This window comes from Bacillus cereus group sp. N6, from assembly GCF_016483705.1.
GTDB lineage: Bacteria > Bacillota > Bacilli > Bacillales > Bacillaceae_G > Bacillus_A > Bacillus_A wiedmannii.
Window position 1 is genome coordinate 1 of the sequence record NZ_JAEHBI010000045.1, and the last position, 43847, is coordinate 43847.

Below are 43847 nucleotides of genomic sequence, written 5' to 3' on the forward strand. Positions count from 1 at the left end.
GAGTATTTTTTTTCATGTTTTCAAATCGGAAACATGTATTTGGCCTGCTTTTTTGTCTGAAAAAGCTGAGTAGTTACCACAAATCTACATAGCGACCCTTTTGTATAAGTATGAAAAGTCTTGGTGGTGGGGAGGACTTAGTTTTCTTTTACCGTTCGGACTCAATGTGTATATATATCAAATTATTATATTAGAAAATCGAGTGGGGATATTGTTTGAAGGACTAAATTTAAGTGAAAGAAAATTATGGAGAAAAATATATGTTCTTGTTTGCATGCTTCGGATTTCTTGCATCACCAACATGAATATTTTGATCAGTACGGTATAATGAAAACAAGAAATTAGAGAGAGATAAAAAATGAAACTTCGTATTTGTGAAATAACGACAGAAAATCGGCATGAAATTGCTAAGTTAAAAGTAACAGAGGAACAGCATAAATTTATTGAAAGTACAGTTGAAAATTGTTTAGTTGATGCTGAAACAAAATATAAAGAAGATGCAATTTCGGTAGGGCTATATGATGGTGATACACCTATTGGATATGCAATGTATGGCTGGTTTGAGGAAGAAGAAAAGGCTGTATATTTAAATCAATTTGTCATCGACAGTGCATGCCAAGGAAAAGGGTATGCAAAACCATTATTACGTTTGTTGATGGACCATTTTAACACAGAATATAATTGCAAAGTTATGTATTTAAGCATACATCCAGAAAATAAACTTGCACAAAAGTTATATGAATCAATAGGCTTCCATTTAACTGGTGAAATTGAAGATGAATGGTTACATGGAAAAGGATTTATAATGAAACGTATGCTGGATTAATAAAAACCTGTCCGGAAGATTAGTATCTTTCAGGCGGGTTTTTTATTTTAAAATAGCATTATAATTTAAAATTGAAACATTACGATTTTTATATTAAATTCATAAAATTGTAATATTAATCTAATTGAAATGTCTATCTAAGGAGAAAAATATCGTGTACAATTCACTTTGGAAAAACTGTCCATAGATGGATGCCTATGAATGAATTGTAAAAAAACGATATTTTTATACACATTTTTCATGTATAGACAACAATACATATTAAATGTATTTCTTATCATTATCCCGTGATGTAAAAAAAAGGAGAACTCATCATAAAACATAGAGAAAGATGAGGAGGAATTTTAGACTTAAAATTTTTTTCTATATAAGAAAGCGAATACATATAGGGAATAAAGGTAAGCGATATTGGGGCGCGAAGTTTTGTTGTGTATTTAAAATGGTTGTATAAAGATAAATTGATTTTGCAGTAAATGAATATATCTATGATGGTTTGCATTACAAAAAGAACAGGGGACACAGATTATGTCGAAGAAAAAGAGTAGTAGGGTATTAGTGGCTGGGATATGTATATCTACATTATTATCGCCAGTAGCTTTCGAAGCATCGAAAGGATATGCAGCACCTTTGGAAGAGAATAAAGGTGGGAATTTAGAAGAGGTTAAAGAGAATAAGTTTGAGCAGAGAACGTTTCAGTTGCCGGGAAAAGGTAGTGTGGAAGAAGAGCAAGAGCGTTTAAAGATGCAATTAGCTTTTTCGCCTAATGAACCGACTGGAATTTATACAAAACCGAATGAAAAAATTAGTATTGAGATAAAAGGAAATCAGCCAATTAAGGCATTTATAGGGACCCATTCTTATGAAGAAGCAGCCCCGAAAGAATTTGATTTGAAACCGGGAAAAAATGTGATTTCCTCACCTAATGGAGGTATTTTATATTTTTATAATTTAAATAGATCAGGCGAGGTAACAGCAACTGTTACAAATGGAGGTACTCATTTTCCTTTATTTGTATTAGGGAAACATACGAAAAAAGATTGGGATGAAATGCTAGAAAAATATAAAGATCCTTATGCCGTTGAATTAAAAGGTGAGAGAAGTTTAATTACTGCGAGTTATAATGCTGTTCAAGATCATATGAACGATACAGATCCAACAAAGTTAATGAAATTACATGATAAGATTATTCGTTTGGAAAATGCAGTAGCAGGATTATCTGAGGACGGTATTGGAGTCGCAAAATCTCCAAATCATTACGTTCAGTTTGTTGAAAAACGGAATCCGGATGAAGATGATTATATGTTTGCAACAGATTATCGTACAGCATATATCCCAAAAGTAATGAATAGAGTATTGGATTTAGAAGTACTTGAAAAGGATGGTTGGGGACCATGGCATGAAGTTGGACATTTACATCAACAAAGGCCGTGGGACTGGGATACTGTTGGGGAAGTAACAGTCAACATTTATTCTTTAGCAGTACAAAAAGCATTAGGGAATAAACTAGACATGGAAGAACATTATGAAAAATCATTTGAGTATTTAGAAAGACCTATTGCCGAAAGAGTAATTGATGAAATTGATCCGCTTACGATGTTTTGGCAATTAAATATCGTTTATGGGGAAGATTTTTATCCTACATTGCATCAAGCGTATCGCTTGTTATCTGAAGAGGAATTGCCTACTTCTGATGAAGAGAAAAAGCAAATGTTTGTTTATATGACATCAAAAGTGGCAGGACAAAATTTAGTTCCTTTCTTTAAAGAATGGGGATTAACTCCAAGTGATGAGACTAGAGAAAAAATAGAAAAATTAAATTTACCTAAATTAGAAAAAGAAATATGGAAAGCTACAGATAGTAATGATATTCGCGAGAAGCAAGTTGAACCGTATAAAGTTCCGTATGGTGAACCTGCTAATGAGGTACAAAACCTTGTAGTTGGTACGAATTTTGATGAAGAAAAAGCGGGTAAACTTGTTCAAAATTTAGGTGAGAATGTAAAAGTAACAGGTAAGATTATATGGTCTAAATTAGACGCTGGAAAACAGGAAGTGTTAGTAGAAATTGAGGATGAGAAGGGAAATAAAAATTCAATTCCTGTTCAAGTTAATGGTATTTATGGTGACAGTATCATTTTTCAAGGGATTTCAAATGATGTAATGTCAACAGTGACGCTTCGTCACAATGAAAAAGAATTAAATATAAACTTTACTAGTAATAAAATACATTACCGTTTTGAAAAAGAAGAATATATGGGTTTGACAGTATATGATCGAAATGGAATTGAAAAGAAACGTGTATCAGCAGAAGGGCAAGAAACTGGAAAAAGATTTGCTGAACTAAATGGAGTGGATTTTGAATATGGAGATGTAGTGAAAGTGTATCATGCCGAGTCAGGTCGTTTAATTTGGTACAAAAATAGTGAGTTAGTTGGAAAAGGAGATAAGAAAAAGTTTAAAGAAATTTCCTTCAAGATTACTCCAAATGGCTTAGAACAAGTGCAATAATAAAAAAAGCTCGTAAAACATTATGTTTTACGAGCTTTTTTTATTACTCAGCTTCAGAAACTACTGTGAAGCGTTCGTTTACGTGTTTTGGATTTTCGATTTCATCAAGTGCTGCAACTGCGAAGTCTTCGTAACTTACGTAGCTATCACCTTTTGCGTTAACAAGAAGATTGTCTTGTCCAGCTGTATAAGAACCAGTACGTTTTCCTAATGCGAATAGTGCAGAAGGGCTGATGAATGTCCAAGTAATATCGTTTGTTTGTTGCAAGATTTCTAAGTTTTTACCTTGGTTTTGAGCTGTTGCAAGGTATTCATTTGGGAAACCTGGCGTATCAAATACACGCGTTGTTTTCTCTTCGTCTACAAACAAGCTTCCAGCGCCGCCAACTACAAGTAATTTTGTGTTAGGTGCACCTTTCATAGCTTCAATTAGTACGTTTCCTGCATCTACGTGAAGATGTTCTTCTCCTGCTGGAGCGCCGAATGCATTTACAACTATATCAAATGCTTGTAGGTCATTAGATGTAAGAGCGAATACATCTTTCTCTAAAACTTTTATATTTTCTTCTGTAATTTTTGCAGCGTTTCTTACGATTGCAGTTACTTCATGTCCGCGATCTAATGCTTCTTTTAAAATACGACTTCCTGCTTTACCAGTTGCTCCGATGATTCCGATTTTCATAATAAATCCCTCCAAAGTGTTTTGTTAAAGTGTATATCTGAAAGTAAATGAATTTGTTGTAATAAGGTTTGTTACAACCTGATGTAATCATTATAGTTACAGGTTGGTGTTTTTGTCAATGGGGTAGTTTGTATATTTACTTTTTGTTTTAGTATGTACAGTTAAAGGGAGGAGAGTCATAAAGATATTGTTACTTCGTGTCTGGCTAATATTTGGAAATTGCAAATTGTCGAAAAATGTTGATTTTTAAATGTTTTTTAAATATAATTCGTTTTATGGAGAAAAGGAGGGGTTAATTGTATGAATATTTTAGAGCAATTTGTTTCATCAACGAATACAATTCTTTGGTCATATATTCTTATTGCAATGTTAATTGGTTTAGGTCTTTATTTTTCTATTAAATTGAAATTCGTACAAATTACTCATTTAGGGGAAATGGTTCGATTAATGAGTGATGGATTAACTGGAAAGACGCGTAAAAAAGGTAGTGTATCTTCTTTCCAAGCGTTCTGTATGAGTTCAGCAGCTCGTATTGGAATCGGGAACTTAGCCGGTGTAGCGTTAGCTATTTCTATGGGAGGACCTGGAGCGGTATTTTGGATGTGGGTTATTGCGATTGTCGGAGCGTCTTCAAGTTTCGTGGAAAGTACGCTTGCACAAATTTATAAAATAAAAGATGGCAGTGGCTTCCGTGGTGGTCCTGCTTATTATATGGAAAAAGGTTTAAATAAACGTTGGATGGGAATTTGGTTCTCTATCCTTATTACAATTAGTTACGGATTAATTTTCAACTCCGTACAAGCAAATACAGTTACATTAGCATTTAAAAACGCTTTTGGTATTGAACGTTACGTTGTTGGGATTGTATTAGCAGTATTAGTTGCGGTTATTATTTTTGGTGGCGTGAAAAGTATCGCGCGTATGTCTGAAATGATCGTTCCGCCAATGGCACTTATTTATATTGCAGTAGCAATTTTCGTTGTTATTAAAAATTATTATTTAATACCGGATATGTTTACAGAAATTTTTAAAGGAGCATTTGGTTTAGATTCAGCTGTAGGTGGCGGTATCGGTGCTGCAATGAAGTATGGTATTCAGCGCGGATTATTTGCGAACGAGGCAGGTATGGGTAGTGCGCCGAACGCGGCAGCAACAGCTGATGTAACGCATCCGGCGAAACAAGGTTTTATTCAAACAATTGGAGTGTTAGTGGATACATTCTTAGTATGTACATCAACAGCATTTATCGTACTATGTTCTGGTGCATATAAGGCAACAAATTTAGAAGGTATTGAATTAACACAAAATGCATTAAGTTCACAAATTGGCCCATGGGCAAGTAGCTTCTTAGCGATTATTATTTTCCTATTCGCTTTCAGTTCACTTCTAGGAAACTACTATTATGGTGAAACGAACATTGAATTCATTAAACAAAGTAAAACTTGGTTAACGATTTACCGTATTGCGGTAGTGGGAATGGTATTATTCGGTTCTGTTGCCACACTTCAAGTTGTATGGAATATGGCGGATTTATTTATGGGACTAATGGTAATCACAAACTTAATCGCGATTACACTTCTTGGCCGATTTGCATATGCTGCTTTGGCAGACTATGTAAGGCAAAAGAAACAAGGAAAAGATCCAGTCTTCAGTGCAGATTCTATTCCTGGTTTAACGAATACGGAGTGTTGGGATAAGCCAGTGGTAACAGATAAAGAAAAAGCAGTGTAATGAAAAGGCGAGCGTCGAGATAAATTCGATGCTCGTCTTTTTTGTTGTAGTAAATGATGAAAAGGGTGAGAGGGAATTATTAATATAATTTTGTTTGTTCATTATTCTCGTTATTTGTAGAGAACGCACTGTCTTAAAAGTATGACCGGTCGAATGGGATGAGTGATTGAGTATTGGATAAATGCACGTACTGGTTATATTTTTACGTAAAAAAACATATATGTTAATAAATTTAACATGTCCATGTTATAAAACCTAACATAAAATTCTTGATTACTAAAAGTTTTTAGAATATAATTTTCTTATTGTTAGGAAGAGGGGGCAATGCAATTATGGATTTTTTAGCTAAGGTAATTGGGGATGTAAATAATGTCCTTTGGTCATATGTCATTATTGCGATGTTAATTGGGTTAGGACTTTACTTTTCGTTTCGTGTGAAATTTGTCCAAGTTCGTTACTTCGGTGAAATGATTCGTTTGCTTGGGGATGGGGCAAGTTCGAAAACGAGGAAAGCTCAAAAAGAGAAGAGCGGTGTATCATCGTTCCAGGCTTTTTGTATGAGTACAGCTTCTCGTGTAGGTACTGGTAACTTAGCTGGTGTAGCTATCGCAATCTCAGCAGGTGGACCAGGAGCGGTATTTTGGATGTGGTTAATTGCGGTAATTGGGGGTGCTTCTGCATTTGTAGAGAGCACATTAGCGCAAATTTATAAAGTAAAAGATGGGAATGCATTCCGTGGTGGTCCAGCGTATTATATGGAAAAGGGTTTAAAGAAACGCTGGCTAGGAGTTGTCTTCTCTGTTCTAATAACAGTTAGTTTCGGATTAATTTTCAACGCCGTGCAGTCAAACACAGTAGCGGCGGCTTTTGATGGAGCATTTAACACAGATGGTAAGTTTGTAGGTCTGTTTATGGCTGGTTTACTTGCAATCATTATCTTCGGCGGAGTAAAACGTATTGCACGTGCGGTTGAAATGATTGTTCCAGTAATGGCAATTATATATGTAGCAGTAGCATTATTCGTTGTTGTAACAAACATTACGGCAATTCCATATGTATTTAAAGAAATTTTCTTACATGCTTTCGGAATTAAAGAAGTAGTAGGTGGGGGATTAGGAGCTGCGATTTTACTAGGGGTAAAACGTGGATTATTCTCAAATGAAGCAGGTATGGGTAGTGCGCCGAACGCAGCTGCGACTGCAAACGTAACGCACCCAGTTAAACAAGGTTTCATTCAAACTTTAGGGGTATTTACAGATACATTATTAATTTGTAGTTGTACAGCATTTATCATTTTATTATCAGATGTGCCTGGAGCGGCTGATTTAAACGGAATTCAATTAACGCAACAAGCATTAAGTCAACATATCGGACCGTGGGCTTCTATATTTGTAGCAGTTGCAATCTTCTTGTTTGCATTTAGTTCATTAGTGGGTAACTACTACTATGGTGAAACGAATATTGAATTCTTAAATGGAAGTAAAGTGTTATTAAATGCATACCGCATTGCTGTGCTTGGTATGGTTGTTTTAGGATCTGTAGCAACAATTCAAATCGTTTGGGATTTAGCAGATTTATTTATGGGGATTATGGCTGTTATTAACTTAGTTGCGATCGTATTCCTTTCTAAGTACGCTTTCGCGGCATTATCAGATTACGTTAAGCAAAAGAAACAAGGAAAAGATCCAGTATTCTACGCGGAGTCTATTCCAGGTTTGAACAATACAGAGTGCTGGGATAAGCCAGCAGTAGCTGATAAAGAAAAAGCAGTATAATGAGGTGAGCATCAAGTGAAACTTGATGCTCATTTTTTTGTTTTATCCTGCTATTTGTGAACGGTAAAACTCTCGATTGATACGGGCTAATAATCAGTGGGGATGATACTGATTAAAGTTTCGCTATATAATGTAAAAGACGAACATTCATGAACGTTTTATAATAAAATGTAATTTTTTTAAGAAAAGTGCGGATATGAGTTGTGATTTATGTTAGAATGGAAAATGCCTTTGAAACAAGAGGTTTTATGATCTTTCCTATCCGATTGAAGGTTTTAGAGGAGAAATGGAAAGTTCGGATTATTTCTTATTTCAAGTGGTCAGACGTTCAACGTTAATGAAGAGTTAAATGGAGGATTTTATTAATGAAGTTTGTTATGTTTCTTGTAGGATTGCTCGTTGTATTTGTACTCGGTTTTCTTATAAGTGCCGATCGAAAGAAGATTAAGTATAAACCAATCGCAATTATGCTTGTTATTCAGCTAGCGTTAAGTTATTTCTTATTAAACACGCAAGTTGGTTATATTTTAGTAAAAGGAATTTCAGATGGATTTGGCGCGCTTCTTGGATATGCGGAAGCTGGAATCGTTTTCGTATTTGGCGGTCTTGTTAATAAAGGAGAGGTTTCATTCTTCTTAACAGCGTTATTACCAATCGTATTCTTTGCCGTTTTAATCGGAATTCTGCAACACTTTAAAATTTTACCGATATTTATTCGTGCTATTGGTACTGCGCTAAGTAAAGTAAATGGTCTAGGAAAACTAGAATCATATAACGCAGTAGCAGCTGCCATTGTTGGGCAAGCGGAAGTATTTATTACAGTAAAAGATCAATTAAGTAAAATCCCAAAACATCGTTTATATACATTATGTGCATCTTCCATGTCGACAGTATCAATGTCAATCGTAGGTTCTTATATGAAAATGATCGAACCGAAATATGTAGTAACAGCACTTGTATTAAATTTATTTAGTGGTTTCATTATTATTCATATTATTAACCCGTACGATATTACAGAAGAAGATACACTGAAATTAGAAAATAAGAAAAAACAGTCATTCTTTGAAATGCTAAGTGAATATATTATGCTTGGTTTCACGATTGCAATCACAGTAGCGGCAATGTTACTTGGTTTCGTAGCATTAATTACAGCAATTAATAGCTTGTTGGATTCAATGTTCGGTATTACATTCCAAGCTATTTTAGGATACATTTTCTCACCATTAGCATTTGTAATGGGTATCCCGCAAGCAGAGATGGTAACAGCGGGACAAATTATGGCAACAAAATTAGTATCAAACGAATTTGTTGCGATGCTGGATCTTGGAAAAGTAGCTGGTGATTTATCAGCTCGTACAGTTGGTATTCTTTCTGTATTCCTTGTATCATTTGCGAACTTCTCATCAATCGGAATTATCGCAGGTGCAACGAAAGGTATCGATGAAAACCAATCAAATGTTGTATCATCATTCGGTCTACGCCTTGTGTACGGTGCGACATTAGTAAGTATTCTATCAGCGATTATCGTTGGTGTTATGTTATAAACAAAGATGGCCCTAGCTTATAGCTAGGGCTATTTTTTATGGTAAATTTGCATGAAAAAACCAATTAGTTAGGAATATATTAACATATAAAAATCTTTTAAAATTTATATTGCATTTCGATTAAATAACGCTTACAATTTGATTTGTAGGTGGTATCAATTTCAGACTTTCAAGTATGGTAGGAGAGAAGAAGCTACCTTTTATAAATTGCAATTTATGTAAACGCTTACCGATTTTAGAAAACAGTTGAATAATATTTAGGGGTTTTAAATTTTTTTAACATCAATGGTCAGACGTCATTCGTTATACGTTATACGACCAATAACTCGTGGGAGAAGTGGAGGATTCACATATGAAGATCGTAATGTTTCTAGTCGGTTTACTTGTAGTATTTGTACTAGGGTTCCTTATCAGTTCAGATCGTAAGAAAATTAAATATAAACCAATTGCACTTATGCTTGTCATTCAATTGGTACTTGCGTATTTCTTACTAAATACAAAGGTCGGATTTGTATTAGTAAAAGGGATTGCAGATGGATTTGGCGCTATTTTAAAATTTGCGGAAGCAGGGGTTAATTTCGTATTTGGTGGTTTAGCAAATGATGGACAAGCACCATTTTTCTTAACAGTATTATTACCAATTATTTTCTTAGCAGTATTAATCGGGATCTTACAACATATTAAAGTTTTACCGATTATCATCCGTGCAGTCGGTTTCCTATTAAGTAAAATTAACGGCTTAGGAAAACTAGAATCATATAATGCAGTAGCAGCTGCAATTGTTGGTCAAGGTGAAGTATTCATTACAGTAAAAGATCAACTAAGCAAATTACCGAAAAATCGTTTATACACACTTTGTGCATCTTCCATGTCAACAGTATCGATGTCAATCGTCGGTTCTTACATGAAAATGATTGATCCAAAATATGTAGTAACAGCACTTGTATTAAACTTATTTAGTGGATTCATTATCGTTCATATTATTAATCCATATGACGTAAAAGAAGAAGACGACATTTTAGAATTACAAGAAGATAAAAAACAAACATTCTTTGAAATGTTAGGCGAATATATTATGCTTGGTTTCTCTATCGCTGTAACAGTAGCGGCGATGTTAATCGGTTTCGTAGCATTAATTACAGCAATTAACGGTGTGTTCGATTCAATTTTCGGAATCACATTCCAAAGCATTTTAGGATACGTTTTCTCACCATTAGCATTCGTAATGGGTATTCCAACATCAGAGATGCTAACGGCAGGACAAATTATGGCAACGAAATTAGTAACGAACGAATTCGTTGCAATGCTTGACCTTGGAAAAGTAGCTGGCGATTTATCAGCTCGTACAGTAGGTATTTTATCTATCTTCCTTGTATCATTTGCAAATTTCTCATCAATCGGAATTATCGCAGGTGCAACGAAGAGTATTGATGGCAAACAAGCAAACGTTGTATCTTCATTCGGATTAAAACTTGTATACGGTGCAACGTTAGTAAGTATATTATCAGCTATTATCGTTGGGGTTATGCTTTAATAAAAACAAACGAAGTCGTTTATCTCTCGCCTAGAGGGATGAACGACTTTTTTATTTTGGTATGATAAATAATATAGAGAGGGGGAATTAGGGTGAAAGAATCGGATAGTTTAAGGGAGTTTGATGAGATTATAGAGAACATTAATCATTTAACTGGAGAAGATGCTAGAGCGTTTTTGAAGTTTATACATGGATATTTAAGCATAGTAGAAGAAGGAGATGGGACTTTTACTAATAGTAACTTTGTTGAAAAGGTTTCAGGGCTTTATAAGAAAGATTTGGCGAGGGTTATTCAGCTTAGAGAAGAAATAAAAAAATCACCTTAATACATTCATTAAGGTGATTGAAATACTATTCAGCTGGAGGCGTAAATGTACGTTTCTCTAATTCAGCGTCTAGCATAAATAATGCGTTTGAATCGCTTGTAATACGTTTTAATTTTTGGATGATGCTATCGAATGAAGATTCTTCTTCTACTTGCTCATCGACGAACCATTTTAAGAATGTAATTGTTGCATGCTCACGCTCATCCCAAGCGATATCAGATAAGTTGTAAATACGCTTCGTTACTTCACGCTCGTGCTCAAGTGCCACTTCAAAAGCGTTCAGTACAGATTCGTATTTGTTATTTGGATTATCAAATCCAGTAATAATAGCGCGCTCACCGCGGTCATTAATGTAGTTGTAAAGCTTCATTGCGTGGAAACGTTCTTCTTCAGCTTGTACAAGGAAAAAATTAGCGAATCCATCATAGCTCTCCGCCGTACAGTAAGCAGCCATCGCCATATAAGCATGGGCAGAGTAAAATTCAAAGTTCATTTGATCGTTTAATGCGTCGTGCAATTTTTTAGATAACATAAAATCCCCCTTAGTATTGTGACAAGAACATTATACCATAATTGATAATATTCTCATTTGGATACTTCGAACCTTTTCGAAAGCTTTGTGACGTGTGCCTCCATAATGTCTTGTAAATCTAAATCATATTTTTGTGAAAGAATAATAAGATTAGATAGTACATCACCAAGTTCTTCTTTTAACTCTTGTTTTAGTTCTTCTTCTGTTTTCACTTTTTCGTCAGGACGATCACGGCCAATTTCGATTGCGCGAACAACGCGTGAAACTTCTCCGACTTCCTCTGTTAAGAAATTTAAGCGAATAAAGGAATTATACTGTGACCAGCTTCGTTTTTCGTAAAATTCCTCCACCCATCTTTGAAATGCGACGATATCCATTTCTTCCTCATCCCTTCAATATGTTGTACAATATTCATTGTATCATAACAATATATAGTTTCGGGGTGTAGGAATGAGAAAGATTTGTGTGTTTGCAGGTTCCAACTTAGGGGAGAGGCCTGAATTTAAAGAGCAGGCAATAGCGTTAGGAAAAATGTTTGTTGAGAACGATTATGAGCTTGTATACGGTGGTTCTTGCGTTGGATTAATGGGAGAAGTGGCAAACGAAGTTCTTCGCTTAGGCGGACGTGTAACAGGTGTTATGCCGCGCGGTCTATTCCGAGGAGAAATTGTTCATACAGGGCTAACAGAATTAATTGAAGTAGAAACGATGCACGAGCGCAAAGCGAAAATGGCAGAGCTTGCGGATGCTTTTATTGCATTACCGGGCGGATACGGAACGTTTGAAGAGCTATTTGAAGTAGTATGTTGGTCACAAATTGGTATACATAATAAGCCGGTTGGTTTATTGAACATAAAAGGCTTTTATGGACCAATTTTGCAAATGGTTGAACGTGCAGCAGAAGAAGGATTTATGAATCCATCAAATAAAGAGTTGATCGTTTCAGCTGAGACGGCAGATAAACTAATTCATGCAATCCAAAATTATGTGCGTCCTGTTTTAGGAACGAAGTGGAAGCAGCTATCATAATACAATTTTATAGATGTTTTTGGAAACACATGTCATTTTATCTTGAAAAGGCATGTGTTTTTAATTTAGTTAAATATGTTAATGTTAAGATGTAATATTTTAGGAAAAGGAGAAATAGATGGAGGAGTTTGTGTATTTACGTCCTGTTTTTAAAAGTATATTAGCAGCATCTATTCTTGTTATGCTAATTGTTTCAACACAGAAGAAAGAGCTAATTAATGAATTTTCGCTTTGGTTTATTTCGATATTGTGTATCGGTGTTGCCGCGATAACGTTGTTTATGTCTGGGTTTATCGTTGATGAGTATAATCTAGCTGGGGATGCACAGAGTTTTGGCATGTTTATTGCAATTGGCTGTATTAGCGGTTTGAATTTTATTATTTATTATAGACGGCAATAAAAGAAGGCATTCCGTATTACTTTGGAATGCCTTTATCACTTTGATTACTTTGTTTTTTATACAGGTACCAGCCACCCCAGCCGCCACCAATTGCTACAACAACGAGGAAAGCATAGTCTTTAACCTCGACACGTATATTGAAAATATTAGCTATAAGTAAGAGAATCCCAACTGTTATTAACGCAAAAAATGCTCTAATTAAGTAGTCTTTCAACTGAACCACTCCCGCCATTTAAGTAGTAAATGATGAATATGGAAAAGCTTTTTTGGATCTATTTTACTAAAGGATGTTACCTATATTTTAACATAAAAGGGATTGTAATATATTGATAAAAGTAGAGGAGAGGGGTGCTAATATTGTCGTGTTTTGTCGGTAAGTCGATATATTGGAAAAATCGCTGATATATTTGATGGAATCGCCGATATAATGCAAAAATCGCTGATATAAATTTCATGTACTGATATGCGCGATTAACCCCATAGAAAAAAGCGACTCTGAACGAGCCGCTTCCGCTTTAAATGATATCCAGCTCCGGTGACTAGAACAGTCGGTCATTTCGCGCCTTCCTGTGAGGCAAAAAGCGCCTCTTCGTCAGGAGCTCCAATGCCCTCTTGTTCTGAGCAAGTCACCTCCGCTTTTAATATTATCCAGCTCCAGCGGCTAGAACAGTTGGTTGTTTCACTCCTTCATTCGAGGCAAAAAGCGCCTCGTAATCAGGAGTTCCAACACCCTCCTGTTCTGAACGAGCCGCTTCCACTTTTACATAATATCCAGCTCCAGCGGCTAGAATCTCCGGTCATTTCGCTCTCTCGCTCGAAGTAAAAAGCGCTTCAAGGTCGAGAGCTCCAATGCCCTGCGATTCTGAGCAAGCCGCTTCCGCTTTTAAATATATTATTGATTCAAGAACGCGCGTAGCATCCAAGCGTGTTTTTCTAGTTCTGTGTAGATGCCTAATAGTAGGTCAGATGTCATTTCGTCATCAGAGTTTTGAGCGATTTCCATGCCTTTTTTCAGTTCGACTAGCATCATTTCGTAGTCTTTCATAATTGATTCAACCATTCCTTCTGCAGTTTCGCCGTATGCTGCTTCTTGAATAGAAGATAGTTCTAAGTATTCTTTCATTGTTGCTACTGGTTTGCCGCCAATTGCTAAAATGCGTTCTGCAATTTCGTCGATGTGAGTAGCTGACTCTGTGTAAAGTTCTTCGAATTTCTCGTGTAATGTGAAGAATTGAGGTCCTTTTACGTACCAATGGAAGTTGTGTAATTTTGTGAATAAAACGCTCCAGTCTGCTACTTGTTTGTTTAATACTTCGATTACTTGTTTGTTCATTATGATCAATCTCCTTTTGAGTTGTTATGTTATATCAATTACTAATTTATAATAATTATAATCTAGTAATTTGTATAAATCAACCCTTTTGCTGGAATTAATTTGAACAAATTATGAACTGTTATAAATAAAAATCCCTATTACTGTGGAGTAATAGGGATTTTTATTTTGATATATAGCTCTTGTTCTAAACGAGCCACTTTCGCTTTTAATGATGTCCAGCTCCAGCGGCTAGAATCTCCGGTCATTTCGCTCTCTCGCTCGAAGCAAAAAGCGCTTCAAGGTCGAGAGCTCCAATGTCCTGCGATTCTGGACGAGCCGCTTCCGCTTTTAATTATTACACAGCCTTCTGTTTCTCTTCTACATCCTGTCCATCCCAACACTCTGTATTCTGTAAGCCAGGGATAGAACTTGCAACGAAGACAGGATCTTTTCCTTGTTTCTTTTGCTTTATATAGTCTACTAAAGCTGCGTATGCAAACTTGCTAAGGAATGAGATGGCAATTAAGTTTGTGAATACCATTAGTCCCATAAAGAAATCAGCTAAACTCCAAACTGTTTGAAGGGCAGCGATAGATCCGAAGAACACCATTCCGACAACTGCAACACGATAAATCAGTAACCATGTTTTGCTTTCTTTAATGAATGCGATGTTTGTTTCACCATAATAGTAGTTTCCTAGTAAAGAACTGAAAGCGAATAGGAAAATAATGATCGCTAAGAAAGTACTTGCCCACGGTCCGATTTGTGAACTTAATGCACTTTGTGTTAATTCAATACCTTGTAAATTTGTTCCTTTGTACAGTCCGGAACATAATACGATAAATGCTGTTGATGTACATACTAAGAATGTGTCCACGAAAACACCTAATGCTTGAACAAGTCCTTGTTTTACAGGATGAGATACATCTGATGTTGCTGCTGCGTTAGGAGAACTACCCATACCTGCTTCTGTCGCGAATAGACCACGCTGAATTCCGAACTTGATTGCTGCTCCAATACCACCAGCGATAGCTTGGTCTAAACCGAATGCACCATTAAATATTTCCATAAAAATGCTTGGTAACATAGTGAAGTTGTTAATAACGACAAAAATTGCCACACCAATATAAATAATTGCCATTGGAGGAACAATCATTTCTGTAATACGTGAAATGCTCTTGATACCACCGAAAATAATAACTGCAACTAATAAAGCTAATAGAGCTCCTACGATCGTTCGCTCTAATCCAAAAGCATTTTCAAACGCTATTGTTACCGTATTTGCTTGTACTGAATTGAAGATTAATCCGTACGCAACTGTAATAAGAAGTGAGAACCAAACACCCATCCAGCGTTTGTTTAATCCTTTTTCCATGTAATATGCTGGTCCACCACGGAACCTGCTGCCATCTTTTACTTTATAAATTTGCGCGAGCGTACATTCTACGAAACTAGTAGCTGCTCCGATAATTGCGATAAACCACATCCAAAATATTGCACCAGGTCCACCCATTGAAATGGCTAATGCTACACCAGCTAAATTTCCGATACCAATGCGCGCTGCTGCACTTAAGCAAAATGCTTGGAATGGAGAGATGCTATCTTTCTTTTTTTCTTTTCGATTAAACCCTTTACTAATTAAACTGACCATCTCACGGAAATGAGTAATTTGGACGAATTTTAATTTGAAAGAGAAATAAAGACCGAAGCCGATTAGCATTGCAATAAGAATATATGACCATAAAATATTATTCGTTACCTCAAGGAATCTGCTAAAGATATCAACCATATAATACACTTCCTTTTTTCCGTAATAAGAAAATTATATGCAAAAAATATACGAGAATCAATTTTTCTAAAAAATTATGTTACATAAACATATTTTGTGTTATGATTATGTTACATCGTAATATTTTTAGAATTATTTACATTTTAAAAAACTAAATGTAAAGCGAGAAAGAGGGGATAATTTGAAAGAAGAAACTTTATTGAAAGTAAGCCTTAAAAGTTTGAAAATGAGAAGTAATATATTTTTTATCATTACATCTTTAAGTATCTTTTTAGGAGCCACTTATTATTACAATAAAAGATTTCCAAGTCACAGGTATCCTGAATGGTTAGAATTTCTAAAATTGATTTAATGAACAAAAGACAGAAAAACAGAAAATTTAAATAAAGAAGTTATGGAGGAGCTAAATATGAATATTAGAGAAAGTGAACTTCCGGGTATTGGTTATAAGTTTCAAATCGTTACGAAAGGTAACGAAAAGATGGTGATTGTTATTCATGATGATGGACGTAGAGAAATGTATCATTTTGATTCAGATCATGAAGAAAGCATCTCAAGTATTTCATTACGTGACTCAGAGGCAAGACAAATTGCAGCAATATTAGGTGGAATGGTATACAAGCCTAGAGCATTAGAAAATGTTGAAATGGTCTTTGAAGGTTTAGCGATTGAGTGGTTTAAAGTAGAGAATGCTGCTCCAGCGCTTGGAAAAACAATCGGTGATCTTGAAATAAGAAAAACATATAGCGTAACGATCATTGCAGTTATGAAAAAGAATATGAAAAAATTATTTAATCCCGGGCCAGAAACGGTAATTGAAGAAGGCGATATGCTTGTAGTTTCAGGCGAGAGAGAAGAAATTAAAAAGATTATTAATGAGTTACTTTCGAATAGGGGGACTGACTAGATGGATACGTTAATTTTTGAAGTTGGTACAGCGTTAGTATTAGTTGCAATTGCGGCAGTAATTGCTGGAAAGTTTAAATTCTCAGTAATTCCGTTTCTAATTGTTCTTGGAATGTTAGTAGGGCCACACGCGCCGACAATAGGTGTTATCGATTTCAAGTTTATTGAAAGTGCAAGTGTCATTTCCTTCCTTGGACGGATTGGGGTTCTGTTCCTTCTGTTTTATCTAGGACTTGAGTTTTCGATGAAAAAACTAATAAAATCTGGACGTTCTATTGCGATTGGCGGAACGATCTATATTTTAATTAACTTTTCACTTGGGTTATTATACGGATTTATAATGGGATTCCCTTTACTAGAAATCTTAATTATTGCGGGTATTATTACGATTTCTTCTAGCGCTATCGTTGCAAAGGTGTTAGTGGACTTAAGAAGAACTGGTAATAATGAGACCGAATTAATTTTAGGAATTATTATGTTTGAAGATATATTCCTTGCTGTATATTTATCAGTTGTCTCTGGTTTAGTTCTAGGGGATCATGCTTCCTTCCTAGGTGCTCTTACTTCAATTGGAATTGCTCTAGGATACATGCTTCTATTCTTTATTGTAGCTAGAAAGGCGACGCCGTTATTAAATAAATTGCTCAATATTAGTTCAGATGAAATTTTCATTATTGTAGTATTTGCTTCGTTATTCTTTATTGCAGGTTTCTCGGAAACAATTCACGTTGCCGAAGCAATTGGAGCACTTCTTTTAGGATTAGTTTTCTCTGAGACAGAGCATAGTGACAGAATTGAGCATCTCGTTGTTCCATTTAGAGACTTTTTCGGAGCTATTTTCTTCTTTAGTTTCGGATTAAGCATTGATCCGTTTTCATTAGGCGGAGCGATATGGTTAACGTTAGGTGCTGTCCTTCTTACAATCATCGGTAACTTTATTGCAGGAATGATTGCAGGGCGACAAGCTGGATTATCTCATAAAGCGTCAACAAATATTGGATTAACAATCGTTTCAAGAGGAGAATTCTCCATCATTATGGCCAATATCGGAATCGCCGGTGGTTTAATGTCAGTCTTGAAACCATTCTCGGCACTATACGTGCTTATACTATCCATCTTAGGTCCACTTCTGACGAAAGAGTCAAAGAATGTATATAAATTTTTAAATAAAATCTTTAAGTGGGATACGAAGACTAGCTAATTTTAAAAAATAAAAGTACAAGATATTTACTGCTTGTACTTTTATTTTTTGCAATGAAAAAAGTAAAGAGAGGTACATAATGTTAGGAGAGTTGATTCATTCCGTTTTAGTTTTTCTAGAAGGACTTGGTTATTGGGGAATTATGCTTGGATTGATGTTAGAGGTTATTCCGAGTGAAATCGTATTGTCTTATGCAGGTTATTTAGTATCAACAGGAAGCATTACGTTTTGGGGCGCTGTCGCGTTCGGTACAATTGGTGGTGTAATCGCACAATTATTCATTTATTGGATCGGTCGATACGGAGGAAGACCCGTCCTTGAGCGATATGGAAAATATATTTTAATTCAAAAGAAACATATTGATTATGCTGAAGATTGGTTTAATCGTTACGGAACTGGCGTTATTTTTACAGCGCGTTTTATTCCTGTTGTGCGTCATGCTATTTCGATACCAGCAGGGATTGCAAAAATGTCACATGCTAAGTTTATTACGCTAACTACATTAGCTGTTATTCCGTGGTCAATTGTATTTGTATATTTAGGTTTTAAATTAGGAAGAGAGTGGGAAAGTATTAATAAAGTCGCTGGGCCATATGTGAAATACTTTGCACTTGCTGCTATTGTTTGTACAATTGGTTACTTTGTATTAAAAAAAATGATGAAAAAAAAAGTGATTACGTAAAAAGAATCTATGCTGACATAGATTCTTTTTTATTGTCATTTTTCGAAAGGGGAAAGAGTAGGTTTAATATTTTACATATTGTGGCATACATATAGGAAAAGGGAGTTTGGAAAGGGGATTATAGAAAAATGGAACTCCAGTTTCAAAATGTATATCAACAGGTGGAGAATTGGTATGTGTTGGATTCGGAGCTTCCTTGGGATGTCAAAAGGCTTAGAGATGATTTGTTTTCACTGATTGAAGTATGTAAAACACCAGTTATTTTTTGTGATACGTGTGATGCGAATCATGTGCTTCTATCATTAGGAGAAGAAGAAGAGGAATTCTTATTCCCAGTAGGTGGTTTTTATCATAAAGAAAAACAATTAATTTTTGTTTGCATATGGGAAGAGTATGAGCAGGTGCTCAAAACACTACTGCATGAATTTCGCCATGCGATGCAGCATAAGAGGGAAGTATTGTATGTTGGAAGTGAATTGTACGAAGATAGATGGATTGAGAAAGATGCGAGAAAGTTCGCGGAGAGGAAGTTAGATGAATATAAAAATAGAAAGTTAATGTAAAGCATAGTGGAGAAATGGCACTGTGCTTTCTTTATTAATTACTAAAAGTAAGTGATTGACTTTTATAAAGTTTAGTTCTAAACTAATGGTATGAAATGAGCGAGGTGATAGAATGAAGACAGAAGATAGACTCGGATTACTATTATGGTTTCGTTTATCACGTTTTTATAACAAAAGTATTCGTGAGACGAATCAGCATTTGAAAGAATGGAATGTATCTGCCGCTCAGTTTGATGTGCTAGCTCAAGTTGGAGGACATAATCGTCTAACGCAGCAAGAGCTCGGAAATAAACTATTTGTTACGAAGGGAAATATCACGCAGCTATTAAATAAAATGGAGCAGCTGGAGTGGATTCATCGTGAACAAGAAGGTACTACAAAATATATTTCGTTAACAGAAAAGGGAGAAGCTTTATATGAAGAAATCGTCCCGCCTCAAGAAACGTTCCAAGCGGAGCAGTTTCAAAATTTAAATGTAGAAGAACAACATCAATTATTACAATTACTAAAAAAATTACAGTGAGAAAAATTTTAAAAATAAATCTTGAATTCGAGATAATATGAGGTGAAGGATATGTTTAGAAAAGTTGATCATAAAAATATGGGAAGAGCAAATCACGGTTGGTTAAATACACATTTTCATTTTTCCTTTGCGAATTACTATAACCCGAATAATATGAACTTTGGAGCATTGCGTGTAATTAATGATGACCTAGTAGCGGCACAAACTGGTTTTGATATGCATCCGCACCGTGATATGGAAATCATTTCGTACGTTGTAGATGGTGCTTTAACACATGAGGATAGCATGGGGAACCGCGGAACAATTGAGCGAGGACATGTTCAATATATGAGTGCTGGCACAGGTGTATTTCATAGCGAGCATAATTTAGGAAATGAAACACTACGTTTATTACAAATTTGGATTTTACCAGATCGTGCGGATCATAAACCAAACTATGGTGAGTTTACATTTGATTGGAGTAAGCGTGAAAATGAATGGTTCCATATGGTATCTCCAGTAGAAGGAGAGGCACCAATTCGTATTCACCAAGATGCGAATTTATATTCTTTATCGTTAGATGCTGGAAAAGAAATTCATTTTCCGGTGCAAGAAGGCCGTCAATTGTACCTTGTACAAATTGAAGGGAGTAGTGTAATAAATGGTGAAAATCTTGTTATGCGTGATGCAGCAGAAGCGATAGAAGAGGATATTCATATTGAAGCGAAAGAACGATCACACTATTTAGCAATCGAATTGAAAAAATAATAGAACGTTTATGGAAAAGAGGACATCGAATGGATGTCCTCTTTTTTTGAGTGGAATTGTCAGAAAAAACTTTCTCAATATTTAGAAAAAGGTATTGGCCCGGAAAATAAGAATTGTATAAAAGTGTCAAAAATCTTTATGGGAATGGGGAATGTTATAGTGAAAAAGCAAGTCATTTCATCAGCATTAGCGTTAACTGTTATAGCCGGAGGATTTGGAGCATTTGGAGCAACGACAACGAAAGCGGAAGAACAAAAAATTCAATATCATCAAGAATTTAAAACACCTGCATACATAGGTGAAGAATGGAAAGCACCGGAAGGACTAGATAAAAAAGAGACGGTCTTTCAATATTTAGAGAGTAAGAAAGATATGTTTAAATTAGCAGGAAATATTGATAAACACTTCAATGTCGTTGGAGAGGAAAAAGATGCTGAATCTGGTACGACACATGTGAAGTTAGTTGAGAAGCATAATAACATTCCTGTGTATGGTTCAGATCAAACTGTTACACTTGATAAAGAAAATAATGTAAAAGCATTCTTCGGACAAGTTATTCCGAATTTAGAGGATAAAAATATTCCTGCGTTTGCAAATATTAGTGCAGAGCAAGCTGAAACGATTGCAAAGGCAGATATTGAAAAAGAAGTTGGTAAAGTAAAGAATTATGACGGTGTGAAAAAAGATTTATTTGTGTATGAAAAAGATGGGAAGTACTATCTTGCATACTTAGTTAAAGCATCGATTTCAAAACCAGCTCCAGGATATTGGCATTATTTTGTTGATGCAACGAATGGAAATGTGATTGAGAAATATAACGCTGTAGATCACATTACAGGATTTGGTTACGGAGTATTGGGCGATAGACAATCATTTGAAATTGCTCAAGATGAGAAAACAGGAGCGTTCAACTTATTTGATGGTAAACGAGGACAAGGTGTTCACACATTTGATGCAGAAAATATGGATGAAAACTTGTTTAATTTATTCTCACAATGGCTTGGATATACAGGAGAAGAGGTTGAGAGTAAATCTAAGTTCTTCGAAGATAAAGCAGCGGTTGATGCGCATGTAAATGCAGGAAAAGTATACGATTACTACAAAAAGACATTTAATCGTAACTCTTTCGATGATAAAGGTGCGAAGCTTATTTCTACTGTTCACGTCGGAGAAAGCTGGAATAACGCAGCTTGGAACGGTGTACAAATGATGTATGGTGATGGCGATGGAAAAACATTCATTCCATTATCTGCTGGACTAGATGTTATCGGTCATGAATTAACGCATGCTGTAACTGAACATACAGCAAACCTTGTTTATAAAAATGAGTCAGGTGCGTTAAATGAATCGTTATCTGATATTATGGGTGTCATGGTTGAGAAGAAGAGCTGGGATTTAGGTGCTGACATTTATACACCTGGAAAACCTGGCGATGCACTTCGTTCTCTGAAAGATCCAGCATCTATTCCAAATCCATTAAAACCAAGTGAAGGTTACCCAGATCATTACAATAAACGCTACACTGGAACAGCTGATAATGGCGGCGTTCATATTAACAGTAGTATTAACAATAAAGCTGCATATTTAGTATCTGATGGCGGAGAGCATTACGGTGTGAAAGTAACTGGAGTAGGCCGTGAAGCGACAGAAAAAATTTATTACCGTGCTCTTACGAAATATTTAACTGCGAACTCTGACTTTAAGATGATGCGTCAAGCTGCTCTGCAGTCAGCTGAAGATTTATATGGTAAAAACTCTAAAGCTGTACAAGCTGTAACGAAAGCTTATGATGCAGTAGGCGTAAAATAATAAGAGAAAAAGACCTGACTAGGATGTCAGGTCTTTCTTTATCCAGAATTAACGGGCAGTAAGACCCCCACCTCAAAATTCAGCGGAAGCAAAGAAGTTAGGTGGGGGATCAACTGCCCGTAAAAGCCCGATTGGTGAGGGCTGATAGTCAGTGGGGGATGAACAAAACCCCCACTGATTAAAGTTTCACTTTATTTAGTCACGAATACCTAATGCGATTTTCGCCATACGTGACATGCGTTCTTTAGACCAGGGTGGATTCCAAACGACATTTACTTCTATTTCATTGACTTCAGATACGTTCGTTGATAATACTTTTTTAACGTCTGATACAATTTGCCCAGCCATTGGACAACCGATAGAAGTCATCGTCATCGTAATGACAGCATTATTATTTTCATCTGCTGTAACGTCATAAACTAATCCAAGATTAACAATATCAACACCTAGTTCAGGATCAATAACAGCTTCTAAGTTTGCATATAACTTTTCTTCAAATGCTTGTTGTGACATGTGTAGCACCCCCTACATATTAATGATATCGGTTCTCATTATAACGGATATATATATAATATGCAGGGAATGAGCTCAAAAAAATATTCCTCTTGAAAGAGGAATATTTTTTGAAAGCTATTCAGTTTTGAAATGAGATACGAGTTGATCTAATTCTTCAACTGTTTGTTTCATTTGTTTAGCAGTTTGTGTCATTTCATTCATCGTAATGACTTTTTTCTCAGCAGATTGTGCTGTTGTCGCTGTTTCACTAGATACTTCAGTCGAAATAGAAGCGATGTTATTCAGTGAAGCGTTCATTTCTTCAGCGCTTGCAGCCATTTCCTCAGCGGTTGCTGAGATGTCTTGCATTTGAGTAGATACTTTATTTACTTGTTCCACAATCGTTGTGAAAGAGTTGCCGGCTTCACGAATGACATGAATGCCTTCAAATGCTTCCGAACGGCCTTGGGACATCATAGAGCTCGCAGTTTCAGTGTCTTGTTGAATTTGATGTAGTAGTTGGTTAATATCTGTTGCCGCTGTTTTAGATTGTTCAGCAAGTTTTCGAACTTCGTCAGCTACGACAGCAAAACCTTTTCCTTGTTCGCCAGCACGAGCTGCTTCGATAGATGCATTTAAAGCAAGTAAGTTTGTTTGTTCTGCGATATTAGAAATAGATTGAACAGCTGTATCAATATATTTCGTGTGGGTGATTAGACGTTCGACCACTTCTGAAGTAGCATTTACCGCGTCGTGTATCGTTGTCATTTGGGAAACGGATTTTTGAATAACTGAACTTCCATCGTTAGCCTGTTCAGATGTAGTTACAGCAAGTTCAGTTACAGATGAAGCAGATTCAGCAATACGCTGAACGCTTACTGTCATATCGTCCATTGCAGTTGAGCTTTCTTCCATACTAGAGGCTTGCGATTGAATATTTGCATTTAAGCTAGACATCGAGCTTTGAACTCTTATTGTTGCCTCGCGTGATATATTCGTCTTTTCTAGCATATTTTCAGAAGCGTTTTGTACTTCTACGGATGTTTTTTGAACACGATTGATAATATGTTGTAGGTTTTCTAACATTTTATTAAATGATGTTGCAATCGTACCAATTTCATCATTACTATTTACTTGTAGGCGGGCTGTTAAGTCACCTTCTTGAGATGATAATTCTTTTAGCTTACTATCAATTTGTTGAATTGGTTTTACAAGTTTACCAGAGAACCACCATGCAAGAATGATAGCTACGATAATACAAATAACAAGTGATAAGAAGATAACATATTTAATTTGTAGTGAAGATTGATCAATTTTTTCGATAGATTGATCACGTAACTTAGCTTGTTCATTACTGTAATTTGTGAAATCACCAATTACTTTATAAACAGAGCCATTCTCTGTAGAAGCTACTTGTAAAGCTTCTTCCCACTTTTGTTCTTTTGCAAGGATGAAGACTTTTTCTTCAATAAATTTTCTCCAAGTGGACCCTAAATTCATTGTATCTTTCACGGATTGAGAAATATTTGGATTAGAAAGAAGTTTATCTTTTGAATCCTCCAGACGTTTACTCATCTCGTTAAACTTGTCTAATTCTACTTGATCGTGTTGTAGTAAATAACCTCTTAAAGCAGAAAGTTGTACTTGATAAGCGTCTCCACGCTCTTTCAATTCTGTTGCTAGAGGAGAAATTTCTTTTTGTAATGTTTCAGCTTTACGAGATTGGTCAATAGCAAAAAATAAAATAAAAGCTAAGGCGATGCCAAATAAAGCGCAAATCGTTCCCATCATGAACATTAGTTTTTTTCGAATGCTAATAAAATTCATATGATAAAAAGCCCCCTTTGTGAAATCTTAGTATTAGAATTAATTAATGTAAAAAATCGAAAGAAAGCTTTACTCCATCTGGAATAAAGCTTTCCTCTTTCCTCTAGGAATTATAGCAGACGTAATGAGAGATAGAAAGAGATATTTTAAGGTTAAAAAAAGAGAGACTGTAAATCTCTCTTTTTAACAACTTGGAGCTCATAGAAGTATAAAGGAAAGTTTCGCTTTAAACGTTTGTTTTGAAATGAGAAACGAGAACTTCAAGTTCTTGTACGGTCGTTTTCATTTCAGAAGCTTTTTTAGCAACGACACTCATTTTATTTACTTGGTCACCAGCCGAAGTTGCTGTTTGTGATGTTTCGGCGGCAACTTCATTTGAAATAGAGGCGATGTTATTTAAAGCTGCATTCATTTCTTCTGAACTTGCGGCCATTTCTTCAGCAGTTGCAGACATTTCTTGCATTTGTGTAGAGACTTTATTAATGTGGTTAACAATTTCCGAGAATGAAAATCCAGCGGTACGAATGACTGTAATCCCTTCCGAAGCCTCTGACTGACCTTGTGTCATCATTTCATTTGCTATTTTTGTGTCAGCTTGAATTTGATGAAGTAAATGGTTAATGTCAGTTGCTGCTAGCTGAGATTGTTCAGCAAGTTTTCGTACTTCATCGGCAACAACGGCGAATCCTTTTCCGTGTTCGCCAGCACGTGCTGCTTCAATTGAAGCATTTAAAGCGAGTAAATTCGTTTGTTCCGCGATATTAGAAATGGATTGAAGTGCAGTATCAATATGATTCGTATGTGTAATGAGTCGCTCTACTACTTGTGATGTAGCGTTAACAGCTTCGTTAATTGTATGCATTTGTGTAATAGATTTCTCAATGACTTTATTCCCACTATCTGCTTTTTCTGAAGTTGTAACAGCTAGGCTAGCAACAGAGGAGGCAGATTCTGCAATACGCTGAACACTCGTTGTCATATCGTCCATTGCAGTTGAACTTTCTTCGATGCTTGAAACTTGTGAACGAATATTATACTCAAGAGCATTCATAGTTTCTTCGGTTTTTGCTGTATTTTCCATAGAAGCAGTGGTTTCGATAAACACATTTTCAGACGCTTCTTTTACACTTGTGGATGTTTGTTGCACTTGTTTTATGATACGTTGTAAGTTAGCGAGCATTTGATTAAAGGAATTGGCGATATCACCAATTTCATCTTTACTCGTTACGTGTAATCTAGCAGTTAAATCGCCGTCTTGAGAAGCTAATTCTTTTAATTTCTCATCAATTTGTCGTATCGGTTTAACGAGTTTACCAGAGAACCACCATGCTAATAAAATAGATGTTAACGTACATGTAATGAGTGAGAAGAAAATAATATATTGAATAAGAGATGAAGAAGACTCTACGTCAGCAATTAATGCGTCACGTTTATCATTTTCTTCATTTGCATATTTAGTAAAACGACTTAAAAGATCGTTTACATAATCGGTTTGAGCTAAAGCGATTTTGGATGCTTCGTCCCATTTTCCTTCGCGAGCGAGAGGGAGGACTTCATTATCTATGACGCTTCGCCATTTTGCGCCCATTAAAATCGCTTCTTTCATTCCTTCTGGGAGTTTTTTATCACTTGTTACCTTCTCTCTAGTATCAGCAAGTTTTTTTCCTTCCCGGTTGAATTTATCCAATCCTTTTTGATCATGTGACAGTAAATATTCTTGTAAACCGGCAACTTGTGCTTGGAACCAATCACCACGTTCTTTTAAAATTGTTGCTCGTTTTGATACATCATTTTTTAACGTTTCAATTTCGCTTGCTTGGTTCATAGCGAATGAAAGAATAACAATAAGAGCAATACTAAATAAAGAAGAAATGCTTAAGAGTGTGAACAGTAGTTTTTTGCGAATACTAACATATTTCATCGTTACCCCTGCCTTTAAAAACTATTTATTATGATTTATAAATATAAAGAACGACATTAATAAAAACATCATTATGAAGTTATTAATCTGTTCAATGAAAATTATAGCAGATAATGGAAGATGGCAGATTAATATGAGTAAATGTTCTTAAAATGTATACATTTGTATATCAAAAAGTTCATAAATAAAAATGAGAAATGCTATTGTAATTTGAAATAACATCATGTATACTTCTAATTAGTTGATAACGATTATCAGTATCAACTGTAACATTACTCTTCGTTATGTTGGTCATACCCCTTTTTGACGACGTAAGTCAGAGACGAAATGTTGAAATATCTTGTGTCCTATTCTACAGAATTATGGTAATCTCCAACCTCAACTTATATGCGTGAGCATGCAAAAAGGATCCTATCCGTGAAGGGATCCTTTTTTGCATGCTGTCGCAATTAATGTATATAAACCAGGCACACGATCTTCAATTTCTTCCGGTGCAGTAGGAGGGAAGACCCACCTTTGATGAGACCCGTGTTCTTCAACTAGTTTTTCAATTTTAAAATGTTCTTCCGCAAGTGTTGTAATAATTTCTCCTAGCGTCCAGCGACGGATGGTTGTTTTAGGTAATGATTCTTTCTGCGCTTCTGTCAGAAGGATGCTATAAGCAACATCATCTTCAATCAATTCTTCATCGAAATAATTTCCATTGGCCCGAAATGATGGGTGGTCTACTCCTAATAATTTCGTGTAAACAGGATGATAGTCACGAAGGATAAGCGTTCCATCTCCTTTAAGAAAGGTAGCAATTTTTTGAAAGAGCGGTTTTAAATCTAGAAAGTAATGGAGTACACCAAGTTCCAGTAATACGATATCAAATGATTCGGAGAGCTGCACATTTAGTACATCAGAAACGACATACTGGATAGAGACACCTGCTGCTTCCGCAAGTTCATTTGCATATTTTGCATTACTTGCCGAAATATCAACAACTGTTACGTCTGCTCCTAAAAGAGCAAGAGCAACGGCTTTATTGCCTTTTGAACCGAGTAAATTAATAATATGTTTTCCTTTTGGAGATTGTATGTAAGGTAAATAGTGATCTACCTCGCGCACGGGATCTTCCATAAGCTTTTTTGCATAATCGGCTGGTGCCCCGTGGCGATTCGTCCAAGCTTCATAAGCGGCTGCATTCCAGCTTTTTTCATTACGTGTGCTTAGTTGTTTTTGATTCAATCGTATCACTCCTTTTGTGAAAGTATAGTTATTCGGCAGGGGGATAGGATTTCCTTTTCTTCCTGAATAAAAGTTTGATTTTTCAGTGATTAAGTCGTAAAAGCCCGATTGGTTCAACTAATAATCAGTGGGGGATGAACAAAACCCCCACTGATTAAAGTTTCACTTTATATAAAAAGCGTTGAAAAGGAAAAGTAGGATGAAACCATTCTTTCCAGAGAGCTTCGGTAGCTGAGAAGAAGCAAGAATATTCATTTGAACAATGGCCTTTGAGCTTCGTCTTGAACTTATCAAATGATAATAGTAGGCGGCGACGAGAGTTGGTACTCGTTATCAAAACCACAGTATAAGAGCATATAGCTCCGTACTTGTTAAGGTTAATTATGTGAGTAATTGGCGAAATAAGGTGGTACCGCGACTGTTTATACAGCCCCGCCCTTATCTTTTTTAAGATAAGGGCGGGCTTTTTTATATTTAAAAGGAGGAATGTAAGATGAGTATTTTTATTCTTTTCGGCAAGAAGACTCCATTTGATTTGTGTTACGGGTGAAACCCAATAATTCAGGTAGAGATGAATTGCCGTCAGAAGGTAGACCAAACACTTTTGTTTCGTTCATAACAATTTTTTGAGAGCGAATATTTGTTTCTTTTTGTCTTACGATATAATCTGCCCTTAGATAAGGAGGGAATATATCGTAAGACAACGAAATTGGATAATAATAATCATTCGGTTACTTGAGCCAAAAGGAATTACGATGAAGACCATGTTCATATTTTGTTCCGTTCCAAATATTGATTTGTCAAAAAAAATTTTAATGAACTCTCTAAGAAAGGTGGTGAAAACAATGGCTAAAAAGAAAGCAGTGAAGGTATTACGTAAACAAAAGAAAAGAGAAACAATACAACGATTCACCCAGAAACAGAATATCGGACGAGCTTGTCTCACAGCTAAAGAATTTCGTTTACTGCAGCGCATGTCACATAGCTCAAAAGCGTTGCGAAATGTTGGATTGTACACGATTAAACAAAGTTACTTGAATAATAACAAGATGGCTACTGTAAAAGAAGTGGACACTGCCATGCAAGCCGATATGAACTACTCGGGCGTTCAATCAAACTCTGTTCAAGCCATTCGTAGAGCCTTATTTACAGAAGTGAAGAGCTTTTTTAAAGCGTTGGAACAGTGGAAGAAAAAACCTGAAACATTCACAGGTCGTCCTAAGTTTCCGAATTATTCTCGTTCAACTGATAAACGAATTATTGAAATCTATCAAGTGCCAAAAGTAGATGATAATGGGTATTGGATGATTCCAATGAATGTTGCATTTAGAAAAAAATTCGGTTCCATTAAAATACGTATGCCAAAGAACTTAAGAAATAAAAAAATCTCCTACATTGAGATTGTACCGAAGCAAAAAGGTCGGTTCTTTGAGGTGCATTACACATATGAAATGCACGTTTCTCAAATGAAGAAACCACCCACGACTACTAGTAACGCTTTGAGTTGCGATTTAGGTGTAGACAGATTAGTAAGTTGCGTGACAAATACAGGTGATACATTTTTAATTGATGGGAAAAAATTAAAATCTATTAACCAGTACTTCAATAAAATGATACGTAATCTGCAACAGAAAAATATGGAGAATGGAATTTCCAAACGCATTGTAACGAATAAAATCGCTGCACTTTGGCATAAACGAGAACGACAAATAAATGGTTATATTTCACAAACGGTAGGCTTGTTGTTCAAAAAAGTGAAAGCATTCGATATAGATACTATTGTCGTAGGGTATAACACGGGTTGGAAACAAAAATCTGATATGGGAAAAAAGAATAATCAAAAGTTTGTTCAAATCCCATTTCATAAACTGATTGCAGCGATTGAGAATAAATGTGTAAAAGAAGGCATTCGCTTTTTAAAACAAGAAGAAAGCTATACTTCAAAAGCCAGTTTCCTAGACAAAGATAGGGTTCCAGTTTGGTCTAAGGATGATAGGACTCAGTATCGCTTTAGCGGCAAACGAACCACTCGTGGTCTGTACCAAAGTAAAGCAGGAACATGTATCCACGCTGATATTAATGGTGCGCTGAATACATTGCAAAAATCAAAAGTTGTAGAATTGGACGACAATCTCAAGGTGAAAACGCCGATTCTATTAGAAGTGCAAAAACGTAAGGCTGTTGCTTCGCGCATAGCTTAGTGGGTGCGTCAACCATCCATGTGTACTCGATTTGTCGGGGCTTGTAGCACACGCCAGGTTCATCTGAGTGGTGGCTTCTTCTGCAAGGAAGAACTGCTCTTTTTCGAAAGGGTGGTGCAAGTGGGAAAACAATCGCTCGTTGCCAGTACCAACCAAAAACATACTTGGGGTGTTACCATAAGGGGGCATGAATGCTAGAGCGTCAAACTGTCTAGCGATAGACGAAAAGACCTAGCGTTCTAACTCAAGCCCCCACTGAAATGTTTCATCTCAGTGGGGGTAGTTGACTGGAGGCGCTTGGCCGTATGCAAATCTCCTTGAACCGTTTTTACCATTTTCAAGTGAAAGAGTTAGAAACATATTATCGATTGTGAACCGAAATTGGGAGCCTCAAAACACGTTGCCGAATAGAATTGATAGTGTGCAGCCACTATTTGAACGAATCGATGTAAAACAAATTGAGCATGAAATAGAAAAGCTGTATGGAGCGGTAAAGTGAGATAGAGAAAAAGACCTTTCAAATACATGAAAGGTCTTTTGTTACGCACTATGCACGCTACTATGTTTCTTTGTTTTCCTAGCCGTAAGCAGCTGAGGAGTAAAAATTCCAAGTAGTATAAAGAGTATCCCAATCCACTGCATGAAGGTTACGACTTCATGTACAAGTGTAATAGAAGCGATAATGGCCGTTGGTAATTCAGCTGCTCCTAGTATTGTACTAAGTCCTGTTCCTACTTTCGGTACACCAATTGAAAAACAAATGACAGGTACGACAACGCCGAACAATCCGAGGAAGAAAGCGTATTTCCAAAGACCGGCTTGCAGGGTACCATCCGTTAAAAAGGTTGGCGGGAAGAATAGGCATACGATTAGAGTAGCACTTGTTGTCATAAGAAAGCTTTTCGTATAAGGTGGAACTTCTGTAGCAACACGCCCACTTGCAAAAACATAGAATGAAAAAGAGACAGCGGCTAATAGACCAAAGATAATACCTTTCGTGGAAAAGTTTTGTCCGAGACCTTCAAAGACACCGCCTGCAAACAATGTTCCAGTAAATAAAATAATAATAGATATAACTTTCTCACGGTTTGGTAATGTTCGATTAGCGATTGCTTCTATAACGACACCAATCCATGTGAACTGGAAGAGTAGGACAACAGCGATAGATGCTGGTAGTTCTTCTACAGAAATAGCGTAGAAGATACCAGTCATACTCATTGTTGTGCCAACTGTTAGTAAGGAAAAGAATTGCTTTTTTGTTACTTTATGACGTGAAACGAAAAGAACGAGCAGAAGAAGCCCGATCCATCCAAAGACATATTGTCCCCCTAATAGTTGATGTGCTGAAAATCCATCAATGAATCCGAGTTTGAAAATAGTTGAAAGTACGCCGTAGCTACAAGCTCCGAATAAAACAAGTAATGAATACTTAAATTTCTCCATGAAGATCCTCCTTTTAAATAATAAAAAACGCCCGCTATCCAAATAAGGATAACGGGCGAACGAAACAGAGTAAGATACTCTACAAAATTCCGCCATTCATACGAAGTATGAATTTGGGGTATGAAATTGTAGTAGGTTTTTTACATTGCTTTTGGGAATACAATAGAACATTTTACACCTTGAGGTGTGTTTTGTATCCCATAAGGAAACTGATGTTTATCTAATATTTGTTTTACAATATATAGCCCAAGGCCACTACCTTGTACTAATCCGTGTTTGCCAGGGTTTGCGCGATAGAATGGCTCAAATAAATGGGCGAGTTTATCCTCATCAATTTGTGAACCTGTATTTAATACTTCTAATGCATAACCGTTTGGCTTTTCATAAAGCTTTATATATACATGCTGATGGTCAATTGTGTAATGAATTGCATTTGAAATAATGTTAAAAATAGCAGTTTGAATAAATTTAGGGTCAGCTAAAATTTGTACATCTTGCTTAATGTTAGATTGAACATTTAATTGCTTTACAGATACAAAGTAATCTACTTTCTTCATAACATCCTCAATAATATTAGTTAATGAGATAACTTTTAAATCAGGTTTAAATTGAGGGTTTTGTATTTTGGATAATTCCGACATTTTTTCCGTTAATATGTTAATGTCTTGCATCATTTCATAGGAACGTTTTAAATATTTATCTCTATCTTTATAAGCTCCAATTCCGTGAATCATGCCATCGAGTTGTCCCATAACTGCCGCGATTGGTGTTTTTAATTCATGGGATACCATAGACATAAATTCTTTACGAGATTGTTCTAACTGTTGTTCCTTTTTGAGTTCATTTCTTAAATCTTGATTGCTTGCATGTAAATTCTTCACTATATTTGGGACCTGTGAAGCAGCTACTTGCAAATTAAAATCTGTTTGATCTGTATTTTTGTTAAGTAGCTTTTTATCTGAGAAATCAAGATTCATAATATCTTTTAAAGCATCACTCATAAATTGAAAAGGTTTGGCAATTAGTTTCGTATAAATTAAAGATCCGAGTAAAGATAATGCAAGCATTGTCGCACCAATATGTGGAGCCAATTGCTGCAGTGCATCTGCTAATTTTGGATAATCTCGTGTATCATTTGTATTATTTGCTGCATTTTGTTTATGTAAGGCATCATTAGTAGCGACTTGCTTTTCCGTTTCTGTAAGTGGAGTAGAAGTGCTGTTTTTCCCCGCAATATTTTGGGTATGTTCTTTTGCTTTTACAGTTTGGCTAGGCTGCAAAAGGTGATTTATGGCTGTAGAGAGTGCTTTATAATCTATAATAGAAGATTGGAAATTGGAAATCATACTCTCTGAAACAGCCTTACTTTGATTCGTTTTACTTTGGTCGTTTTGTTTGTCTGAATCCGCTTGTTCTGTAGACAGCGCTCCATTTTCTTTTGCAAAACGTTCTTTATCGTAGTTTGAAGCTAGAAAATAAATAATTTGATAAAGACAAAGTGATAAAAGAATACAAAATAATAAGGTTTTGATGAAAATATTTTTGGTGATGTTGTCTGTACTACGATTCGATTTTGTAGCCAATGCCTTTCACCGTTTTAATATAAGGAATCCCTAATTTTTTTCTTAAGTTTTTAATATGTGTATCTATAACTCTTACATCACCATAATGTTCATAGCCCCATACCTTATTCAGCAAATCACTTCTTGATAATACTTTTCCCCGATTTTGCAGTAAAGTATATAAAATTTCAAATTCTTTTGTTGTTAATTCAATTTGATTACCATGAACATAAGCGGCATAGGCTGTAGAATTTAACATCAATTCATGGAATTGTAGTATAGTTGCAGCTTCTGCTTCCTTCGTTGCTGCCCTTCTTAATACAGCCTCTACACGTTTAATAAATACGGTGTAATGGAACGGTTTCGTAATATAGTCATCAATACCTAACTCAAATCCTTTAATTTCACTTTCTTCATTATGTAAGCCTGTTAACATAATGATCGGTACATCAGATTGTCCTCGCATAATTTTACAAATACTATAGCCATCTATATCTGGTAACATCACATCAAGGAGGACAAGATCGTATGAATTTTTTTGGAAAAGAAGAATACCTTCTGTTCCAGCGCCAACGACATCAACAGTAAAGTTTTGTGCCATTAGAAATTCACGAATCAGTTCTTGTATATCTGGGTTGTCTTCAATCACCAGTATATGCGTCATAGTAACACCTCCTAAATAACGCTTTTTACTGCAATATTCGAATTCATCATTTTTTGGATAACTCAAATTGTTTATACATATAATAAGCCCCCGCTATAAAGTCATCATGAAAGTAGCAAGGGGAATGGTTTAGAGAAACTGAATATTTCAGAATTACATTAGTTCTATTATAGTATGTATTGTAAAATTTATAAAATATTATAACTGTATAATTTTAATATCCATGTTTATCAATGTTTTGATATTGCTTAACGAAACCTATTCTTATTATATATGTAAATACAGTTGTTTTGCTACTGTAAATGAATAAATAAAATAAGCCAAGATATAAAATTCTTGGCTACACATAAATCTTGTTTTTAGGTTATTTTACAGTGACGGTAGCTTGCTGCTGAATACGCTCAAATAACCAGTGTATATCATTGTTATACATACGAATACAACCAAGTGTTGTCCATTTGCCGATTGCTTGATTATTGTTAGTACCATGAATCGCATAAGTTGTTCCGTAAGTTCCTGCCATGTTTAGTCCGAGCCAACGGTCACCAAGTGGATTACGTGGATCGCCGCCTTTAATTTTTCCTGTATAGTAAGGACGGTTTTTAATTTTATTAACGATTTGAAAAGTACCTTTAGGCGTAGGTGTGGCTGCTTTTCCAGTAGCGACAGTAAAACTCTTTATAAATTGTCCGTTTTGATAATAATCCATTTTATTTAACTGCGTATTCACGATAAGCTGATCGTTTGTTGTAGCTGCCTCAGCATTTGTGAATGGAATAGTTAAAAATCCTAATGATAATAGTGCGCTTAATAATAGTTTTTTCATTATATTCTCCTTTTTACTATTGTAATAGTCTTACATACAATGAATTTGCAATCCTCGTAATACTTTATTTACATTTTCATCTAATGTTTCAAAGAACGTAGTAATCTTTGGATTTTGTTTGTTGTTTTTATCAATAAGTAATCTTTCATTTAGTAAAAGTTCACCATGTAGTCCAAAACTTTGAACTTGAATATTTAGCTCATCTTCAGTTTCAGAAATAATTGGTAAGAAGTAGTGGAAAGCTTTCGTTGGAATGATGTAACTTTTACCAATCATGCTTTCTTGATTTGAATTAATCCATTTTTTCGTAACAATCTTAATGTTCTTTTTTGAAACGATAAAAGACAGTGTTGTAGATTTTGTTAAACTTACGTCAAATTCACTTGTTTCACATATGTGTAAATTAAAAACGGTTTCATTTTGATGAGATTCAACATTTGTATTAATAAAATCATGCATTTTATAAGCTTCCATTTCTTATTCACCCTTTTTTCAATTTCGAAAAACTACTTATATTTATTCAATTTAATGCTTAGTCATATATTAGTTAAATTTTTCAACAAATTCCGATATAATCTTACAATACGTATATGAAGCTAATATGAAGTTAGTATGAGTTTGTGGTGGTTTTTTATTGAGAACAAAATAAGGTGACTTTAAGTGTTAAAAACTGGATAAAAAATGCATATTAATGCCCTTGTGTCGTCTGATATATAGTTGTTAGCTTATTTTAAAACGATAATGGATAGCAGCAAATAATGAACAGAAAACTTTAGTGTGAGCCTTACAAAAATGTAATAAAAATGTAAGCTATTGTGATAGTTATTTCGACAATTTTTTTATACAATAATAGTAAGAAGTTGTACGTGATTGAAAGGAGAGATGACATGGAATGGGTTCATGAATTATTTCAGCAGTACGGGTACTATGTTGTACTTGTTGGTTTGCTGTTAGAATATATTGCACTTCCGTTTCCGGGAGAGCCAACGTTAGCATATGCGGGGTTTTTAGCACAGAAGGGCGATTTAAGTTTACCGATTTTAATTATCCTATCCTTTATTGGGACAAGTGTAGGAATGACAATTCAATACTTTTTAGGAAATAAATTAGGTATGCCCTTTATTCAAAAGTATGGGAAATACGTATTTTTAACACAAAGAAAAATCGACTTAACAAGAATGTGGTTTGATAAGTATGGATACTTCCTTATTTTTATCGGCTTCTTTATTCCTGGTGTACGTCATTTTACAGGATATTTTGCAGGAATTATTAACTTACCATTCCGTCGTTTTGCGATTACAATTTACTCAGGTGCTCTATTTTGGGTATCATTCTTCTTAATCGGTGGTTACTGGTTAGGTGGCAACTTACATGATATTTTTGGAGTGCTAGAAGATCATATCGGTAAAATCATTGTTGGAGTTATCGTTATCGTAGCAACTACGTTAGGAGTACGTTTCCGCAAACAGCTAAAACGAGTATTGTTACAAAACGCAAGTTAATATGGAATCCATTCTATGTCAGAATTTAGGAAGGCAGTGCAGACGCACTGCCTTTTTATTTTATATTCCAATCTATTCTCAACTTTCCTTTTAACTTATTGCCATTAACTATAATGTAATACGTTCCCGTCTTAATTGCTGCAAATTGGTATGTATTAGGACCGTTTGAAGCTAAATAATTTTCTTCCTCTTGAAACTCACTAGCCATTTTTACGGCTCCCATGTAGCCATCCGGATTTTCAGCTCGTGATTCAATGGTAAATTCTAATATGTCACCTCGTTTTAGTTCAATGGGGACTTTATGTTCACCACTAAAATGTTGAAAAGATGCTTCGAAAGAGTTTTCTGTTTTTGTTTCGACCCATTGTTCTTTTGATGTTCCAACCTTTTCTAGATCGATAAAGTTGATTGTGATAAATATAATAAGCATAATGCCTGGCACGACATATTGTATCCACTTAAGTTTTGTTGCTATAACTGCACATAAGTAGAAAAAAAGAGAACACACTGCTCCAATTGATCCGAGAAACAAGAACTGTATTAGACTAGCTTCTTTAAATATTAGGAATGGAAGAGAAAATAAATAGCCGCAAAAAATATAAAGGCATAATGTCTTCAGTCTTGTATATGTTTTTAATTTCAATTTATCGATGCAAATAGAACAAAAAATTGCATACGCCGCAAGAATAGGAGCGAAGGGAACATAAAGTAGTTCTCGTAATCCAGCTAAGAAACTATATAATGTTTGTTGACTAGTTGTTAAGAGAAGCGTGCTAATAAGTAATAATAATAATAAAGCTGCTGTAAGCTTAGTAAGAACGTAAGAAAAGGTAGATGTTTTCTTCATATGGAACCTCCTTTGTTTAATATTTCACATTCATTATATAAGTTATTTTCATCATAATACATCTTTATTTTTGTCAATTATTATAGTCGTAATGACAATTATAATTGACGAAAATAAGGATATTATTTACAATTTTAATTAAATAAATGAAAAAGAGGGAAGACATGAAGCTTCAAAATCGAGTGAGGGAATTGCGAGCAAAGCATCGTTTATCACAAGGGGATTTAGGGAAAGCGATTGGATCATCACGGCAAACGATTAGTTTAATTGAGCGCGGGGATTATGCACCATCTATTGTATTGTCGCTAAAAATCGCACAAATTTTCAACGTACCGGTGGAGGAAATATTTGCGTTAGTGGAGGGGGAAGATGGAGATGAAGAGTAAAGTAAAGGGGAAAATTTTGGCTATACTGAAGTTGTTAGTAGGAGCGGTATGCGGTGGATTTATAGGGTATGTAGTAGGAGATATTGCAACAGAGGGAACTAGTAAAATATCTTCTGTTATTAGCATTGGCATGATGAGTTTATTTGGCGTAATAGCTATATATTATATTTGGAAGCGTACAAGAGCGCTCGCACAAACGAAAGATGAAGAAGAAAATGTTAAGGGACGAAGATTAGGAATAGCACTTATTTATTTTCGAGTAATGGAAATTGTTATTCCATCATGGTTTGTTTGCTCAGTTATCGCTTTTTATAGAACGTATACAAGTGAGGGAAACTTGCTCTTTGTTAGTGTAAGTATTGTGGTATCTACAGTGTGCTTTATTGCTATAACTTGGTTAGGATCTGTAATGAGGAAAAGGTATAACGCTCTATATCCAGAACAGAGTGTTACGTATTCTCAGTCAATGGAAATGTGGGCAAAGAATGCAGATGAGGGGCAAAAACAAATTGTTCATGAAGCGGGATATAAGGCATACCAATATACAAATATGACACTTGCCTGTGCGTGGTTAGCGGCGATTGTGTATGCACTTTTAGATGGGAAAGATTATTTTATGGTCATTATGATTTCGTTCGTTTGGGTATTACATGTTGGAACATATATGTACGAAATGCATAGAAAAATGATTTATTAAGGGGAGAAAAAGGTGGATATTTTAAGAAGGCCAGCTGGTTCACTGACAGTGGCGCTCATTCTGTCCATTTTATACGGAGTGATCCGAACTGGGAAATTAGAAACAATGTTGAATATATGGGCATTATTGGGGATTTTTCTGGCAGTGGTAATCATTCATGAGTTAGGACATGTCGTATTCGGCGTAATAGGTGGTTTGACATTTAAATTTATGACAGTAGGGCCTATTACTGTTCAAAAAGAGAGGGGAAAAGTACGCATTCGAGAAAATAAATTATGGGCGTACTTCGGAGGCGTGGCAATGTTAATACCGCCTTCTATAGTAACACCTAACCTTTCAAAAAAATGGGCATGGATGACTTTAGGTGGACCAATTACAAGTTTACTATTTGGTATTACTTTTGGTTACATATACATGGTGAGTTATTATCAATATCTTTTATATTTTTCTGTTTTCCATTTTATAATTTTTGCGGTTACAATCGCGCCGATAAAAGGAACGCTTATGAGCGATGGTATGCAATTTCTTATTTTAATTAAAGATGATGAAAAGGCGAAGCAGCATGTATATAACATTCAAGTATCGAGTGAGTTATTTAGTTATAAGAGGCCGAAAGATTGGGATAAGAGATTAGTAGAACTTAGCGAAGATAAAATAAAAGAAAATAAAAATATAAGAGAGATCATGAGCGGACTTATGCTCGTCTTCCTTGCCCGATCGGATCAAAAGGGAATGGAAAGAGCAATACTATATGTAGAACAAGTCGCCCAACTTTCTGTCACGAAAGAAAATAAATATTTTGTTAGTAGTTTTCATAGTTGGTATCTTTTATATAAAGCTCTTTATCAGATGGATAGTCTTTCTCTGCAAGAAGCGAAGGAACATGGGAAGGCCATTACAAAAGTGGACTTACATGGGTATTATCGCACACAAGGAATTGTTAAATATTTAGAGGGCGATATGGAAGCGTCCCACACTTATATGAGGAAAGCAGACAAAGAATTAAAGAGTGCCGAGAAGAGTGAAATAGGATATTTACAATTAGAGAGAGAATGGTTTGAGCAGCTGAAAGAGAGGGTATCTTACGATGGGTGAGGTATCCTCTTTTTTCTATGTCGTCTTATGCCGTTCCATAAAAAGTCTGGGGCGAGTAAAATAAGATAAGCAGAGCAAAGCTTGGAGGAATTCTAGATGGAAATTTTAACGATTATTTTAATAGTCTTGCTTATTTATGCTGTTTTTAAAGTAGCATATGTAGCATTAAAGATACTCGCGATCCTATTAGTTATCTTTTTAATCGTAGAGTTCGGCAGTAAATTGCTTGGGGGATAGGGTATGTTGTGCGTTTTGAGTGTCGAAGGGTGTCGGTAAGTCGATAACCTGTGTCGAAACGTCGATATAATGAAAAAATCGTTGATATAAGTGGAGAAACGATCGATATATTTGAAAAATCGTTGATATATTTTAGTGAATACTGAATGGGGTATGTGGAAAAGAAGTTGCCGTGGGGGTAGCTTCTTTTTATTTTAGTGATGGGGTATGAACAGGAAAGAGTAACAAAACAAAAAAGCTGGAAGAGTATCTTCCAGCTTACGAGTTACTTTCAATTTGGCGACCGTTCTCTTCTTCATTGTCTTGTAAAAGGTTGAATACGTCTGCTAGGCAGAATGCAATGAACCAAGTCCATAGACCGTGGAAGAAAGCTGAGCTTAATTGAAGTGGTAATGTATAGTTAGTCATTGAGTAGGAAATACATCCGCCAACGATTCCGATCATTGTTAATAACATTGTTTTTTGTGCATTTTCTTCTGGATTGAAGAGGAAGTAAATGTATCCACCTAAAATTGAAGCGCTTACAATCGTTTCGATTCCATTAAAAATGATATTCTCTCCAAGCTGAGTGTTTGTCCAGAAGCAGATTGTTCCGCCGATAATAGCAAACAGGACAGCTATTGTATATCTTATATATTGATTCATATGTTCATCTCCTTATGTAATAAGATGATTTGGAAGTCAAAAAGGTAGGTATAGTATATTGAAGTGAATTTTAGTTGTACGTATCTTTTTATAAAAAGATCATGGAAGAATAACTAAGATGATCGGTTTTTTAAACCGTTACGTGTATGGTGTTTGAAATATACCTGACTGCTCGTTTCTTTTTGCTTGTAAAAATAAGAGAAACTTCCAAGTCTATATACTCTTTTTTTGTGAGTCTGCTTTCATTATAACACATTTAGGGCCACAATAATAGAATTATCTGATTTTGTAATAAGTGTAAAAAATAAAAATCGCAAGGAAATACCACTAACAATGCGGTTTAGTGGAAGAAGGATTTTAATTTATTATGATGAAATATGTAATCAAGGTGAGATCTAAGAAGGAGGCTTACATACTATAAAAAATGTTTTGTAGCATGAATGTAAGGGAGGAGAGCTAACTTGGAGATCACAACAGAAAGATTAATAATTAGACCTTTTAAGAGTACTGATTTACAGGATGTATTTGCTATTTATAATAATGATGATACATGTAAGTTCCTATTACATAATAAGTGGACTCATGAAGACATGCAGAAAAGATTTAATAAGAAGCTAGCAAACAATGTACTTACTGAAGAATCAATATTAAGTTTGGCAGTTATATACAAGACTAAAGTAGTTGGTGATTTATCCGTATGGTACACAAATATGAAAGACACTGTTGAGATTGGTTATAGTTTTTTAAATGAAGTAGCTGGGAGAGGTTTGGCAACAGAAGCAGTAAGTAGTTTGGTATTTAAATTATTTAATGAATTTTATGTACATCGTATACAAGCTAATCTTGATGCACGTAATACAGCTTCACAAAAATTGTGTGAACGAATAGGCATGAGAAAGGAAGCCCATTTCATACAAGATTTTTGGAGTAAAAATGAATGGACAGATAGTATTGTATACGGAATGCTATCCTCCGATTTGTAGTAATAAACTTCGTGATTTTATTATGCTAAAGGGTGCGTTAGTTGAATAACAAAGGGCATAACATATTATATATGACTAATATGTTATGCCCTTTCATGTATTAACCTTTTTTATATGCGTTTGAAACGGCCGACAATTTCAACTGTTTCAGTAATGTTCATGAATGCTTTGTTATCCACTTGACGGATAATACGTTTCATTTCGCCTAACTCATAGCGAGTCACGACAGTGTAAATCATTTTTTTCTTATGGTTTGTATAGCCGCCGACAGCATCTACCATTGTCACCCCGCGTATGCCGTGATGCAATAGTGCGCTTTTTATTTCCTCGCCTTTTTCTGTAACTGTCATTATCGTTAATTTAATATGTTTCGTATGCACAGCATCGATAACTTTGCTGACTACAAACCGGCTAATTAACGTATAAAGCGTAATATCCCATCCGAAAATAAATCCTGCTGCAACAAGTAAGATTAAGTTGAATCCAAAGATGATTGCTCCAATTGAAATATCTCGATGTTTCGCTACAATCAATCCAACAACATCAAAGCCACCTGTTGAAGAAGCAAATCGGAATATGATTCCGGAAGCTGCTCCGCAGATTACACCACCAAATACAGAAGACAGTAAAATATCGTCTGAAACTTGGTGTACAGGGATAATGTTCATCGCTAACGATGATATAGCTACAAAGTACGCTGTTAAAAAGGTTGTCTTCTTGCCTAAGTAAAAGTGACTTAAAATAAGAAGAGGAATGTTTAGTAAAAAGATAAGTGCACCGATATTGTAGTGCATTAAATAACCGATAATCATCCCTACACCAGCGAAGCCACCGCTAATCATGTTATGCGGGATAAAGAACATATTCATAGAAATTGCATACAAAATAGAGGCTACGAAAATAACAACCAACTGTATGATAAATTCTAAGTGAAATGTTTTAGCTGCTGGGAAGGATAAAAAGGCGGTGTCGGGAACGTAATCGGCGTCTCCTAGTTGACCCATAGTATGTTTCATCTCCATATTCATTTTTGATTACAAGAAGAGAATAAAGGTTTTTTCAAAAACTGGCAATAGTTTTATTATAATGCGAAAATTTTATAAATTTCTAACAAATTAAACCTATACAAGGATACGTGTGAATATACTAAAGAAAGCGAATATATTAGTTTTTTAGCATAGTTTTCTTGAGAAAATATGCAAAATACTTTTTTGACGATAAAAGGAAATAGAGAATGTTTGTTGAATGTGCTAAAATGACCTTATTAAGGATGTGAAGCGATGGAATTTTTATTGCAGGATGCAATTCTATATATATCGTTTGTAACGACAGCACTTTGTTTATTAGAAGTTTTCTTCCTTGCTAATGTTTCTCGCTTTGTGCGTCAGCAAGCATCAAGTGGTAGACAAAGAGCCTTTAAACTAGTTAATACGTGTGAAGAGGGTACTGGTAATGTAACGCTTTTCTCTATTTTTTATAAATATGGAATGATTCGTTCTGTGCGCAGACAAGAATCCAGTGAAGAGAATGACGAGGTCGGTCCGTATACACCAATGTTTCGCTAAATAATTACGAAACATTGGAGGAATGAACATGTTAAAATCATACCGAGCTGTGCTCGTTAGTTTATCATTATTACTTGTTTTTGTTTTATCTGGTTGCAGTAATGCAGCCCCAATTGATGCACATAGTACGGGAATTTGGGATCATTATTTCGTATATCCAATCTCGTTTATGATTCAATTTGTTGCTCATCATATACCAGGAGCTAGCTTCGGGATTGCTATCATTATTATGACGCTCGTTATTCGTTCAGCCATGATTCCATTAGCTGTTTCACAATATCGTAGTCAAGCGAAAATGAAGAAAATGCAACCTGAACTGCAGAAGCTGAAACAAAAATACGGTGATGTGGGTAAAGATCTTGAAAAACAAAAGCAGTATCAAAAGGAAATGTCGGAACTAATGAAATCAGGCGGTTGGAATCCACTAGCTGGTTGCTGGCCACTATTAATACAAATGCCGATTTTCTCTGCTTTGTATTATGCGATTAGCCGAACAGAAGAGATTCGCACATCTTCGTTTTTATGGGTAAACTTAGGACATGCAGATCCTTATCATATATTACCGATTATCGCAGCGTTAACGACATTTATTCAGATGAAAGTTTTCCAATCTAATATTACACCTGGAGAACAAGTACAGATGCTGAAAGTGCAGCAAATTATGATGCCAGCAATGATTTTATTTATGGGATTTGCGGCGCCATCAGGACTTGTGTTGTACTGGATAACGGGTAATTTATTTACAATGACACAAACAATTGTATTAAGAAGAATAATGGAACGTGAAGAATTACAATTACAAAAAGCTTAGAACAACGCCGCTCGGGATGAGCGGCGTTTTTTTGTTAAGTCGTTAAGGAAATGTTAAGAAACCGACATTACTATAGGAATTGTATACGAAAGTGTACATGCTTTAGAAATATGAAGGAGGAAATTTCCTATGAAGAAGAAAACAGTTGGGTATTTAGCGATTGCAGGTGCTTTATCATTCGGAATCATTGGAGGAGTCGGTATTCCGGCATTCGCGGCAACGGATACTCAAGCAGCTGAGCAGTCTACAAAAACGGCGAAAAAAGATTTAGATGACGCTACAAAACAAAAAGTAAAAACGATTATGGACGATACAAAGAAACAGTTGAAGGAGTTAGGTGTAAAGCTTCCAGAGAAAGAAAAACGTAAAGATATGTTTGCGGGATTAGATGATCAAACAAAAGAAAAAGCGAAATCAATTTTAGAGCAAGAGAAATCCGGTAAATTAACACGTGAACAAGCAAAAGAAGAATTAACAAAGCTAGGCGT

The 43847-nt window shown here is 35.5% G+C and carries 43 protein-coding genes, 2 pseudogenes and 1 other annotated feature; of the genes and pseudogenes, 27 read left to right on the forward strand and 18 right to left on the reverse strand.

Annotation, left to right across the window (positions count from 1 at the left end; genetic code table 11):
• Positions 1 to 358 precede the first annotated feature (358 nt).
• A complete protein-coding gene (locus JDS99_RS24010) occupies positions 359 to 826 on the forward strand; it encodes a GNAT family N-acetyltransferase (protein WP_149236918.1) in 468 nt (155 codons plus the stop codon).
• 525 nt (positions 827 to 1351) lie between these two features.
• Positions 1352 to 3334 carry a M60 family metallopeptidase gene (locus tag JDS99_RS24015; RefSeq protein WP_345943233.1) on the forward strand — a complete coding sequence of 661 codons (1983 nt, stop codon included), beginning with the start codon at positions 1352 to 1354 and terminating at the stop codon, positions 3332 to 3334.
• A gap of 43 nt (positions 3335 to 3377) precedes the next feature.
• Here the strand turns inward: JDS99_RS24015 and JDS99_RS24020 are convergent, their stop codons facing one another.
• Positions 3378 to 4016: an NAD(P)-dependent oxidoreductase gene (locus JDS99_RS24020; protein WP_199695825.1), complete on the reverse strand. Its 639-nt coding sequence runs from the start codon at positions 4014 to 4016 to the stop codon at positions 3378 to 3380.
• A gap of 300 nt (positions 4017 to 4316) precedes the next feature.
• Between JDS99_RS24020 and JDS99_RS24025 the strand changes: the two genes are divergently transcribed.
• The 5 genes from JDS99_RS24025 (at position 4317) to JDS99_RS24045 (ending at position 10926) form a co-directional block, all read left to right on the forward strand.
• Positions 4317 to 5747: an alanine/glycine:cation symporter family protein gene (locus tag JDS99_RS24025; RefSeq protein WP_088064767.1), complete on the forward strand. Its 1431-nt coding sequence runs from the start codon at positions 4317 to 4319 to the stop codon at positions 5745 to 5747.
• 332 nt (positions 5748 to 6079) lie between these two features.
• A complete protein-coding gene (locus JDS99_RS24030) occupies positions 6080 to 7522 on the forward strand; it encodes an alanine/glycine:cation symporter family protein (protein ID WP_000346403.1) in 1443 nt (480 codons plus the stop codon).
• Between the two features lie 365 nt (positions 7523 to 7887).
• Positions 7888 to 9066: a NupC/NupG family nucleoside CNT transporter gene (locus JDS99_RS24035; protein WP_199695826.1), complete on the forward strand. Its 1179-nt coding sequence runs from the start codon at positions 7888 to 7890 to the stop codon at positions 9064 to 9066.
• A gap of 352 nt (positions 9067 to 9418) precedes the next feature.
• Positions 9419 to 10600 (forward strand): NupC/NupG family nucleoside CNT transporter, encoded by a 1182-nt coding sequence (locus JDS99_RS24040; protein WP_046960038.1) that lies wholly within the window; start codon positions 9419 to 9421, stop codon positions 10598 to 10600.
• A gap of 92 nt (positions 10601 to 10692) precedes the next feature.
• A complete protein-coding gene (locus tag JDS99_RS24045; protein ID WP_088064765.1) occupies positions 10693 to 10926 on the forward strand; it encodes a hypothetical protein in 234 nt (77 codons plus the stop codon).
• A gap of 25 nt (positions 10927 to 10951) precedes the next feature.
• On the opposite strand, the gene JDS99_RS24050 is transcribed toward JDS99_RS24045, so the two are convergent.
• Positions 10952 to 11458 (reverse strand): ferritin, encoded by a 507-nt coding sequence (locus JDS99_RS24050; RefSeq protein WP_046955624.1) that lies wholly within the window; start codon positions 11456 to 11458, stop codon positions 10952 to 10954.
• 53 nt (positions 11459 to 11511) lie between these two features.
• Complete coding sequence (locus JDS99_RS24055; protein ID WP_000355764.1) at positions 11512 to 11835, reverse strand: MazG nucleotide pyrophosphohydrolase domain-containing protein; 324 nt, start codon at positions 11833 to 11835, stop codon at positions 11512 to 11514.
• A gap of 73 nt (positions 11836 to 11908) precedes the next feature.
• Here JDS99_RS24055 and JDS99_RS24060 point away from each other — a divergent pair, with 73 nt between their 5' ends.
• Both JDS99_RS24060 and JDS99_RS24065 read left to right on the forward strand, forming a co-directional pair.
• Positions 11909 to 12487 (forward strand): LOG family protein, encoded by a 579-nt coding sequence (locus JDS99_RS24060; RefSeq protein WP_097907639.1) that lies wholly within the window; start codon positions 11909 to 11911, stop codon positions 12485 to 12487.
• A 118-nt stretch (positions 12488 to 12605) separates the two neighbouring features.
• Positions 12606 to 12887: a hypothetical protein gene (locus tag JDS99_RS24065; protein ID WP_098088797.1), complete on the forward strand. Its 282-nt coding sequence runs from the start codon at positions 12606 to 12608 to the stop codon at positions 12885 to 12887.
• Positions 12888 to 12903: 16 nt separating this feature from the next.
• Here JDS99_RS24065 and JDS99_RS24070 read toward each other — a convergent pair whose 3' ends face one another.
• The 3 genes from JDS99_RS24070 to JDS99_RS24080 form a co-directional block, all read right to left on the reverse strand.
• Positions 12904 to 13101, reverse strand: a complete 198-nt coding sequence (locus JDS99_RS24070; RefSeq protein WP_000656314.1) for a hypothetical protein — start codon at positions 13099 to 13101, stop codon at positions 12904 to 12906.
• Between the two features lie 678 nt (positions 13102 to 13779).
• Positions 13780 to 14220 (reverse strand): Dps family protein, encoded by a 441-nt coding sequence (locus JDS99_RS24075; RefSeq protein WP_001041898.1) that lies wholly within the window; start codon positions 14218 to 14220, stop codon positions 13780 to 13782.
• A 337-nt stretch (positions 14221 to 14557) separates the two neighbouring features.
• The gene (locus JDS99_RS24080) at positions 14558 to 15991 is read right to left on the reverse strand and encodes an alanine/glycine:cation symporter family protein (RefSeq protein ID WP_088064763.1); all 1434 of its coding nucleotides are present in this window, start codon (positions 15989 to 15991) and stop codon (positions 14558 to 14560) included.
• A 409-nt stretch (positions 15992 to 16400) separates the two neighbouring features.
• Here JDS99_RS24080 and JDS99_RS24085 point away from each other — a divergent pair, with 409 nt between their 5' ends.
• The 7 genes from JDS99_RS24085 to nprB all read left to right on the forward strand — a co-directional run bounded on the left by JDS99_RS24085 (position 16401) and on the right by nprB (position 22422).
• Positions 16401 to 16898 carry a cation:proton antiporter regulatory subunit gene (locus JDS99_RS24085; RefSeq protein ID WP_001026071.1) on the forward strand — a complete coding sequence of 166 codons (498 nt, stop codon included), beginning with the start codon at positions 16401 to 16403 and terminating at the stop codon, positions 16896 to 16898.
• Positions 16899 to 18098: a cation:proton antiporter gene (locus tag JDS99_RS24090; protein ID WP_088064762.1), complete on the forward strand. Its 1200-nt coding sequence runs from the start codon at positions 16899 to 16901 to the stop codon at positions 18096 to 18098.
• A gap of 79 nt (positions 18099 to 18177) precedes the next feature.
• Positions 18178 to 18780 carry an undecaprenyl phosphate transporter UptA gene (uptA, locus tag JDS99_RS24095; RefSeq protein WP_088064761.1) on the forward strand — a complete coding sequence of 201 codons (603 nt, stop codon included), beginning with the start codon at positions 18178 to 18180 and terminating at the stop codon, positions 18778 to 18780.
• Between the two features lie 128 nt (positions 18781 to 18908).
• Entirely contained in the window at positions 18909 to 19343 is a 435-nt protein-coding gene (locus JDS99_RS24100) for a DUF3920 family protein (RefSeq protein WP_000422822.1), read from the forward strand.
• A 112-nt stretch (positions 19344 to 19455) separates the two neighbouring features.
• On the forward strand, positions 19456 to 19866 hold the full coding sequence (locus JDS99_RS24105) for a MarR family winged helix-turn-helix transcriptional regulator (protein WP_088064760.1): 411 nt from the start codon (positions 19456 to 19458) through the stop codon (positions 19864 to 19866).
• Between the two features lie 51 nt (positions 19867 to 19917).
• Positions 19918 to 20613 (forward strand): pirin family protein, encoded by a 696-nt coding sequence (locus JDS99_RS24110; RefSeq protein WP_088064759.1) that lies wholly within the window; start codon positions 19918 to 19920, stop codon positions 20611 to 20613.
• A gap of 159 nt (positions 20614 to 20772) precedes the next feature.
• Positions 20773 to 22422, forward strand: coding sequence for a neutral protease NprB (gene nprB / locus JDS99_RS24115; RefSeq protein WP_142291828.1), 1650 nt, complete (start codon positions 20773 to 20775; stop codon positions 22420 to 22422).
• A gap of 195 nt (positions 22423 to 22617) precedes the next feature.
• On the opposite strand, the gene JDS99_RS24120 is transcribed toward nprB, so the two are convergent.
• From JDS99_RS24120 to JDS99_RS24135, 4 genes are all read right to left on the reverse strand, one after another.
• A complete protein-coding gene (locus JDS99_RS24120) occupies positions 22618 to 22935 on the reverse strand; it encodes a metal-sulfur cluster assembly factor (RefSeq protein WP_199695828.1) in 318 nt (105 codons plus the stop codon).
• Between the two features lie 117 nt (positions 22936 to 23052).
• The gene (locus JDS99_RS24125; RefSeq protein WP_088064758.1) at positions 23053 to 24744 is read right to left on the reverse strand and encodes a methyl-accepting chemotaxis protein; all 1692 of its coding nucleotides are present in this window, start codon (positions 24742 to 24744) and stop codon (positions 23053 to 23055) included.
• A 226-nt stretch (positions 24745 to 24970) separates the two neighbouring features.
• On the reverse strand, positions 24971 to 26665 hold the full coding sequence (locus JDS99_RS24130) for a methyl-accepting chemotaxis protein (protein ID WP_088064757.1): 1695 nt from the start codon (positions 26663 to 26665) through the stop codon (positions 24971 to 24973).
• Between the two features lie 411 nt (positions 26666 to 27076).
• Complete coding sequence (locus tag JDS99_RS24135) at positions 27077 to 27895, reverse strand: class I SAM-dependent methyltransferase (RefSeq protein WP_088064756.1); 819 nt, start codon at positions 27893 to 27895, stop codon at positions 27077 to 27079.
• A 172-nt stretch (positions 27896 to 28067) separates the two neighbouring features.
• Positions 28068 to 28338: a binding site (T-box leader), on the forward strand.
• Between the two features lie 402 nt (positions 28339 to 28740).
• On the opposite strand from JDS99_RS24135, the gene JDS99_RS24140 reads away from it, so the two are divergent.
• Complete coding sequence (locus tag JDS99_RS24140) at positions 28741 to 30096, forward strand: RNA-guided endonuclease TnpB family protein (protein ID WP_098133961.1); 1356 nt, start codon at positions 28741 to 28743, stop codon at positions 30094 to 30096.
• Between the two features lie 304 nt (positions 30097 to 30400).
• Positions 30401 to 30595: pseudogene (locus JDS99_RS24145) on the forward strand (methionine--tRNA ligase); the annotation flags it as partial.
• A gap of 41 nt (positions 30596 to 30636) precedes the next feature.
• Here JDS99_RS24145 and JDS99_RS24150 read toward each other — a convergent pair.
• From JDS99_RS24150 to JDS99_RS24170, 5 genes are all read right to left on the reverse strand, one after another.
• Positions 30637 to 31539, reverse strand: a complete 903-nt coding sequence (locus tag JDS99_RS24150; protein ID WP_048542382.1) for an EamA family transporter — start codon at positions 31537 to 31539, stop codon at positions 30637 to 30639.
• A gap of 140 nt (positions 31540 to 31679) precedes the next feature.
• Positions 31680 to 33122, reverse strand: a complete 1443-nt coding sequence (locus tag JDS99_RS24155; RefSeq protein ID WP_097907647.1) for a sensor histidine kinase — start codon at positions 33120 to 33122, stop codon at positions 31680 to 31682.
• Complete coding sequence (locus JDS99_RS24160) at positions 33100 to 33765, reverse strand: response regulator transcription factor (RefSeq protein WP_000148835.1); 666 nt, start codon at positions 33763 to 33765, stop codon at positions 33100 to 33102. The genes JDS99_RS24155 and JDS99_RS24160 overlap by 23 nt, the downstream gene beginning before the upstream one ends.
• A gap of 364 nt (positions 33766 to 34129) precedes the next feature.
• On the reverse strand, positions 34130 to 34591 hold the full coding sequence (locus tag JDS99_RS24165; RefSeq protein ID WP_000735054.1) for a L,D-transpeptidase: 462 nt from the start codon (positions 34589 to 34591) through the stop codon (positions 34130 to 34132).
• A 30-nt stretch (positions 34592 to 34621) separates the two neighbouring features.
• Positions 34622 to 35065 carry a DUF3978 family protein gene (locus JDS99_RS24170; protein WP_000388758.1) on the reverse strand — a complete coding sequence of 148 codons (444 nt, stop codon included), beginning with the start codon at positions 35063 to 35065 and terminating at the stop codon, positions 34622 to 34624.
• Positions 35066 to 35478: 413 nt separating this feature from the next.
• Here JDS99_RS24170 and JDS99_RS24175 point away from each other — a divergent pair, with 413 nt between their 5' ends.
• Positions 35479 to 36093 carry a DedA family protein gene (locus JDS99_RS24175; RefSeq protein WP_088064752.1) on the forward strand — a complete coding sequence of 205 codons (615 nt, stop codon included), beginning with the start codon at positions 35479 to 35481 and terminating at the stop codon, positions 36091 to 36093.
• A gap of 55 nt (positions 36094 to 36148) precedes the next feature.
• Here JDS99_RS24175 and JDS99_RS24180 read toward each other — a convergent pair whose 3' ends face one another.
• Positions 36149 to 36940 (reverse strand): hypothetical protein, encoded by a 792-nt coding sequence (locus JDS99_RS24180; RefSeq protein WP_087981955.1) that lies wholly within the window; start codon positions 36938 to 36940, stop codon positions 36149 to 36151.
• Positions 36941 to 37104: 164 nt separating this feature from the next.
• On the opposite strand from JDS99_RS24180, the gene JDS99_RS24185 reads away from it, so the two are divergent.
• From JDS99_RS24185 to JDS99_RS24200, 4 genes are all read left to right on the forward strand, one after another.
• Positions 37105 to 37326, forward strand: a complete 222-nt coding sequence (locus JDS99_RS24185; protein WP_087981953.1) for a helix-turn-helix transcriptional regulator — start codon at positions 37105 to 37107, stop codon at positions 37324 to 37326.
• Positions 37310 to 38023 (forward strand): DUF3169 family protein, encoded by a 714-nt coding sequence (locus JDS99_RS24190; protein WP_199695829.1) that lies wholly within the window; start codon positions 37310 to 37312, stop codon positions 38021 to 38023. Before JDS99_RS24185 ends, JDS99_RS24190 begins: the two co-directional genes overlap by 17 nt.
• Before the next feature lie 12 nt (positions 38024 to 38035).
• Positions 38036 to 39118: a site-2 protease family protein gene (locus JDS99_RS24195; RefSeq protein ID WP_199695830.1), complete on the forward strand. Its 1083-nt coding sequence runs from the start codon at positions 38036 to 38038 to the stop codon at positions 39116 to 39118.
• 96 nt (positions 39119 to 39214) lie between these two features.
• Positions 39215 to 39355, forward strand: a complete 141-nt coding sequence (locus JDS99_RS24200) for a DUF3985 family protein (protein WP_000404783.1) — start codon at positions 39215 to 39217, stop codon at positions 39353 to 39355.
• Positions 39356 to 39613: 258 nt separating this feature from the next.
• Here the strand turns inward: JDS99_RS24200 and JDS99_RS24205 are convergent, their stop codons facing one another.
• The gene (locus tag JDS99_RS24205; protein ID WP_199695831.1) at positions 39614 to 40000 is read right to left on the reverse strand and encodes a DUF3938 domain-containing protein; all 387 of its coding nucleotides are present in this window, start codon (positions 39998 to 40000) and stop codon (positions 39614 to 39616) included.
• 461 nt (positions 40001 to 40461) lie between these two features.
• Between JDS99_RS24205 and JDS99_RS24210 the strand changes: the two genes are divergently transcribed.
• Positions 40462 to 40983, forward strand: coding sequence for a GNAT family N-acetyltransferase (locus JDS99_RS24210; RefSeq protein WP_199695832.1), 522 nt, complete (start codon positions 40462 to 40464; stop codon positions 40981 to 40983).
• Positions 40984 to 41093: 110 nt separating this feature from the next.
• Here the strand turns inward: JDS99_RS24210 and JDS99_RS24215 are convergent, their stop codons facing one another.
• Positions 41094 to 41987, reverse strand: a complete 894-nt coding sequence (locus tag JDS99_RS24215) for a YitT family protein (RefSeq protein ID WP_000530033.1) — start codon at positions 41985 to 41987, stop codon at positions 41094 to 41096.
• Between the two features lie 276 nt (positions 41988 to 42263).
• Between JDS99_RS24215 and JDS99_RS24220 the strand changes: the two genes are divergently transcribed.
• The 3 genes and pseudogenes from JDS99_RS24220 to JDS99_RS24230 form a co-directional block, all read left to right on the forward strand.
• Positions 42264 to 42548 carry a hypothetical protein gene (locus JDS99_RS24220; protein WP_000394932.1) on the forward strand — a complete coding sequence of 95 codons (285 nt, stop codon included), beginning with the start codon at positions 42264 to 42266 and terminating at the stop codon, positions 42546 to 42548.
• Positions 42549 to 42576: 28 nt separating this feature from the next.
• Positions 42577 to 43359, forward strand: coding sequence for a membrane protein insertase YidC (gene yidC / locus JDS99_RS24225; protein WP_000920534.1), 783 nt, complete (start codon positions 42577 to 42579; stop codon positions 43357 to 43359).
• 129 nt (positions 43360 to 43488) lie between these two features.
• Positions 43489 to 43847, forward strand: a pseudogene (locus JDS99_RS24230) (hypothetical protein); the annotation flags it as partial.

Excerpts from the sequence above, each read along its gene's own strand:
- JDS99_RS24160 (WP_000148835.1), bottom strand. The coding sequence starts at position 33,765 with ATGACGCATATACTGGTGATTGAAGACAACCCAGATATACAAGAACTG.
- JDS99_RS24175 (WP_088064752.1), top strand. The coding sequence starts at position 35,479 with ATGGAATGGGTTCATGAATTATTTCAGCAGTACGGGTACTATGTTGTA.
- JDS99_RS24050 (WP_046955624.1), bottom strand. The coding sequence starts at position 11,458 with ATGTTATCTAAAAAATTGCACGACGCATTAAACGATCAAATGAACTTT.
- JDS99_RS24010 (WP_149236918.1), top strand. The coding sequence starts at position 359 with ATGAAACTTCGTATTTGTGAAATAACGACAGAAAATCGGCATGAAATT.
- JDS99_RS24165 (WP_000735054.1), bottom strand. The coding sequence starts at position 34,591 with ATGAAAAAACTATTATTAAGCGCACTATTATCATTAGGATTTTTAACT.
- JDS99_RS24200 (WP_000404783.1), top strand. The coding sequence starts at position 39,215 with ATGGAAATTTTAACGATTATTTTAATAGTCTTGCTTATTTATGCTGTT.
- JDS99_RS24110 (WP_088064759.1), top strand. The coding sequence starts at position 19,918 with ATGTTTAGAAAAGTTGATCATAAAAATATGGGAAGAGCAAATCACGGT.
- JDS99_RS24020 (WP_199695825.1), bottom strand. The coding sequence starts at position 4,016 with ATGAAAATCGGAATCATCGGAGCAACTGGTAAAGCAGGAAGTCGTATT.
- JDS99_RS24220 (WP_000394932.1), top strand. The coding sequence starts at position 42,264 with ATGGAATTTTTATTGCAGGATGCAATTCTATATATATCGTTTGTAACG.
- JDS99_RS24120 (WP_199695828.1), bottom strand. The coding sequence starts at position 22,935 with ATGTCACAACAAGCATTTGAAGAAAAGTTATATGCAAACTTAGAAGCT.
- JDS99_RS24170 (WP_000388758.1), bottom strand. The coding sequence starts at position 35,065 with ATGGAAGCTTATAAAATGCATGATTTTATTAATACAAATGTTGAATCT.
- JDS99_RS24035 (WP_199695826.1), top strand. The coding sequence starts at position 7,888 with ATGAAGTTTGTTATGTTTCTTGTAGGATTGCTCGTTGTATTTGTACTC.
- JDS99_RS24090 (WP_088064762.1), top strand. The coding sequence starts at position 16,899 with ATGGATACGTTAATTTTTGAAGTTGGTACAGCGTTAGTATTAGTTGCA.
- JDS99_RS24190 (WP_199695829.1), top strand. The coding sequence starts at position 37,310 with ATGGAGATGAAGAGTAAAGTAAAGGGGAAAATTTTGGCTATACTGAAG.
- JDS99_RS24205 (WP_199695831.1), bottom strand. The coding sequence starts at position 40,000 with ATGAATCAATATATAAGATATACAATAGCTGTCCTGTTTGCTATTATC.
- JDS99_RS24060 (WP_097907639.1), top strand. The coding sequence starts at position 11,909 with ATGAGAAAGATTTGTGTGTTTGCAGGTTCCAACTTAGGGGAGAGGCCT.
- JDS99_RS24080 (WP_088064763.1), bottom strand. The coding sequence starts at position 15,991 with ATGGTTGATATCTTTAGCAGATTCCTTGAGGTAACGAATAATATTTTA.
- JDS99_RS24140 (WP_098133961.1), top strand. The coding sequence starts at position 28,741 with ATGGCTAAAAAGAAAGCAGTGAAGGTATTACGTAAACAAAAGAAAAGA.
- JDS99_RS24040 (WP_046960038.1), top strand. The coding sequence starts at position 9,419 with ATGAAGATCGTAATGTTTCTAGTCGGTTTACTTGTAGTATTTGTACTA.
- JDS99_RS24105 (WP_088064760.1), top strand. The coding sequence starts at position 19,456 with ATGAAGACAGAAGATAGACTCGGATTACTATTATGGTTTCGTTTATCA.
- JDS99_RS24150 (WP_048542382.1), bottom strand. The coding sequence starts at position 31,539 with ATGGAGAAATTTAAGTATTCATTACTTGTTTTATTCGGAGCTTGTAGC.
- JDS99_RS24180 (WP_087981955.1), bottom strand. The coding sequence starts at position 36,940 with ATGAAGAAAACATCTACCTTTTCTTACGTTCTTACTAAGCTTACAGCA.
- JDS99_RS24100 (WP_000422822.1), top strand. The coding sequence starts at position 18,909 with ATGGAACTCCAGTTTCAAAATGTATATCAACAGGTGGAGAATTGGTAT.
- JDS99_RS24125 (WP_088064758.1), bottom strand. The coding sequence starts at position 24,744 with ATGAATTTTATTAGCATTCGAAAAAAACTAATGTTCATGATGGGAACG.
- JDS99_RS24085 (WP_001026071.1), top strand. The coding sequence starts at position 16,401 with ATGAATATTAGAGAAAGTGAACTTCCGGGTATTGGTTATAAGTTTCAA.
- JDS99_RS24065 (WP_098088797.1), top strand. The coding sequence starts at position 12,606 with ATGGAGGAGTTTGTGTATTTACGTCCTGTTTTTAAAAGTATATTAGCA.
- yidC (WP_000920534.1), top strand. The coding sequence starts at position 42,577 with ATGTTAAAATCATACCGAGCTGTGCTCGTTAGTTTATCATTATTACTT.
- JDS99_RS24025 (WP_088064767.1), top strand. The coding sequence starts at position 4,317 with ATGAATATTTTAGAGCAATTTGTTTCATCAACGAATACAATTCTTTGG.
- JDS99_RS24215 (WP_000530033.1), bottom strand. The coding sequence starts at position 41,987 with ATGGGTCAACTAGGAGACGCCGATTACGTTCCCGACACCGCCTTTTTA.
- JDS99_RS24030 (WP_000346403.1), top strand. The coding sequence starts at position 6,080 with ATGGATTTTTTAGCTAAGGTAATTGGGGATGTAAATAATGTCCTTTGG.
- JDS99_RS24130 (WP_088064757.1), bottom strand. The coding sequence starts at position 26,665 with ATGAAATATGTTAGTATTCGCAAAAAACTACTGTTCACACTCTTAAGC.
- JDS99_RS24185 (WP_087981953.1), top strand. The coding sequence starts at position 37,105 with ATGAAGCTTCAAAATCGAGTGAGGGAATTGCGAGCAAAGCATCGTTTA.
- JDS99_RS24075 (WP_001041898.1), bottom strand. The coding sequence starts at position 14,220 with ATGAACAAACAAGTAATCGAAGTATTAAACAAACAAGTAGCAGACTGG.
- JDS99_RS24015 (WP_345943233.1), top strand. The coding sequence starts at position 1,352 with ATGTCGAAGAAAAAGAGTAGTAGGGTATTAGTGGCTGGGATATGTATA.
- uptA (WP_088064761.1), top strand. The coding sequence starts at position 18,178 with ATGTTAGGAGAGTTGATTCATTCCGTTTTAGTTTTTCTAGAAGGACTT.
- JDS99_RS24055 (WP_000355764.1), bottom strand. The coding sequence starts at position 11,835 with ATGGATATCGTCGCATTTCAAAGATGGGTGGAGGAATTTTACGAAAAA.